Raw genomic sequence first — 50,787 nt, 5'->3', positions numbered from 1 at the left:
CTGCTCGGGCGCCTCTTCGGACTTCAAAAGGTTAACAAAGCGTAAAAGCTGGGTGATTATCGGCTCAACGCGTCCTATCGCCGGCTTTGCGACACGCCCAAAAAAACCCTACACCGCTTTAGAGATGTCTTTGAAGATCCGGCAACTGCTGTCCGGATCACAAATCCGCTTGCCTGACCCGAAGGTCTAGCGGATGCCAAGCCTGATACGCTGCTTGGTTTGAGTGGATCGCCCTGCTGCCATCATGTTTTTCAGATCGACTTGAGCGACACCCTCTTCTCCAGTTCGGCCGCCTCTTCCTTCCGCTCGCTATATCGGTCGGTGAGGTAGGAAGAGGCATCGCGTGTCATGATGGTGAACTTCACCAGTTCCTCGCAGACGTCGACGACGCGGTCATAGTAGGAAGATGGCTTCATCCGGCCGTCGGTGTCGAATTCCTGAAACGCCTTTGCCACGCTGCTCTGATTGGGAATGGTGATCATCCGCATCCAGCGGCCGAGGATGCGCAACTGGTTCACAGCGTTGAAGGACTGACTGCCGCCGGAGACCTCCATCACCGCCAGCGTCTTGCCCTGCGTCGGGCGGACGGAGCCGAGCGACAGCGGGATCCAGTCGATCTGCGCCTTCATGATGCCTGTCATCGCGCCGTGGCGCTCCGGGCTGATCCAGACCTGGCCTTCCGACCATTGCGTGAGGTCGCGCAGCTCCTGAACCTTGGGATGGCTGACGGGTGCCTCGTCCGGGAGCGGCAATCCGGCCGGGTCGAATATCCGCACCTCGCATCCGAGGCGCTCGAGCAGCCGGCGGACTTCGAAGGCAAGGAGACGGCTATACGACACTTCCCGGAGCGATCCATAGAGGATCAGGATTCTCGGCTTGTGCGTGGAGAACGCCGGGCGAAGGGATTCTGGCGCGATGGGCTGAAGATGGCTGTCATGCAATGCGGGAAATGTCTCAGACAATGCGCTTTCCTTCCTTGTCGAGGACCTGTTCGCCGTCTTCCTTGGTGAAGGGTCCTTTGAAGGCATCGGCCGGCAGAATGTCGAGCGCGACCTCCGAAGGGCGAGCAAGCCTGGTGCCAAGCGGCGTAACGACGAGCGGCCGGTTGATCAGGATCGGGGTGGCGATCATCGCGTCCAGCAACTGCGCGTCCGTCAGGCCCGGATTGTCGAGGCCGAGTTCCGCATAGGGCGTGCCCTTCTCACGGATCGCTTCGCGGACCGTCAGGCCTGCATCTGCGATCATCGTTGCGAGCTGCTCGCGCGATGGCGGGTTCTGCAGGTACTCGATGACGGTGGGTTCGATCCCGGCGGCACGGATCAGCGCCAGCGTATTGCGAGACGTGCCGCAGGCGGGATTGTGATAGATGGTGACGTCCATGGTCAGGGCCTTTCGATGATGGTGTTACGGGAAACGGCGGGCGATGTCTCGTACCAACCCTTCGAGCGGTTCACGATCCAGACGACGGACAGCATCACCGGAACCTCGATCAGAACTCCGACGACAGTGGCCAGTGCCGCGCCCGACTGAAATCCGAACAGGCTGATGGCGGCGGCAACCGCGAGTTCGAAGAAATTGCTGGCACCGATAAGAGCGGACGGCCCCGCGACGCAATGGCGCTCGCCTGCTATGCGGTTCAAGAGGTAAGCCAGCCCGGAGTTTAGATAGACCTGGATCAGGATCGGCACGGCCAGCAACGCGATGATGGTCGGCTGGGCTATAATCTGCTCCCCCTGGAAGGCGAACAGCAGGACGAGGGTGGCAAGCAACGCGACAAGCGACATTGGCTGCAGCTTCGCAAGCAAGCGGTCGAGCGCGCCTGTTGTGCCGTCGGCCGTCAAGTAGCTCCGCAGCACTTGGGCGATGATGACGGGAACCACGATGTAAAGCGCGACCGACAGGGCAAGCGTCGCCCAGGGAACGGTGATGGCCGAGAGACCGAGCAGGAGGCCGACGATCGGTGCGAAGGCGACGACCATGATCGCGTCGTTCAAGGCCACTTGCGAGAGGGTGAACAGCGGCTCACCCCGTGTCAGGTTCGACCAGACGAAGACCATGGCCGTGCAAGGCGCTGCGGCAAGGATGATCAGGCCTGCGATATAAGAGTCGATCTGGTCGGCCGGCAGATAGGGTCGGAATAGCCAGCCGACGAACAGCCATCCCAGCAAAGCCATGGAGAATGGCTTGATCGCCCAATTGATGATCAGCGTGACGCCGATCCCGCGCCAGTAGGAGCCGACCTGCGCCAACGATCGGAAATCGATCTTCAGCAGCATCGGGATGATCATCAGCCAAATCAGGATCGCGACGGGGATGTTGACCTTGGCGATCTCGGCGCCGCCGATGATCTGGAAGACGCCGGGCATCAAGTGGCCGAGGGCAACGCCGACGGCGATACAGAGGAAGACCCAGACGGTCAGGTATCGTTCAAATGTCGACATCTTACTCGGCCTGCGCGGATTTGACCGATGCGCCTTCCAATGAACCGATCTGGCGAACGTGTTGTTCAAGGGCCAGGCGGTCGATCGAGGCGATGGGCAAGTTGATGAAGGCGATGATCCGGTTCTTCAGAAACCGTGCAGCTTGGGCGAAAGCGCGCTGGATCTCGACTTCAGTGCCGACGACGGCCGCCGGATCCTCGACACCCCAATGAGCGGTCATCGGATGGCCAGTCCAGACCGGGCAGGCTTCTCCCGCTGCGCTGTCGCAGACGGTGAAGATGAAATCCATCTCTGGGCTACCTGCCTCGGCGAACACGTCCCAACTCTTCGATGAGAAACCCGTCGATGGATAGCCGAGCGCATCCAGTTCCTTCAGCGCGTGCGGATTGACTTCGCCCTTCGGCCGGCTGCCGGCGGAATAGGCTTTGAACCGGCCGCCGCCCTCTTCGTTGAGGATGGACTCGGCGAGAATAGAGCGAGCGGAATTGCCCGTGCAGAGGAACAGCACGTTATAGGTCTTGTTAGTCATGGTCGTGGTCCGTGGTTAGGTCGGAGGCCTGCTGAGCTTCATGATGGTCGCCGAGGAGGGGCAAATGGAGGAAAGCTGACGGGTCGCGAGCACGGGGGCCGGCACTTCGGCCCGCGGCACCGCTGAAAACCCGATGCTCGAGAAAAACGGCGCGGCACTCGTCGTCGCGAGGAAGACATCGCCGTCGATGCCTCGAAGCGTTTCCTCGACGATTGCCCGGCCGAACCCATGCCCCCGATGTTCCGGGAGAACGACAACAGACCGCAGCAGGTAATCGCCGGCGCATCGTTCGAGGCCGGCATACCCGATCGTTTGGCCGTCGCCGAAGACGGCTTCAAGGAAGGCGCGGCCTTCGTCTTCAATGTCATCGGTCGGGAGATCCGCGGCACGGAGCGCTTCGCGGAGACGAGCGTCGCTACCGGCCACTTCGTGCAATGCGATCGTGCTCAACATGGCTTCGCCCGCGGCGCACAGCGCGGCGTGAGTTCTGCGATCAGGGGAGCGCAAAGCTCTGTCGATCCGCCGCAGCAGTCCTTCAGCAGAAATAGTGTCAGGTCGCGCAGGCCGTCTAGGTCGGCCCGGTAGATGATTGATCGGCTCTGGCGCTCGCTCTTCACCAACCCCGCACGGGACAGCGTCGCAAGATGCGCCGACATCGTGTTCTGCGGGACATCGAGGAGCCGGGCGAGCTCGCCTGCCGGAATTCCATCCGGTTCGTGCCGCACGAGCAACCGAAATGTCTCGAGGCGCGTGTTCTGGGCCAAGGCCGCAAGGGCTGCTATTGCGTAATTCTTCTCCATAAATCCAGAATAATGGATATGTTTGATCTGTCAATCTCTGCCTTTGGAATGGCGGCGCTCGCCCAACAAAAAGAGGGCGCGGCATGGTCTCACCACGCCCCAGCGTTAAGCGTTATCCGATCGTCAGACGATCGTCCAAGCTGATGATCCCAGGAGCGGACCAAGCCGCGCGCTCGGCGGCACGCCGTTCCGACCAGGTTTTCACGTTGCCAGAGAGAATAACGTTTCTGCCCTCAACAGCGACGCGGATCGTTTTCGCCTCCACTTCGGCGTCGCGCAGGAAAGCATCCTCGATGCGCTTCTTTACATCGACAGCGCTTAACTTCGGTGTGAGCGTCACGAGATTTGATACGCCGACTACACCTGCCAGATCGCGGACGGCATCAAATGCCGCGTCCTTCTGATACTGCCACTCGACCTCTCCTCTGAGGGTCACCCATCCTTTCAGAACGCGGACTTGTACGGCTTCCTTTGGAACGGACACATTCCAGTCCAACATCTTTACCGCGCGCCTGGCGATATCGTCATCATCCGTTTCCTTTGCCCCGAAGATTCGGACATCAATCTCGGCAGCGATCCCGCGCACGCCCTTCACGCGCCTCACAGCCCGTTCTGCTGTCTCCTTTTCGGCGTAGGTCCTGACATGGCCGGACAGCGTTACAATGCCGTTTTCGGCTGCAACGCCAATGTCCGCGGCATCGATGCTTGGTTCAAATTCCAGTTCGTCGAGAATATTCTGTCTGAGCTGAATGTCGTTCATGACAACCTCCTTCAGTTTGCAGCTTGAATTATGCCATGCCCGCAGGTCCTGACGTTGATCTTCATCAATAGGGTCACGGCAGCGCGATGCTTTGCAGCGGACAATCCGCGAGGCGCACGGCGAGACCAATGATCAATCGATTTTCACTGCGGTGCGTCCCGATACCGTCGTCAGCCTGATGCCGTAGAAGGCATGCGGCGACTCGTTCAGCACCGGTAGATCACGAGGCTTCATCGAGCCCATCTCCCACCAGTCATTGTGCTTCTGCAGCAAGGACCAGGCATGGAACCTCTCCCCACGCCAAGGATCACTGTCGGGAAACTCCTCAAAACGGCCATCGGCAACGACGCTTGTCCATCCGCCACCCTGAGGATGATGTTCGACGTAGAGGCAGACCTTGTCGTTTTCTCGCATCCAGTCGAGCTTCTTGCCCGGCATCGAGAAACTGAATGCGACACCTTCCGCAAAGGAGAAGTAGATGGCCGCGACATAGGGCTGGCCATCCTTGCAACAAGCAAGATGTCCAAATCGCGCATTCTCGAGAAGCTCGTAGCATTCGCGCGGATTCAATTCCGTCAGTTTCATGGTCATGCCCATTCCTCCGTCCTGATCGGAGCGATTTTAACCGGTTACGCAAATGTCACCTTGATCAAGCTCAATGCGGAATGCGCGCCTCGGCGCATGATCAGACAGACCCGTCAGAGGAGATTTCCATGAAACCGCAGTTTCACCTGCCGCTGCCCACCTACCCAGACGGCAGTTCCTTCACCATCATCGACAATGCGATTGATCTGGCGCGTCAGTCTGGCGCGGATCTGCTGGCAAGTATCCCAGAGGTGACGATTTCGCCGATACGTCAGTCATTCCCTACGGCGATCGATGTGGACGCCCTCAGGGCGCAAGCCGAAAACTACAGTAGGGATTGTGGAACATCTCTTCGCGATCACATCCGCGAAGCCGAGGCCAAAACCGGCATTGATGTACAAATTCATGGCTTCCGCACGCGTGAGCCAAACGTATACGACACCTTCGCACAGATTGCGAAGACACACGACCTTTCGGTGCTTGAGGCGTCTGATCTCACACGCACGTTGACCGAAACCCTGCTGTTCGGAAGCGGGCGACCCGTGGTTCTTTTCCCCGCCACAAGCGTCTGCGGTCGGATAGATACGGTAGCCATCGCGTGGGACGGAAGTTGTGCGGCAGCCAAGGCGATATCAAGTGCCCGGCTGTTTCTGGACCGCGCTACAAAAGTGCACGTCATCTCGATTGTCGACGACAAGGAGATCGACGAAAAAAGCCGCGCCTTGTTTATTTCCACACTAAAGCGTTCCGGCCTTGGTGTGGAAGATCTAGCTTTGCATGCCGGATCACAAACGCCGGCATCCGCCATGCAATCAGCTGCGGTAGAGCAAAAGGCAGACATTCTTGTCGCGGGTGGCTTTGGACATTCCCGACTCCGCGAATTCATCCTTGGCGGCGTGACCCGGGAGCTTTTGGGAAAATGTGACTTGCCGGTGCTGATGGCGCACTAGGAAAGGGCGCGCAGTGCGTTGATAATGACTGCCACGTCAATGACTTCCTGAAGCAAGGCGCCGGCCACCGGCGGAAGAACGCCAGCGCTTGCGAACACCATCGCGACCAAAGAGAGGCCGATACCTGCGTAGACGCTCTGCAACGCAATGTTGCGTGACCTGCGTGCGATTTTGATCGCCGAAACGATCGCCAAAAGATCGTCCCTCACGAGAAGAATGTCCGCCGCCTCCGCCGCCGCCGCCAGGTTCTTCATGCCCACTGCCAGACCGACATCGGCCGCGGCCAGCGCCGGCGCGTCGTTCACACCATCTCCCACCATAAGCACGCGGCCGGCAGCGCGCTCCCTCTCAATAACGCCAACTTTGTCTGCGGGAGTAAGCTGAGCCTCGACACTATCCATTCCTAGTACGCGCGACACGGCGTCTGCCACCATTGTTTCGTCGCCTGTCGCCAGCACAACGCGCGCAATGCCCGCTTCTCGAAGTCGAGCGACAAGTTGAACGGCATCAGGACGCAGGCTGTCCTCGAACGTGATCGTTCCTGCATCGATCCCATTGATCAGAACACGCGCCGTCATTTTGGCCATCTCCGCATCATCTGCGACCGACGGTCTGTTTGCGAAATAGCTCGCCTTTCCAACGCTGACTTCTACACCTTCAACAATTCCGGAAATGCCCGACCCCGCCGTCTCAGTCACTTCGGAAGGCTTGCTCAGCGCCAGTCCACGGCGATGCGCTTCTTCAACGAGCGCCTGACCGGCAACATGACTCGAAGCCTGGTCGACCGAAGCCGCGAGACGGAGAACTTTTTCGGGCTGTTCGGGTCCGTGGATAGCGCTTACACGCGGCCTTCCCGCGGTAAGTGTACCGGTCTTGTCAAAAACGGCGACAGACACCTGGGCCAGTGCTTCCAATGGCCCTGCCCCTTTGACCAGGATGCCTACCCTGGCAGCGCGTGACGTTCCGGCGGCAAGCGCAACCGGGACGGCGAGGATCAACGGACACGGGGTTGCGACCACAAGCACAGCAACCACGCGGGATACATCTCCTGACATGATCGCCGCGGTCGCCGCGATGGCAATTGTTACCACCAGAAACCAGATCGAGAAGCGATCAGCCAAGCGCATCAACTTCGCTTTGGAGTGCCTCGACGCCTCGACCAGTCTCACAATGCTGGCATAGGTGCTGTCCTCGGCACGATTGAGAACACGGATCTCGATAGCATCTCCGGCGTTTGTCGCGCCGCTTGCAATACGCGCACCTTCTTCAAAGGAGGTCGGGTAAGGCTCTCCGGTGAGGACAGCCTGATCGATTGAAGCATTTCGAGAAAGGAGGACACCGTCGGCTGGCACCAGATCCCCTTTTCTGATCAGCAGTGTGTCCCCGACAGCAACGGCTTCGAGAGGTATCTGGTCAAGGTCATTGCCAGTGAGCCGAAGTGTGGTGCGCGGGACCTGCGCCAGTAGTGCTGACATACCCTTGTCGGCGCGCCGATGGGCGTATGCTTCGAGGAACTGACCGCCTGAATACATCAGGCCGACGATCGCACCTGCGAGATATTCCGAAAACCACCATGACGAGGCCATTGCCAGCGCCGCGATGAGATCGAGACCGAAATCCCCTCGCTTGACCTTGCTCGCAATCTCAACACACAGCGCCGCCAGTACCACGCCAATGACGGCAACGAGCGCATTCGCATATGCCGTGGGGTGTCCCGCAAGATGAAAGACGGCTGCGGCTGCGATCGATCCTGTGGACCAGAGCGCCAACAGGGCGGCACGTGAAGCGAGGGGCGAAAAGCGCTCTACGGTAGGCCTGGTAGCCTGTTTATTGTAGTCCATAACTGGTGCGATTGCCATCGAACGTCCCCCGTCGAGCCGTCGTTATCAATCGCAAGATTGGGCGCATTCGGCGCAGAAGGGCGTGTAGGGGAGCGCTGCGAGACGGTCTTCGCCAATCTGCATATGGCATTTGACACAGTCACCATATGTTCCGCTGCTAAGCCGTTCAAGCGCAGCGTCGGTGGCCGCGATCTGCGTGCCTGCCTCTTCGCGCATCGCCACAAGCACTTCATCGTTTTCGACCTGCAGGGCGCGCTCCTCGCTGTCCGCGTCCAAGCGCGCGGATAAATCCCTGTCAATCGCTGCGAGCCGACGCTCCAAGTCGCTTTTCAAGTTCTTCAACTGGTTTTTGACGACCGATGCTTCCATCGTGGATCTCCTTTTGCTCAAACTCCACTAGGTATCGGAGACACTGACATGGCTGGTCGACCAGGTCTTTGATCTCGCGCAATCCCGGCGCATCTGGATATTCGGCCTAAGGGGAGCACAGCTGGTTGACCAAGATCAAAGACAGCCATGCAGGTTGGCCTATCCTGCTCTCTCCAAACAAAGAGGTGGCTGACATGTCCATTTGCACAGTCCTGAGCATCCTGAATTCCAAGAGTTACGCGGAAGATCTGAAGGCTGCGGTCGAATTCTGCCGAGACGCCGGGGCACACTTGAGTACCGTTGTCATCTGCATGGGGACCGCGCCCATGGACGGCATATACGGTGCTGCGTCGATCGCGTGGCTGGACGCTCAACAGCGCGAAATCGACGAGCTGTCCGAAAAAACAGCGCAGGTACGAGACGTGCTGTCACGAAGTGAACTGTCGTACGATGTCCAGGAGATCTATACAGAATTTGCCTGGGCCCATGAGGACATAGCGGAACGGGCTCTCTACGCCGACATCGTTCTCATCGGCCGTCAGGCCGCTGCCGATGAGGATCTCCGCAAGCGTATCATCGGGGGTGCGCTGTTCCGCACACCCACTCCGGTAATCATAAATCGCGGTACGAAACCCCTGCAGGCCAACGTTAAATCAGTGCTGCTTGCATGGGATTCAAGCGACGAAGCATCGCGCGCAGCCCGACAGGCGCTCGATTTTCTGAAAGCGGCAGAATGCGTTTATGTGACGATGGTCGATCCGCTGTCCAATGAACGGGTCAACGGTGAGGACCCAGGCGCTGACGTTGGAGGATTTCTGGCACGTCACGGCGTGAAGGTACAGGTAGATCGCCTAGCAAGCGGCGGCAGCAAATCCGACGAAGTTATCCGGCAGCACGCAATCGACGTAGGGGCCGATCTTATCGTGATGGGCGCATATAATCATCCCCGCTGGCAGCAAACGCTATTTGGAGGCATGACCCGAAACATGATCGAGGACGGGAAGACACCTATATTCCTCTCGCATTGAGAGCGCCACGTCTGCAACGTCAATACAATCTCGATTCACCAATCCCCTCTGCCACGACAAGGTATGGGAGGTCGAGGGCTCGGTCTTGAAGGGATATGAATAGATGGCGCTGCGTTTGGGACAGCCAGCGCAGCGATTTGTACTCTCTACACTGGGCTGCTCCCCTCAAAGAGCAATTGTCCGGTGCCGCGATCCTGATGAGATCGGCGAGAATAGCTCTTAGCTGCGGCCACGGTGCTTCTTGTATGCCCGAGCCTGGATCTTCCATTTCTAGGACACAATGTAGCTTCGCCGCGATGCCAGCGAACGATCGGGGCACGGCGTTCCACAGCGCTTCGGATAATTCATCCTCTGCTTTGGCGGCTTCCGCTTCCTTGTGCTTGGCTTTGGAGTATCCGATGCGATGATCCACTCTATTCCAGTCAGCATGCCGAGCCGCGAGTTCAGCCAGAGTCGCGCGCCGAATGGTGCGCTGTGTGGGGCAGGACAAAAGGCGATTGATTTCGTCAGCAGTGTAGGCCCAGATGAAACCGTCGTCCTCAAAGAGAGCGATTTGCACCCGTGGAAAGCTGCCAAGCTCGCGGAGCATTTCAGTCTCGAGTCTTTGCTGCCGACGACAGGCTTCGCCGAACGATCTGTGCGCCGTCAGCCAATCGCGCCATAAGACCACGGTGGGATCCGCACCATTCCCAACCTTTGCAAGTCGAACCACTTCCTGTGTGTTGATAATCGATGCGGCGGCGCTGGCCAATAAGCTCCGGCGCGTTTCATCAATAGTGTGTTCCGAACCGGTCATTTGCGCACCCCTCGGTTCCAATGAAACCTATATCGACTTGATGCTCCAGAAACCGGTGAAAACGCCGCGAGTAGGTAGGGGAGTTTTCGGCGCCTCATTGCGGGCAAACTTCTGCTATTCTCAGAATCAGCCATGATCCAAGCTCCTGGTAGCTAGATTGTGGTTAGGTCAAGTGAGGATTGCAGCTCCTCTCTTGACCGTCGTGCGACAGCAAACAAAGAGTTTGAAGCAAGTAATAATTATGTCAAGGTTATAATATGATAACAGGGGATCAAATTCGTATGGCTCGCGCGGCACTGAAATGGGGTGTAAGAGATCTTGCAAAAGCGGCTGGCGTTACTCCGGCTACGGTAACCCGTATTGAAGGCGGAAAAACTGGGCACACTGCGACTTTGAAGACAATCCAACTAGCATTTGAGGCGGCAGGTCTGGAATTCCTATTCGAAAATGGAGTCGGGGTTCGTATCACGAAATCCGGGGACTAGTCCGATTACTGCCGGCTCTGCACCGCCTGATCGACTGCATAGAGTCCGTTTTGACCCTGGCGCGGGATGGAGCAGTGCTCGCCCAATAGCGACTTTATGATTGTCGCGAGAAGTCCATTGAAAATAGACATATTTCTACATCGGTAAAGTAGGCCTCGCATAGACTTTATTTTTACGCTAGAATGTCAACCATGAGTGGACAACGAGAAACAAAGCTAAAGCAACTTCTCCATCAAGTCCCACCTGGTTTCTTGGTGGATTCGGACTGGATGAATCGGCACGCAATCTCGAGGCAGTCCGTCTCAGGCTACGTAAGACAGGGCTGGCTCGAGCCCGTCAAGTCGGGCCTGTACCGCCGTCCATTTTCATCGGGCACTAACCCAAACGTCGTCGGAGGCTGGAAGATACCCGTGCTCTCGGCAGTCTGGCTTATGCAGCATAGATTTCATGTCGGTGGAGCGACTTCTCTCTCTTTGCAGGGACATGCTCATTACCTGTCGTTAGGCGGCGAATTCACCCTTTATCTGTACGGATCCAATATCCCGCGGTGGCTATCGAAGCTGCGGACGGACGCCGACGTCAAGACCAGAAGCAACGTCTTGTTCGGCGAAGGAGCGACTGGCGTTCAAGAAGCGGATTTCGACCTTTCCAACAATAAGGATCCGGAACTAGTACAGAGCCCATGGCGCTGGCCGATGCCGATGTCCACACCCGAACGCGCGATTCTCGAAATGCTCGACGAAGTCCCGCAGGGCGAAAGCTTCCATAAGGTGGACGTGGCGTTTGAGAGCCTTGCCAATCTGCGCCCGAGACTGCTGACCACGCTCCTCTGTTTGTGCCAAAGTGTAAAAACAAAACGCCTCTTCTTTGTCTTTGCCGACAAGCATAATCATGCCTGGCGCCGGTACATTGACATGTCCTCAATCGATCTCGGCAAGGGTGATCGGGCGCTGACGCCGGGCGGCCGGCTGCATCCTATCTACCGCATCACAGTCCCGGCCGACTTTATGCCAGAGGAGACTCCGAATGGCCCGTGAACAATACATGCGCCAGGTCGACCTCCTCGTGCGTACCCTTCCGTTCATCGCCCGCCACGAGACCTTCGCTCTGAAGGGTGGCACTGCGATCAACCTCTTCTATCGCGACATGCCGCGGCTCTCGGTCGATATTGATCTGACCTATCTGCCGATCCAGGACCGTGAGACGACGCTGAAAAATATCGACGCGACTCTGGAGCACATTCGTGAGGACTTGATCCGTAATCTACGCGGTGTGAGCGTCCAGAGGATTGCCGGCGGCGGAAACAATGACACACGCGTTCTCATCCGGCAGGGAAATGCCGAAATCAAGATCGAGACGTCACCCGTTGCGCGAGGAACGGTCCATCCGCCCGAACGCCGACGTGTGAGCGCGGCCGTCGAGGACACATTCGGGTTCGCCGAAATGCAGGTAGTCTCGTTCGAGGACCTGTTCGGCGGCAAGCTGCACGCGGCAGTGGACCGGCAGCATCCGCGAGACCTCTTCGATGTGAAGCTGCTATATGAAAACGAAGGGCTGACCGACGCCCTGTTCCGGACTTTTCTGATCTATGTCGCCAGCTCCGGGCGCCCGCCGCACGAGTTGGTCAGGCCTTCTCTCGCAGACCTCGACGAAGCCTTCGTGAAAGAGTTCGACGGGATGACGATCGAGCGTGTCGGCCTCGAGGATCTTAAAACAACAAGGGCTCGGATGACGGCGGATATCCTCGCGAAGCTCGACGACAAGGCGATGCGCTTCCTGCTGTCACTCCACGATGCCGACCCGGATTTCAGCGCAATTGGCTTGCCCCAGGCGGCCGAACTTCCCGCCGTCCGCTGGAAGCTTCTGAACCTGGAAAAGTTGAAAGCCCAAAATCCAGAGAAACATGCGCAGCAGAGGCGTGAGATCGAGGAGATCGTGCCACAGGCCAGCAGCGACCACGAAGCGGCTAAGCGCTCATTTCTTACATAGATTTCAGCGATGAACCTCAGCTTCGACATACATCGCCGTGATGGGATTTGGACCTATGACGGACCGCCTCGAAGAGGCTAGGCTATTGATTCGATTGATCCCGCTTAAAGTTCCATGCGTTGTTAAGATTTTGACTGCCTTGTTAGGTAGCTACCAGTGTGTTCGAAGCTGGTACCGGTAGCGTACTCTTGCACTTTAGAGCGTAATAGCCTGATAATTTTGTCATGCTCAAATTGGGTTTGAAACGCCGACCGAATATCTCAAATTTCAAATGCGTGACGTGATGCCGTCCTGTTTTTCTGGTAATAAGAAATGCCTGCCTGGCCGCTAGAAAACATGCGTCCTTCTTCCATGCTGCCTGCAAAGCCCGAGGCGGTGACATAGTCAAGTACGTCAGGGTTGAGTCCGGCAAACCAGAGAACGACACCGTGCTCAGCAAGGTTGCGCTCGCTTTCCACCAACATCTGAAGCGCGGTATATTCTATGTCGAATACCCGGCTCAAGTCGAGCATCAGGACGTCCGGATTGTGTTGCAGCGTCAATTCTCGAATGCGGTCGGCAACCATCTGCGCGTTGACAAAAAACAGCCTGCCTTCCGGCCGGACAATCAACAGCCCTTGGAAAGTCCGATCATCGGAAGGAAGGCAGTGTAGAAACCGATGCTGACGGGCAGTCCTGCGACGGTGGCGTAGGCCATGGCCTTCGGCAATACGACCGCCGCCGCCGTCAGACCCGCGACGAGGTCCGGTCGAAACGTCCGGTCCGTCGCATTTCCGGAATTTCGAGGTTTTGACGACCGATGCATGCTGTCCTCTTTCCCGAACCGCTCGGCGTATCGGACCTTCATCATCAATGCCGTCGCTATCCGGCAACGACGTTGACGATCACGGTTCCCCAGGTCGTTAGCAGGATGTGGCCGATCGGAACCGCCGGCGTGTAGCCGAGAACCGCCACCGTGCTCCCCGATCGCTCCTGAACCGCCGCCATGGCGGCCGTCATGGTCTGCGCCCCCGCCAGTCCGCCGAGCAGCAGGATGGGGTTCATCCGCAACAGGTAACGCCCGACATAAAGCCCGACGATCATCGGCAGAAGGGTCACGACCATGCCACCGAACAGCAAGCCTATCCCGGCCTCGGAGACCGCCGAGACGAAGATGGGCCCGGCATGCAAGCCGGTCATGGCGACGAAGGCGGACAGCCCGAGCGCCGTCATCAGCGACACCGCCGCATCGGGTATGCGCCCGAACAGGGGAAAGCGCGTGCGCAGGTGCCCGACCAGCAACCCCGCCAGCAAGGTGCCGACGCTGGCGCTCAAGGAGATTCTCATATTACCGATCGGAAATGCCACGACAACGCCGATGAGTCCACCCAAGAAGATAGCAAGCCCGAGAACGAAGAAGTCCGTCGACGTCGTCGGTGCGACGGTCACGCCAATCTGCTTGGCGGCGCGAGAGACCACCGATTCCGGTCCGACAAGGCGGACGATGTCACCGCGTTCCACGTTGACGCCAGGGGCCAATGGAATGTCGTGACCGCCGCGCGTGATGCCACGCAGGTACAGGCTGCGCGTCCAGCCAAGCGTCGCGATATCCGCAAGGCTGCGCCCCCTGAGTTCCCCGGATGTCAGCACAACATTCGCGGTGGATACGGGGATTTCGAGAAGCTCACGATCCTCGACCTCCTCGGTTCGCGGACCCAAGACCCGTACCAACGTCTCTCGCGGACCCGACACGGCAACGATATCACCGGGCTCGATGAGGATCTCGGGCGCAACCTCGATGATCGTCCCTCTCCTTCGCAAGCGCTGAATGAAAAGCCTTTGCTCCGGAAGTCTCGCCTCGGCGTCAATCATCGACGCGCCGACGATTGGCGCATTCTCCGCGACCCGATATGCCCGCAACTCAAACCTGTGCCAAGCGGAAGCGACACCCGCTGCCGTTCGGGTCATCCCGAGTTCCTGCTCTAGCTTCAAGGCCTCGGCAACGAGATTGATGCCGAGGAGCCTTGGGCCGACGGAGCTGCAAAAGAGAATGACGCCAAGAGCGCCGAATATGTAGCAGACGGCATCGGCGACGGCGATGTGAGCCACGAAGCGCGCTCGATCCGCTTCCGGCAGTGGCAATGCGTTGATCGCCTCCGTCGCTGTGCCCATCGCCGGACTTTCGGTGAGCGATCCAGAGAGCAGTCCCGCGGAAAAGCCGGGGTCGAGGCCAAGGATCCTGGCAACAGCGATGGCGGTCAGCAGGCCCGTCACGCAGACGACGATCGCAAGCAAGACAGGCTTCATCCCGTCTCGTTTCAAAGCCTGCAGGAATTGCGGGCCCACGGAGTAGCCGATACCGAAGAGAAACAGCAGGAACAGAAACGATTTCGCCATGCCGGCAATCGGCACGTCGGCGAACTGGCCGATCAATATTCCCGCAAACAGGGATCCGGTGACCGGCCCGAGACCGAAACCGCCCAGCCTGATGCCGCCGATCAGGTATCCGATGCTGATCGCTAGGAACACCGAAAGCTCTGGATACTTGACGAGGAATTGTTCAACCCCGACCATCCGCTGCCTAATCCCTCTTCCTGAGCACACGCAGCGGCATTCGGCATGGCCGGTACTGCCGCGACGTTAATCAGCGCTTCGCCTTAGCCGCGACCGCATCCGGCTTGACCAGTTTGAGTCCCCTCGCCTTCTCGTAACCATGGATCTCCTTCACATCGAGCTTACGCATGAAATCGATGGTCTCCTGCGTCAGCACCTGACCCGGCACCATGATTGGGAACCCCGGTGGATAGGGGATGACGAAGTTGGCCGAGACCATCTCCGGCCCATCCCGCAGCCGCTTCTCGCATTCGGCGCCGATCAGCGGCACGTATTCGCAGATCGACGGATCATAGGCATTGAAGAATGCGGCGCGCATGTCGCCCTCCGGCGTCTTCTTTCCTGCGTCGCCTCGAAACACCTTGTGAAAATGACTGAAATTCGGAAGATCGGGAACATCGGTCATCAGCGACTTTACCCGCGCAGCGAAGGCGGCTCGTTCGCCCTCACCACCATCCGCCAGGCGCTTTTCGATGCCGTGGCAGATCTCGACGAGCACCCGGATCAGGTGCGCGACATCGCTCCTGGTGTTGTTGATATTGGACTGCAGCAGCACGCTGTTGCGCGATGTCTTGTTGAGCTGGATGTCGTAGCCGTTGGCCAGCAAACCCTTGAATTGCGTGCCGTCGAAGCCGGCGGTGCCGCAGACGAGCGTCATGCGCGTCGGATCGAGATAGAACTCGTCGTCCCGCATCGCCTTGACCACCGTTGCCCAGGTCGAGCCGGGCGCGAGGTAATCCTTGAATCCCGACTGGCGATAGGCATCGGGGATCATCTCCTCGGCCCCGAGAACGCGGAAATATCTGGAGATCAGCGGATGCTCGTTGATGGCTCGCCGGATCTTCAGGGATATCTCGATGGCGTTCATCACCAGCCCATAGCCTTCGAGCTCCATCTGCCGGCGGGCGACATCGAGGCTGGCGATCAGCTGTTGGTTCGGACTGGTCGAGGCATGGGTGAAGACCGCTTCGTGGAACTGGGCCTCGACCGTATGGAAGTCTACGTCCTTCACCAGCAGCATCGACCCCTGCCGAATGGCCGACATGGACTTGTGCGTCGAGTTGGTCTGGTAGACGCGAAGGCGCACCTGACGCGGGTCGGGGATCAGCCGCGCGGCGAGCAGTGTTTCGTCGGAGGGCTTGTTGCCAAGATCGGCCTGCTGTTTCTCGTAGGCCTTGATGGAGGCCGGGTCGCGCAACCATTCCTCGATATCCGCGGCGGCGCCCATGGCCGTGCGTGGACGCAGGAAGGGCGAAAACCGGGCGAACCCGGACCAGGCCTCATCCCAGAGGAAGATGAGATCCGGCTTGATCGCGAGGCATTCCTCCATCACCCGACGCACATTGTACATGTGCCCGTCGAAGGTGCAGTTAGTCAGGTCGAGCAGCTTCAGCCGGTCGAGACGGCCTTCCGCCCGCAGCGCCAGCAAAGCGCTCTTTATGGTCGCAAGCGGCACGGCGCCGTACATGGAATAGGCCGTCATCGGAAATGCTTCGACATAATATGGCTGCGCGCCGGTCAGCACCATGCCGTAGTGATGCGACTTGTGGCAGTTGCGATCGACGACGGCGATATCGCCCGGCGCCAGCAATGCCTGCACGGCCATCTTGTTGGATGTGGATGTCCCGTTGGTGACGAAAAACACCTGGTCGGCGCCGAAGGCGCGGGCCGCTAGGTCCTGCGAGCGCTTGATGTTGCCGGTCGGCTCCAGAAGACTGTCGAGGCCGCCCGTGGTCGCGCTGCTTTCCGCCAGGAACAGATTGAGGCCGTAGAACTCACCCATGTCGCGGATCCAGCTTGACTTGAAGACCGACTTGCCACGAGCGATCGGCAGCGCGTGAAATGTCCCTATCGGCCGCCGCGCATATCTCTTCAGATTGTCGAAGAACGGTGTTTCGTAGCGCGCCTGTACGCCTTCGAGTATGGCAAGATGCATTTCCAGCGGTTCCTCGACAGCGTAGAAAATCCGGCGGATGGCGTCGGCAGTCGGATCGCCGGCAATCTTCTCCACCTGACGATCGGACAGCAGATAGACGTCGAGTTCGGGGCGAACCCGCCGCAAGCCGCGTGCCAGCCGCAATGCCGACATGTCGGCGCTGTCGGTCTCTCCAAGTGGATCAAGCACCGAACGCAGCACCGGCGCGTCGTAACGCGAGCGGTAGGGGAAGCCTTCGGCGAGAACGACCGAGATGATATCGGGGTTCAGCAGTACCGCGCAGACGGCATCCTCGAAGGAGCCGACGATGATCGGTTCGTAGACGAAAGCATCTTCGGGCCGACGCAGTCGACGGATTTCCTTGGCAAAGGCGGGCCAACGTGCGGCCGGCTGGCTGTTGACGAACAGAGCTTCGAAATAAGGCCGCGCCGCGCCGAATTCACCCGTTGCGGGCGGCATGACATCGGCCACCTCCCCCGGCGACATCTCCTCGTGTACGTCCCACTCACTCGGGCGACCACGATAGGCATGTGTCAGCAGCCCATTGGAGATGCGTCGCGCCAACTTTGCAGCACCGCCTGCGTCATTCGTGGCGATGCGCTCCCGCAATGCCGCCAGCAACTGCGCGCCCGGGTAGGCGTGGTATTCCTCGACCGCCTCCAGCGCGGACAGCGCCGCCTCCAGCGCTGCCCTGTCACCGTGTCCGGCCGCCCAGGCATCGGCGAGCGTTGTCAGTTCGCGCCAGTTGTCGGCGCGGGCGGAATGGATTAGCAGAAACTGATCGATCCGTGCGGTCTTGCTAGGCATCTCGCTCTCCAGCGTGGGTTCCGATTGATTGTCCGGCCATGGCTGGCAAGCCATGGCTATTCCCCCGCAAGGTCAGGCCAAGAGCAGCACGAGCACCATGCCCCAGATGGTCAGCAGCGTGTTGCCGACGGCGTAGGTCACCGTGTAGCCGAGGCCGGGGATCTGGCTTTTCGCTCGATCATTGATCATGCCGAGAGAAGCCGTCGTCGTTCGCGCGCCAGAGCAGCAGCCGAGCAGAATGGCCGGGTGGAAGCGGAAAATGTACTTGCCGACATACATGGACAGGATCAGCGGAACCGTCGTCACGGCGATACCCCACAGGAACAGGCTGAAGCCGAGCTGCTGCAGGCCGGCGACAAAGCCCGGTCCCGACGATATGCCGACGACAGCAATGAACATGTTGAGGCCGACGGAATTCATGAACCAGACAGTCGGTGAGGGAATGCGGCCGAATGTCGGGCGCACCGAGCGAAGCCAGCCGAAGAACAGCCCGGAGATCAGCGCGCCACCTGAGGTCGACAGGGTGAGCGGAACGCTGCCGATCTTGAATGTCAGCGCGCCTACGAGGGCACCGATCGTGATGGCCGCGCCGATGAAGGCGACATCCGCGACATCGGTCTGCGCGTCCGGGCGCCCAAGGTCCTTGGTCGCGGCGCTCGTATCCTGCGTGCGGCCGACGATGGTGAGGATATCGCCGCGATGAACCTTGGTGTTCGGCAGGATCGGAATCTCCGTGGCAGTCGCGCCACGGACGATCTTGCGCAGGAACACACCGCGAGCCGTCGGCCGCGCGGCTAGCTCAGCAAGCGTCTTGCCGTCCACCTCCTTGCTGGTGACGAAGACATCGACACCGTCGGCAGGGACAGCGAGCAGCTCCCGATCATCGACCTCATCCGCCACGCTGCCGATCAGATCTACCAGCACCTCCCGGCGGCCAGCCACCGCGACGATGTCTCCCGCCATGATCACGGTGTCCACCGTAGCGTCCTGCACCACGCCGGCACGGCGAATGCGCTCGACGAAAACGCGCTCCGACGGCAGCAAGCCCTCGGCCTGATGCGCCGTCATGCCGACGATCCTGGCATCGTCTTTCACCCTGTAGGCGCGCAGTTCATAGTTGTGCCACGCGGTGCCGGCTCCGCCGAGGACCTTCTTTCCGCCGTGCTGCTCCTCGTAGCGTTTGCATTCGGCTTCGAGGTCGATGTTCATCAGGGCCGGGCCAAGGAGGGCAAGGACGATGGCCGAGCCGACCGTGCCGAAAATATAGGTGACCGCGTATGCCACCGGCATCGCATCCAGCATCGCCTTGCTCTGCTCCGGCGGCAGTCCTAGGCGACCGATTGCGTCGGTTGCAAGCCCCATCGAGGCGGAGATCGTCTGCGAACCTGCGTAGAGCCCGACCGCGGAGCCGATATCATAGCCGGCCAACAGCGCGCCGAAATAGGCGGCACCCAGGCAGAAGAAGCAGACGACGACCGCGAAGAGTGCTTGCGGGATACCATCCTTCGCGATCCCGCGCACGAACTGCGGACCGACGCCGTAGCCGATGGCGAACAGGAACAGGAGGAAGAACGTTGACTTCATGGGCGGGGAGATTGTGATCCCAAGTTGCCCGATCAAGACGGCGGCAATCAACGTCGCCGTGACCGCTCCGAGCCCTAGCCCTTTGAAGGTGAACGACCCGAAATAGTAACCCAGCCCCAATGACAGAAATATTGCAATTTCCGGATAGGTACGAAGTGTACTGACAAACCACTCTATCATCGGGTCCTCACTTGTTTGACTGCAGGGTACGTGTCGAGACCTCGTCGCCCAACTCTGGCTTGGCGTGCTGTGGCTGAGTGATTAGGGCTGCGCGACCTCGCCTTTGGCCGCGCGATAGGCCTGCAGATAGCCGCGCGCGACAGCGCGGATTGCCCGGCCGATCGAGGTGTAGGCCTCATCGGGCAGGTTGGCGAAGGACACCCGCACGGACCAGTTGGGAGCCTCGAAGCCCGAACCGTTGAGAACCACGATGCCGTGGTCTTCCGCGAGCTTGAAGGCGATGTCGAGCGGATGGATGTTTTCCTTTACCCAGTCGGTCACGTCATTGCCGACGTATTTGCGCGCCCAGAACTCGTAGTCGATAATGCCGTAGTAGCGATCGAAGTACGGGCGCGCCTGGAACTCAATGCCCATGCCGTCCATGAGCTTGTGAAAGCGTTTTTCGCAGATCGCCATGCAGGCCTTCTGGTAGACCTTGTCGTCGTCGAGCATCTCGACGAGGCCGAAGAGCGACATCATCACCTGTTGCGGCAGGGAAAGACCAGCCGTGTGGTTGAGAGCCACATCGCGGCTGTCGGCCACGATACGGTCGATGAACTTCACCTCGCGAGGCTTGAGCGTTAGCGCCTTGTATCGGGCATCGAGCAACTTTTGCGTCGCCGCCGGCAAGGCCTGGATCATCTTGTCGAATATATTGTCCTGCGCGACGGCGACGACACCGAGCCGCCAGCCGGTGCAGCCGAAATACTTGGAATAGGAATAGACGCCGATGGTGTTGTGCGGCAGATGTCCCATCACCGATTCAAAATTCGGAACAAAGGTGCCATAGACGTCATCCGTTAGGATCATCAGATCAGGACGCTTCTTGTTGACGAACGTCACCAGTCGGCTCAACGATTCCGGGTCGAGGGCGACGGCCGACGGGTTTCCGGGATTGACGATGAACAGCGCCTTGACCGTCTTGTCCTCCAGCGGACGCAGGTCTTCATCAGTCAACTGAAAGCGATCCTCCGCCTCAGCCGAAACATGGATCTGCTTCAGGGCGTAGTCTTCGAGGTGCGGCATTTCCAGGTATGGCGTGAAGATCGGCGTCACCAGCGCGATCGTATCGCCGGAGTTCAAGAGGCGGGCGTTCTTCAACGCCTTGAAGATGTAGCACATCGCAGCCGTGCCGCCCTCGACCGGATAAAGGTCGAACTTGGCGCTCGGTCGGTGACCGGCGCACATCGCCCACATGAGGTATTCGTGGGTGATCGCCTCATTGTGAACCAGCGCACGATCGGGCACCGGGTAATGGTCGCCGATAATGGAGTCGGTCAACTCGTTGACGAAAGTGTCGGCATCGAAAGCGAACTTCCTGATCGCGAAATCGACAACCTCGTCGAGCGTCTCCGCGCCGGGTGTGTCGGGATCACCCTTGCGTTTCTCGACCCAGGCCTTCAGCCTCTTGTAGCAACCCTCGACGGGAGGCATGCCGGCGAGCCCCGCCTGCTCGTCGAAAGACACTCTTTTGCACTCCGTGAGCGCGAACTGGCCGAGCAGAAAGAAGGCTTCGCGGGCGCGTGTGGCGATCCAGTTCGGGTTTCCACGTCCAGCGTTCAGGTAGGTGCGGTTGGACTTGTCCGCCTGCGCCAACCGGATGAGTTCATCCTTGATTTCGAATGGGCTCAGGTCTTCGAACTTGGCGTAGATACCAGTGTCGGCCATCACAGTTTCCTCGCTCAACCAATGATTGGCGAATGGTGGCTCGTGCTACGTTGAGAAGGAAGTATGTTACAGGGCTGCTTGGCGCAACATACGGTATGCTACGTAAGGCGATCCACGCCTGCTACCCGTTGATGCATCGCGCAAGCTGCTAGCGCTGCTCGCCCTCAGCGCCGGCACGAAAGTAGAGCCGTTGTATCACGGCCATCATCAGCGCCGTCGTCCAGCCGAAGATGATCCAGCCATTTACCGCCTCGAACACCGCGACTTGCCGCCATTCCTTGCCGAGAACGATGTCGCCATAGCCGACCGTCGTGAAGGTGACGGCTGAAAAATAGGCAGCTTCCTCGAAGGACGGCAGGACCCCTGACATCGTGTAGAATATCCCCCACAGAGCGACGTCTAGAATGACCGGAACAAGGAGGTAGACGATCCGGACAACCGTGACCAAGGTTGCGTACTGCCTGAGAGACCTAGGATGTCTAGCCTCCAGCCGACGGAAGATGCGAAGCCCCACGGCCATGAACATGGCCTGTATTGCGACCGTGGCGACAATAAGGGCAGCCGCGATGAAGAGTTGTAACAGCACGCAACCTCCCGTATTTGCGCTTGTGCACGCGGCTATCGCTTCCGCGGCCGAAGAGGAAGACCGTTGCAAACGCGGGACTCTGCCAGCGGCATAGGGGTAATATACAGTATCATACCGCTGTCATTCTTCCATCGGCCGTATCATCGGACGCAACCTTCTCATGGCATTGGAGTACGGAGATGACATCGACACCGCATTCGATGAACGAAGGGGACCGGTTGGATTGCCAGCGTCGTGAACCCGGCGGTTAATCCGAACGATCTCACTGTCATGACGCTTTGACCCGCCCGTGCAAATGCAATGAATGTTCCGTGTCACCGTGAACGAGGTTTGATCTCCTCGGACCGCCTGAGCGATACGACGTTCCACTGTGAAAGTGCTTCGCCAAGTTCGCTGACAAGCGCCTCGGCCAGACCTTCATATTCCTGCCTGCGCATCTCTCTCTCATCGGGCGGGACGCCATCAAGTTGAGCAAGCGTCTCAAAAATCACCGAGAGGTCTTCACAGATGCCACGGAACGCTTCGCTCGCATGGAACAAATGTTGAATCTTGCGGACATGGTCAGGAAAATGAATCTCCGCTACAGCGAGAGCAGACATTGGCGGTGAATTGCTTTCTCTCCGGCTCATCAAAATCCCCGCCGCCGATTCAGCCTCAAGCAGACACCGTCATTGTATTGCAGATTTCAGGCACACTGACGTAAGATACGCGAACATACCCGCTCGCACCCCCACGCCTGCTCGCTTCATGGACCAGATACAGCGCCGATCGCTGACATTGCGCTGGTATCGGCGGGATTTCCAGTCCGAGCCTACAACAACACAGCGGCGTTTCTGGACCAGCTTCCGCTGTCTGGCAGAGCGTGCCTGGTGAAAGTGATGAGAATGGCGAAGCTCGAGGGCTTTTAGTTACTCGAGGCTCGATCTCATCGACATCCCCAATAAAACTACTCTAAGCTGCATTCAACAAAGGCATTGAAACTTATTATATAAAGGCTATTGTCAATTAGGGTGCGCTAAAAAATAATTGCGTGATCGTGTCGGAGGGGCATCATGAGCAACGCAAAAGCCGAGCCGCTGAACGACCAAGGACCCAAGATCGAAGATATCCTGCAGCAGATGGAGCGTATTCTCGTGAGCAACGAGTTTCACTCGCCTGACCGCGGCAGGAAGTTCTTTCAGTTCGTTGTGACAGAGACACTCGAGGGACGATCCCAGTTCCTGAAGGCCTTCACAATCGCAAACGAGATCTTTGGCCGACAAAGTTCGTTTGACGCCCAGAACGATCCGGTCGTCAGGATAGAGGCTGGACGAATTCGACGAGCTCTGGAGCGCTATTACCTTGTCGCCGGCCAGTCGGATGCGATCGTCATCACGATCCCTAAGGGCGGATACGTTCCGCACTTCGAAATCACGCAAGGCGCGTGCTTGGGAGAACAACCGCCACATGATGTGGGAGGCACGGACCTGCTGCCCCCGGGCGATGGTCGCCTTTACCGAAGGCGATGGATCGCCGGGCTGGCGATCGGCATGCTGGTAGCCGTGTCGGCGGCATGTATGTATGTCGGCGCGGCAGCAGGCACCTTCAAGTGGCACCGGAGCGTGGCCGATCTACAGTCGACGGGCGCGTCCGAGCCGATCGTCATTGTCGGCATTTTCCAATCCGACGATCCCGATGGTCGCACATCCGATATTGCGCAGGCCCTTCGAGACGAAGTCATCGGTCAGCTTGCGACCTTCAATGACATTGTCGTTGTCGCCGATCCATCCAGAGCCGACTATACAAACGGAGTGAGCTACAGTTTGCAGGGCAGCGTTCGGCGCAATGGCGATAATTTGCGCTCGATTCTGCGCCTCGTCCGTCGCTCCGATGCGGCGGTCGTCTGGGCAAACAACTACGACGCCGATCTTCGCGTCAGGAGCATCCTACAAATCCAGGCAGACATCGGCCAAGAGATCGCCGTCGCGATCGCGCAACCGTATGGCGCCGTTTTCACATCCACCAGTGACGATCCGACACGGTCCGTGGCAGCAGGTATTTCCCAGTGTACCTCGGCATATTACAGCTATCGAAGGGCGATGGACCTGCAAAGCCATACCGCGGCGCGCGAATGCCTTGAGCACGCCACCCTGCTCTCTCCTCAGAACGCCACCCCATGGGCGCTGCTTTCGCTCGTCTATATCGATGCGATGCGATTTCGCTACAAGCTTGGTACGGCAGCCGATGCCGACATGATGAAATTCGCCGCGGATGCCGCGAAGCGCGCCACCTCGATCGCGCCGGACGATCCGCGGACGCTCGAAGCGAGCATGCTGGTCAGCTTCTTCAACAACGACATTGAAGCGGCGCTAAAGGCCGGAGCTTCCGCCTACGCGCGCAACTCGAACGACGCGGAGGTCGCGGGCGAGTATGGCCTTCGGTTGGCGATGTCCGGAAAATGGCAGTCGGGCTGCGAGCTCATTTCGAGAGCCCTTAACAAGGGCGCGGGGCCCAAGGGCTACTACGAAGTTGGAATGGCGCTGTGTGCCTTCATGCGGGGTGACTTGCAAGCAGCCGAACTCTGGTCACGTATGTGCGATCTGGAATACAACCCGATGCACCGCCTGGTGCTCCTGTCGATCCTCGGCGCGCAGGGGAAAAACCTTGAAGGCAAGCAGCAGCGGGACTGGCTGAACGCCAACGCGCCCGAGATGATGAAAAACGTTCACCGCGAAGTGGCCCTTCGGCTGCATCGTGCGGAGGACCAGGAGCGTTTTCTAAATGGCCTTCGCGGGCTAGGGATTCCGGTGGAATCCGCAAGCGCGGCAACGCCAGGTTAAATTGAAGAAAATTTGCAAGCATCCGCTTCCGCACGCCTAGCGGGTCAAGGCGCTATCCCGATTTTCCGGGACCGAAGCGTGTTTCGCGATTTGCGTGCAGATCTCGGCTTGAAGATCCAGAATGTTGCGGCCTTCTGTCCACGACAGACACAAGTATGCAAACCCCGTGAGCTCGCTACTCGCTTTCGAAGGCACCTAGAAGGCGCGTTGTAGGCGGAAGAAGCCGCTTGTTACATCCGCGCCGTCGTCGGGATCGAGATAGTTCACGGTTGCCTTGGCATAGAGATTCTCAGCAATCCGGTAATCGACCGTGACGCCGACTTTCCAAGCATCGCCCAATCCGTCAAACGAGTCGGGAATGGCGCCATTGTCGGTATCGATGGCATAGTTGCCGAAATACTGAACCATCGGCGTCACGGACCACATCTCTGTTATCTTCCAGGCATATTCAGTGGCAATAGTCCATTCCGACTGGGCATAGTAGGAATTCGGCCCGGACGCCCAAATTGCTGCCAGGCCGAGAGTGCCGGGGCCAAGATCTGCGAACACCATGCCGCGGATCGCGCCTTCCGCGTTGTCCGTGTCATATCCGCCAATGACCTGATAACTGAGGCCGCCAATCTTGTCGCCGATACCGAAAGCGATACCGACATTGTTCGGTCCTTCGCCGTCCTTGTAGTATCCGTCTTCCAGCTCGTCGACACTCAACCCGGCATAGAAGTCGCCGCTTTCGTACTGATAGCGAATGGAGTTGTGTAACGTCTCGAAGCTCGACAGCACGTCCGGCTCGCCACTCAGATCATCGTCCCACCAACTGTAGAACAGTCCCGCGCGGACGCCCGCTATGTCGATGTAAGCCGAGTCCAGCGTGCCCGTGCTGGACGTGTTGTCGCCGTTGTTGCGCAGGACGATCACACCGGTCAGAGGACCATACTCGCTATCGCTCTTGGAACTGAATTCGACTTGGGCTCGCGTACGGGCGTTCCAGTCGGATGTGCCCCGCTCGTCAGGACCGCCATACACTTCGAAACGCAGATAGCCGCCAATTTTCAGGCAGGTCTCGGTACCGGGAATGTAGAAATAGCCGCTTCCGTACGCGTCGCAGACGCGAACATATTCCACAGGCTCCGGCTCAGCAGCAACAATTCCGTCGGCCGCCAGACAGGGCGCTGTCACAAGTGCTGCAGCAGAGCCAAGCAACATCAGGCGTATGGTCATCCGGCTCCCCCTAATGCTCCTCATAAAGCGTGATCGCACCCGTGGGCAATGGTCTCTCCGCCCCACAGCATCGTATCAGAAACAACGCCTTCAGATGCGTGTACGCTTATTAAATATTACTAACTTTTGCGTGCACGGCAACTTAGTGGAAGATCGCGCAAGACAGTAATGGCAAAGCGTGACGTTTCGGCAACAAAAGTGACGATGTGTGCCGTAGACGAGCAATCTACGAACAGGTGTATCTAACATTCTTACCAGCGATGTCGCTTTATGTTCATGTTGCTGATACTACCCATATAATTTTGGTTGCGGGGACCCGTAACCTCAAAGAACGCCTCGGCATTTCCGTCGATTTCGAGAACAACGGAACACACGGGACGGCACAGGCGAGCCGTCTCCATGCCTACGGTACCGCGAACGTCTACTACGACTTCCAATCGAGATTTGCGGATTCGCTGTCCGGAGCGAGGCTCGTCAGCGAACAGGACCCGCTCTGGGGTGGGATCGGCATTGGCGGCACCTTCAATTGGGGCGACGGCAAATACGTCCTTTATGATGAGGCGACGCTCAACACCAGCCTAAGCAATTTCCGGGGCAGCTATAGCCTAACAGGAAGAATTGGCTGAATGTCAGCAGGCCAATATCGACGCCGGAAACAAACTCGCGAACGCACGTCGTTATCTCCGAAGGCAGCTACGCTTCGCTCTTGAAAGGACTCGAACCGCCGATCCCGTAGTTCAGGCGCTAGGTTCGCATTAGATTCTTCCATCCTGACAACTACTTGCGCGATGTCAGAGCCAATAAGCTGCTGGAAGGGCTGGGACAAAAACTATCCTTCTCCCGCGACCCGAAATTCGCAATCGACGCCGGAATTGAGCGCAATACCGGTGTGTCACGGGGTTTCAAAGCGCAGATGCAGATGATCGGGCAGAGCGAATGTCACATTCATCAGAGAATCGGGCAAAGCTCCTGCAGTGTGTCCAGCACCAGTCGTTCGTTGAGCGGCTTGCTCAGAAACTTCGCTGTATCCGGCAGCGCACCAGACGGCGGCGTTACCGCACCAGAAGCCACGATAACGCTGATATGTGGCCAATGCTCGCCGACATATTTAGCCAAGTCCAAGCGATCCATTTTTCCCGGCATCTGGATATCCGTAAACAGCAGCTTGAGGGAACTGTGCTGTCTTAGGAATTCGAAGGCTTCATCGGCGGTCGAGGCTTCAATCACATGATAGCCCGCATCCGCCACGATGTCGGCCGTGTCCATACGGATCAGAGGCTCGTCGTCAACGACAAGAGCGATTGGTTGCGGCAGTGATGCGAAGGTATCTTTGTCCATGCACAGAAAGCCGCCGACAGGCGTTGCGTTCCATGAAACCTGAGGTTTATTCGTTGCCGGGGTCCTGCGAGATATCAGGCTTCTCCCGCGTTATAGGCATCGTGAAGGTGAACCGCGTCTCTGTGTCGTCGGAAGTAACGCTCAGCACGCCACCATGAGCCCTCGCGATCTCCGAGGAGATATGAAGTCCAAGGCCCAAGCCCTCTTGGCTTCCATTGCGGTCGCCTCTGAAAAAAGGCTCGAACAGGCTGAGCTGTGCGTCGGCCGGGATGGGGACGCCGCTGTTCGCAATCCAGAGTTCAAGGTGACCATCGGAAACGGACGCGGAGAGCCGGACGGGCTCATCAGGCTTACCATGTGTCAATGCGTTGGCGACGAGATTGGACACGAGCTGCGCGATCCGGCTCGCGTCGAATTCGATATCGTCCTCGATGCTGAACACCGTCTCCAGGGCGCGCTCTGGGTGGGCGGCGCGAAGCTCGTCCAATACCTGGCGCACCACTGGCTCAAGCGGCTGCACCTGGCTTGCGAGAACTAGGCCGCTGCCAAGGCGGACACGCGCGAAATCGAGCACGTTGTCGATCAGCCCCGACATCCTCGAGACGCTACCTTGCATGAGATCGAGAACGCCTCCGCCGCGCGGGGTCAGGGTCTCTTTTCTCAGAAGACGGACCGCCGCGCTCATGGAAGCGAGAGGGTTGCGAAGGTCATGCCCAAGGATGGCGATAAACTGCTCCCTGAGCTCGGAATTCTGCCGCTCCGTATCCAGTTCCGTTTTGATGGCGGCACCTGCCGCATCGGAGGCAACCCGCGCCTCTACGAGTTCACGTTCGTAGCGACGGCGCTCGACAGCCTGAAACAGCGTCACGCGCGTGAATATAAGCTTGCCCGCGTCGTCGCGGCGCTCCAGCGCATTTGCAAGGACGGGGAGCTTCTTGCCATCGGCAGTGATCAGGTCGAGGGCGACTTCGTTGAAGAATCCCTGCATACGAAGGAGCGGCGCGAAATGCGTTTCGTAGAAGATACGCCCCGCCATGTTCAGGAGGTCGCGGAGGCGCTTTCCAAGGAGTTCTTCCGCAGGGATGTCCAACCAGAGGGCCAGCGTCCTGTTGACCTTGACGATACGCCCGTCAGGCTGAAGCGACAAGTATCCGCATGGGGCGTTCTCGTAGAGGTCGTCCAGGTCTTCCGTCGGTGTCGGTCTGGCTGTATCTGCCGCCGTCATCAGACAAAACGCCTGATCGCCGAGATAACCTCGTCAGGAGCGCTGAGATTCGGGCAGTGGCCGCTCGCATCAAGCATCACCATCTCGCTGCCCGGAACCATTCGGTGGACGTATTCACCGACCTCCTCGGAGGCGATGATGTCGTCGCGACACTGGAGGATGATCGTCCTCGCCTTGACCTTGGGAAGGTCCGCACGGTTGTCGGAGGTAAAGGTCACCCTCGCGAACGCCTTGGCGATCTCCGGGTCAGTCCGGCAGAACGAGTTCGTCAGTTCCTGCCCGAGTTCCGGCCGATCCGGATTGCCCATGATCGCCGGGGCCATGGCGGCCGACCAGCCCAGATGGTTGTCGTCGAGCGATTCCAGCAGTTCGTCGATTTCGGCTGGCTTGAACCCCCCGACGTACTCGCCGTCGTTGATATACCGCGGCGAAGGACAGACCAGGATCAGCATGTCGAATAGGTCCGGTGCCTTCAACGAAGCCATGACCCCGATCATCGCGCTGACGGAATGGCCGACGAAGACCGCGTTCTTCAGGCCGAGTTCGCGGCCGATTTCGACAACATCGTCGGCGTAGCCTTCCAACGAGGCGTACTTGTCGCTGTCGTAGGCAGAGAGGTCTGACTGTCCCGCGCCCACGTGGTCGAACAGGACGGTGCGGAAATCGTCCTCGAAGGCGGGCGCTAAGAAGCGCCACATGTTCTGGTCGCACCCAAAGCCGTGCGCGAACATCATGGTACGCGCACCGCTACCGTGAGACTGGACATTATTACGGTTCAAAACTGGCATAGCTATCCCTGCCAGCTTCCTGCACTTTTTGCTAGTTCCCTCCGATCAAAAAGGTTCCGGCAGAACGTCGGCATTGCCTCAGGCCGCTGCCATCTCGCGCATCGACCGCATAACTGCCGCCGGGTTGTAAGGCTTGGGGAAGAACCTGCGGGAACAGGAATCGACGCGGCTGTCACGCCACGGAGTGCCGAGGTGACGATGATATGGATCGGCGGCCAGCGATCACACACTGCCGCCGCAAGCCTCAGTCCGTCCTGGAATTAAAGTGCATCGCAGTTTCGCCTGCAAAGGCGTGATCGACCGGAGCGTCACGATGGCCGCGTTGATTGCGTTCTTGCGGTCGTCTAGTGAGAGCATCATACGGACTGATACCTGTTTCCTCCGCGCCTGCGCGGCGGGCCATACCAGACGTCCCAGCGATCTTGCAGTTTGGCCGTTGAGTGGGTTCAGGGCGAAAGCTATTCCCATGACCCCACTAGGCGCGTTAGGGTCTTGAAAGGATTCGAACCGCAGACCGACTCTTTTGTTGAGGCTATTAGCATTCCCGATCTCACCATAGCCGATGGCAGGCAACCTACCTCCGAGCGCCTGACTGATTGGTCAGTGGCCAGTCAGCTTGCCGATTTCGGCCGAAAGCTGATCCTGCGTATATGGCTTGTCGAGCCGCGCAAAGTCGAGGCCCACACCGGGTGGCAACTCGGCATAGCCGGAGGCGATCAGGATTGGCAGACCCGGCAGAACGGCCCTGGCCGCCTTTGCAAGCTCACCACCATTCATACCCGGCATGGAGAAGTCGGTTATCATCATTCCTCAGGCAGTAGTTCTTCACCAGGGTTTGCATCAAATAAACGTCGTCTGGCCCAAGGGATGGCGGTCCCCTTCGGCATGCACTGAACATGACGTCCTCCGTGGTTCGGCACGGAGCGATCCAACCTCGATCCCGCGCTATTTCAATTGTTGGGGGTGATCTTCGGGCGCTTTTGGCATTAGAACGTTTTTAAACGTCACGTACCGAGTCCGCCATGCCAAGCCGTTACCGCTATTCCAAGCTCCTTCGCCGCTCCCGCGTGATCTGGGGTTCGTTTTCGCTCTGGAAGCCGCGGCTGGTTTTCTGGTGTGGGGCGCTCGCCATCGGCGTAATCAGCGTTGGTTTCGCCAAGCTCGCGGATCTGGCGCAGAACGCATTTGCATCACTCACCACTTCCGGTGAATGGAGCTTCCTGCTGCCGCTGTTGCTGACGCCCGCGGGCTTCGTGCTCTCGGCCTATCTGGCGGCGACGTTGTTTCCGAACTCGGGTGGAAGCGGCATTCCGCAGGCGATAGCGGCGCGGCACTTGCATGACGCAGAAGATCGGACGCGGCTGCTGTCGCTGAAGATCGCCTTCGGCAAGATCGTACTGACGGTGCTTGGATTGTTCTCCGGCGCCTCGATCGGCCGCGAGGGGCCGACGGTGCAGGTCGGCGCGTCGATCATGCTTGCTGTCGCCCGCTTCGGCGGCCTGGCGCAGGCGCGCGGATTGATCCTCGCGGGATCGGCGGCAGGTATCGCTGCGGCCTTCAACACGCCGCTCGCCGGGATTGTCTTTGCCATAGAGGAAATGAGCCAAACATACGAATCGCGAGCCAACGGGCTGGTGCTGACGGCCGTCATCCTCTCCGGCCTGGCCGCACTCGGGCTTTCGGGCAGCTACAATGATTTCGGAATGGCATCGGCGGCGCCGACCGAGCTTCGTGATTGGGGACTTGTTCTCATCTGCGGGGTCGGCGGCGGTGCGCTCGGGGCGGCCTTTAGCGGCTTTGCCCTGCATTTCGGCCAGAAGATCCGCCGCTGGGCGGAACCGCAACCGCTAAAACGCATGCTGGCACTTGCGGGAGCCTGCGGACTTGCAAGCGCTGTCATCGGCGTCGCATCCAGCGGCACGACCTTCGGCACCGGTTACGAGCAGGCGCGCGGCGCGGTCGAAGGCAACGCCTTGCCGCTGCTCTTCTTCGTCGAGAAGCTTGCTTCCGGCTTCCTGTCGATGCTGTCAGGCATTCCGGGCGGCATCTTCGCCCCGTCGCTAGCCGTCGGCGCCGGTTTCGGCAGCACCGTCGGCTCTCTGCTTGGCACCAGCATCGCGTTGGCGGCGATCCTGGGTATGGCCGGCTATTTCGCAGGCGTGGTGCAGGCGCCGATGACGGCTTTCGTCATCATTCTCGAAATGACCGGCGACCACCAAGCCGTGATTCCGATCATGGCGGTGTCGATGATCGGCTACGTGACCTCGCGCATCCTTTCACGCGAACCGCTGTACCATGGACTGTCGCGGGTGTTCATTGCGGCGGCTATCCGGGCGCGACGCGCGGCGGGGAAGGAACTGGAAACAACTCGAACGTGACACACTTGGCCGAGGACCATGCGCGACTATCTCACTGACCGGTATTCTACTCGCCGCGAACAGGACGGCTCCTGGACGATCTTCGATCTGTTAACCGGGCTCGCTGCGGACTACCACGGACGCCCAACAACTCAAATGCACGAGGACGGATCGAGGTCCCTGTGCATCGTCATGAATGCGCTCGACAAGCAACGGCGGCGACATACCTCGAAATAGCGCTCGCGGCGTCTTGGTGAGCGAAACAGGTCATATGGAGGAGCACACAATGGCGACATTCAGACGAAGAGCCCGTTGTGCCTCTGGCCAGCTTTCGATCACTACCGAGGGAGAGCCAGTCAAGATCTCCGCCTGCCACTGCAGAGAATGCCAGCGACGCACGGGCAGCGCATTCGGGTGGCAGTCTTCGTCGAACGTGAAAAGGAGGCAGTTTCCGGAGCCACTGGCAGCAGCGTGAATCGAGGGCGGCCGGTGACCCGCCCTCAGGCAGAGCGACTGCTTTGCAATCGTGGCTTTCGCGATATACACAGGGAAAATTGCCGAGGCCGGTTCTTCAACGAACAGTCCGTCAAAGTGATGGGCGCATTGTGGATATGCGGCGCACCAGTGCACGGTGTTAAGGCCACAAGCGTTTGTGGGCGGTGCTCGATGGCCGGGTACGGTGTGTACACGGCCCAAACAAAAAAAGCCGCCAGGGGGTGGTGGCGGGCCGCCTCACTAAAGACTTTACACACTACGGGAACTGGACCTCATCTCGGTCGCACCCAATAGACCACTAACCGCTGCAGGGTGCATCGGCTCCAAAAGGCGTAGCCACTTTTCAGAAGACCGTTTCCTGAACCAACCAACAAACCGGCAGCGCGGCCACCGCTATGGCGCCGAGCCAAACCGCTGCAAACTTGATAAGAAATCGCCGATTAGCTTTGCGTTGGTCCCACTCGTAATACATTGGCCGATCCCCGCATCTAGTAGCCTATGAAAACACCAGATCACAAGGGAGTCGAGTGCTGAACGGCAACACTCTAAATGGCTCTGAAAGCGAACGGACAGGCCTGTCAGACTGACTGACGGGCAAACTCTCGTACGAAGAATCCAACCTCGTTCTCTATTTCCAGAAGCAAGGCTTCGTACTGTTCGACGCTTCCAGAATCAGACTTCACAATCCGAAGCTTTCGCGCATTCAACACAGCCATGCTGTAGTGCTCACACATTTCCGAAACAGCCGTGCGAACTTCCGAATGTCGCGCAAATGGTCGAATTTCTGGGAGTCGAAAAGCGAGCAGTGCCCAACCGTGGGCGGCATGATCTATTTCGCTCGTTGATTTAGAGATCAATGGATCGTACCTCTCGGTCTGCGTAGCTCAAATTCACTTAAGAGTCTGACAGCTTTACCCACAACCTCGTTGCCACGTTGGGGGTCAGCGGCAACCTCGTCGCGGCTTCCCTCCAGCCGCACGGCTAGCTCTGACATGAACTTCCAAATCGGGTCTCCGTCATGCTGAGCAATCGCTGCCGTGATTTGCAGATGTTGAGCCAGACTGGTGAGGACAGCCGTTCTCTCGCCGATCGTCATTTGCTCAAAAGGCAAGGCATCAGCCATTCTTTTCCATCCGCGCCTTTTCGATAGCAGCAGAACGCGAAAGCTGAAGGCTGGCAGCCAGCCTGCACCTTAGATCAATTATCGAGTGGACCTTTGTGTGAACGCGCTCGTCGCTAGGAACTCCGCTGATGGCGTACTTATGGAGCTTGCTCTGAGCTGGCCGAGTGGTCTGCCTGGCATTGGCTGTGGCTTTCACGGGGGCGACTTTGTCTACAAGGCGATTGTCGATCATATCGGCTCCTACCTGAGGCAAGAGCGCATATAATCTCCCAATCGGCTCTGCCCGGAAAGAATAGGGCCGACGACAAAGAATACGCCATTCCACGCGAATGACCTAACGGTTATATCACCATGCTCATGCGTCGATCCCCTCAACTCCGAAACAATCGCCTCGGCCGCCGGGCGCCGCGCGCGGTTGGGTCAGAGATGGAAAAGAGCATGAGACGGGCCTCTACGTCGACGAGGGTATATTCCGTCACGCAACTTGGCTCTCCTGACGCGCCATAGGGCAAGTCGCAAGCATTGGGAGCATCAATCAGGGGAACGACAACCCATACCGGCAGCCCCGAGAAGCTTCCGCAAACGTCGCGACCGAATTTTCGGAGTCGTCGGATTTCTCGTTGTAGCGATGCAGGTGACCGAAGGCGTCATCAACAGCCTTGCAGTTGGCTCGTCCTGGGGGCAAGGGCGTGACTGCTGATTGCGGCTGAAAACTGACCCGGCATTTCCACCGAGAATTTCGACCTCAGGATGATCTGCGACTATCTGGAGCAACTAAGGTTTCGCTGCCGGCGACTATTTTGAGCGTACGGTTTTTTCAGAAGACTCCTGTGACCGAAGTCATCCGCTCACACGCGAGCCAGCCGGTCACATGTTTCAGCGGCGAAAGGACGGCGAGGGCGACGACCGACTCGACGGCGCCGACATGATCTGGCCGCCGCAGAAGGAAAGGCCGATGGCGGTTATCACCCAGAGCGTTGCCGCCGTCGTCAGCCCGCTGGCGAGAGCGCAAGATGTCCATCGATCCGTTGGCGCTCTCGCTGGTGGAAAGCAGGAGGTTTGCCTGGATCATCGCTATGCAGGCAGCCAAGCCGACCAATACTGTGGTGCGCAGCCCGGCGGCATGACCACCTTGCTTCTTGTTTGCACTTTGCGCGCGCAGTTAGACGATGAGCTTAACGGTTGTGGCTTTCAGCCGGCACTGCTTCTTGAAGTTGCTCGACTTAGCATTAGCTTCCCTGAAGCATATGGAGTGAAGCGAGATGTCGTCCGGTCTTGAAAAGGTCTTTTCCGTCCGTGCCTCGCTCGAGGAGACAACGGACTCCGGCATTTTCAACTGGGACGTCGAAAACAACGTCGTGTTTGCAGATAGTGCCTTGGCAACCCTATTCGGTCTCGACCCCCAAGAAGCCAAACACGGTCTGCCCATCGAGACTTACCTTGTGCGGGTTCACCCGGAAGACAAAGCCGGGCTATCTCAGGCAATAACAGAGACTATCGTGGCCGATGTTCCACAGCAGCACGTGTACCGAGTTATGGGCACCGACGGTAAATACACTCACGTCGCATCTTTCGGCCGGGCATTTCATCGGAAAGACGGATCATTAGCAGCTTATGCCGGAATCGTTGTGCCGGCCGTCGATATCAGGGGTCAGTCGAAACAGTGATCTGACGGGTCTCGGAAGTTGCGGATGTTCCAACATCGTCGACGGCTCCAGTTGAAACTGGCGACTAGCCGGCGCTATCGGTCGGATCCGTCGGCATATGGAATGCAACCCCTTAGCGCCGGTTCAGCCGTAAACATGCGCTTACGCACCTAGGTAGCTCTTGATCTCAATGAATACTTTAGTAACATGTCACGATAGCCCAATTATATGACTGTACATGAAAACAGGCATCGATCATAGTACCCACGGCTGGGCGCTTCTTGCAATGAAGCTTCCGCAGATCAGGCGGTTCAGAAGCGCGCGGCACACAGTTGCCGAATTGCTCGAGTGCTATAGCCTTGCCGTACTCCATCTGGGACGATTGAGGAACAGTTCCGCTCCATTGTCGGACATAGGCGAGTATGAGACGGTCGTGAGTTCCATCGAGGGAGAGGTTTTCTTCTATCTCAAGGAATACGTGGAGCTATCCAGAAACGCTTTCGACTGGTGCGATTAAACGACAACGCAAAACAATCGTCTGGAACCCTGGACACTGGTCATTCCTCCAGTTGAAATCGCCTCGCTAAGCGTTATCTCATTGTCAATGCTTTTCGGAGAATGGTTGTCACCCATCTCTCGGTCAATTTTCGGACAGCACCCAATACGGAGCGCGATCATGTCCGAGGCCATTCGCTTTCAAAATATGAGCATTGAGCAGCGAGAGATCGTTCTGGGCAACCTTGTCAATCGCCTTGATGTCTCCGCATCGATCGCCCACCACGAGGGCGACCCAATATGGAAGATGCTTCACAAGCTTTCCGACGAGATTCGTGTCAACCAAGTCCAGATTGCCGCGGATTTCTCCGACGCGGCCACTTCCGTGATCAGGGAGGCCGCTGGACTGCTAGCGCGGTTCGAAGTCGGAGAAATCGGCAAGACGCTTCAATAACTGCGAGTTCGCCCGGACTGGGGTGATTTCTTTCCGCGCATAGAATAGGCGCTCGCGACCAGAAAGCCCTTAGTCGATGTGGACGAACCCGCTCGAAGGGTGTGAGCTGAAATAGCTGCTGGTAGCCTTCAAGCCGAAGGCAAAGCGCAAGTACACCTGACCCTGCGACCCGGTAACATAGAACGGCGGCGACTTTCTTAAAAGAGCGACGCCCGCCACTGGATCTTTGAACGGTAGGGGTAGTTTTACTCGCTAAGGTATCAAGCTCGCGCCAAGCTTCGGGAGCATACTCTTTTAGAGAAGCGAGCTGCGCGTGCCCAAGAACCCAGTAGTTGTACTCGTTGTCGATGACGAACCGCTTCTTCGCCTGTCAATCACAGGGGGAGCTCGAACATGAGGCTTTCGTCGTGTTTGAGGCTAGGACCGCGGACGAGGCCATCGCGGTCCTTGAAGGCCATCGAGAGACCCGGCTGGCATTCACTGACGTGAACATGCCGGGAAGCATGCACGGTCTGAAATTCGCACCATTCGTGCCCGATCGCTGGCCGCCGATCAAAATCATCGTGACATCTGGCTACCGTCAGCTGAAGTCGGGCAGCATCCCCGAGGTTCGCCCTTCCTCAAAAAGCCCTACGTCTCCGCCGAAGTCGTGACGATGATCCGCGAACTATTGGCGGACCGACTGGCGATGGTAGGAGGAAAGCCATCACGCCACCCCAGAGCTGTGTGCACGTAGTCAAGCGTCGTCGATGTGACCTGCGTTTTGAGTGAACTCGCGTTCTTTGGCGGTGCGCACATCTGCAGACATCTTCTCGGTTTGGTATGGTCCCAGCGATCCGGTGGCGCCGTCGTTATTCCATTCCACCCAATGACCCTCGTCATCGGATCGAACAACTACGGATAGTGATTGCTTTTCTTCTGACATGGATAGGTCCCTTCATTTCCGCGACCATAGCTGGCATATTGGCAAGGCGATAAGGTGCAACATCGTACAATCGTATCGTGTCACGATCGCTGGCGTGCGTCTCGTGACGCAACATCACACCTCGCGACGGAATCTAATTCAGCGAGTTTGATCTCTCGCCTCGTCGCGAGCTAGCCGTGCTTCGCGAAGCCGTTGGGTCTTAGCCTGTCGCACCTGTTCTTCAGTCTCAAGCTCCTCGACGGCTTGGCCGCGCGCGAAGAACTGGGATTGAACGCGGTCGAATGCGATCTCGGCCTGCTGTCTAGATTTGCTCGGGGTCATGAAACCTCCTTGGGTTTCGTGGGTAGATGCGAAAAGGCCGGACAACTTGGCCCGGCCCTTCAAACGCGCTGTCCCATTGCCATTACATCCGTGGTCAATGGGACCGCACGTTCAATTATGCAGCTTGCAGGTTGCAGGCAGACATCTTGCCGGACTTGGCGTCGCGCTCGAGATCATAGCCGATCTTCTGGCCCTCGACGATTTCGCGCATTCCCGCACGCTCGACGGCAGAGATATGGACGAACGCATCAGCGCCGCCGTTATCCGGCTGAATGAAGCCGAAGCCCTTTGTGGAATTGAACCATTTTACTGTGCCTGTGGTCATAATGAACCCTTTCAAAGCATAGAGTGAGGGACCGCGGAAGCGACGCTTCGCGGACGGTGATACGACTATTTTTGAAAGAGAAGGTTCGAATAGAGCGCGGTGCCAATCGCGCGGTAGACAAAGCTCGGCAAGCAAAAGATCGATAAAACTAAAAATAGAGAACTTTCCACAAAAGTCAACCAATAGTTTTCTCCGGGTCATCCAGTAGCCAATGCGTAAAAGGTTGTAGAGCTGGGCAACGCTTATTGCGTGAGCTGATCGGGCCGGAGGCCGACTACTGTCACGACAAGATTGCGCTAGTTAGAGCGTTCCCGATCACCACCACTACTGACGGGCACAAAACTTACCCCGCCGCTCTCACTGGCGTTCTGTCAAGCCTCCAACGCTTTGATCTGGGCGGTTGCCATGAGCCGCCCAAGATACCTTCTTTGCCCCAGTAAGCGCGGATGTAGAGCGAGAGCGTTCCGTCCGGTGCGGGAGGCTAGTTTGTTTCGTTGTCCTTGCCCGGAGACTTCGCGCCAACTTTGAGCGTGAGCGAGCCGTCGCTGTTTCGCTTAAGGTTCTTGCTCTTGGTACCGAGAGAATACCGCTTGAACTCATTCGTATGGAACAGACGCTTGTCGTTGTAGAGCGTTAACGACCAGAAGCCATTGACCGGTGGCTCCTGTCATTTCGCGAAAGTGACGGAACAGCTGCCGTTCCCGGAAAGCTATTTACCGACAGCGTCGCAGTCGGTGTAGAAATACTGCGTTTTATTCGGCCGGTTGTCGAACGTGTTCGACTGCGACGTTCCGGTCCGGTTGAAGCAGTCGAGACCGAATCGCGCATTATTGGTCGATCGGCGCCAGCCGTTGCCGGCCGGGCGACCGTTGTGTTTCCACTCGAAAATCGAATCTGCGATCCATAAATTTGTCATGAACTGAGCGGTAGAGGATCGGTGCCTTCGCTTAGAATTGCAAGATATCTTCGATAGCTGAACACGCGACCTCGCTTGCGGCCGGTTACTTCATCAACGATGCCTAAGCGCTCCAGATCGGCGAGCGCTGCGTTGACCGTTGGCGCAGACAAACCTGTAATCTGGACAATCTGGTTCGCCGTGTGAAAAGGATTCTGCTGGAAAAGCTCGTGAATGCGTAGCGCCGACCCTGCTCTATCGCTCTCTATGGTGATCCGCTCCCGATCTTCCTTGAAAAGAGCGACGATCTGAGTTGCAGCCTCAAAAGCCTGATTGGCTGTATCGGCCACGCCGGCAAGGAAAAAGTCTAGCCAGGCTTCCCAGTTTCCCTGTTCGCGAACCTCTTGCAGTAGCCGATAATATTCTCGCCGATGGGACTTCAGATAGAGGCTAAGGTATAGCAGCGGCTTTCTCAGAACGCCATTCATGCAAAGATATAGGGTTACGAGCAGGCGGCCGATACGGCCGTTGCCATCGAGAAATGGATGGATTGTTTCAAACTGCACATGCAGCAGGCCGGCTTTGATGAGCGCTGGTAGCCGCGATTGGTCGTCATGGATGAAGTGCTCGAAAGCATCCAGGCAACCGGCCATTTCAGTGATGGGTGGCGGCACAAAGAGTGCGTTACCGGGACGCGTGCCGCCAATCCAATTTTGCGAGCGGCGGAACTCTCCTGGATCCTTGGAGCCGCCTCGCCCACTTTGTAGGAGCCTGGCGTGCATTTCACGGATCAGACGCAATGACATGGGCAGCGTTTCCAGCCGCTCCAGACCATACATCATGGCATCAACATAGTTGGAGACTTCACGAATATCATCGACCGGCTGCCCAGCCTGCGCTTCCGTCTCAAACCACAAGAGATCGGAAAGCGTCGACTGCGTTCCTTCGATCTGCGAGGAAAGAACAGCTTCCTTTCTCACATACATATAGAGAAACAGCTCCTGCCGCGGCAGCAACATTGTGATACCGTCCAGCCGACCTAGCGCGCGCTCAGCCAAGCTGAGACGCTCCAGCAATGAAAGCACATCGATCGCCGGTTCGGGCGGCAATGGTGGAGGTACGAAAGCCGACACTGTTTCACTGGCAGCGGTCGTCTCGACGAAGCGACCCAAGCGATTTTTGGGTTGGGAATCTGACATGACCCATTATCAGACACGGTCGTTATTTAAGCAAGACGTCTTTCACTTAATTAAGCGACGGACTTAGATAAGCGCGCTTAATTAACGCGGACACAGCATTCACAGTGTCAGACCCGATACATCCTTTCTTAAAGCTCACTCCATATTCCCGCTCGCCCTCGGCATTAGCGCCGAGAGAAACGGAAAGAGCATGACCAAAAACGACCTGTCATCACGTCATTTTCAGCGAAAGATATTAGAATTCTGCGAGCTGCGTATCTCGCCGATTGCGTCCAAAAGGGTACTGGAGAATATTCGGCCCTATCTAGTCAGTTTGATCATCTATAGAAAATCGCCCCCGCTCCTGAATGGCCATATCGACTGGACGACGATCGGTCAGGCGTGTGCGATCGAAGCCGATTTGACGACAGAACTGAAAAAGCAGATGCGGCCAGGCTTGGATGCAATCATTCGCTGGCTCGGTGCGCCACCTGCCGCCGAAGATTCGCGAACTCGGAAGCCGAGCCTTCGCTCGGCGAAATCAGATCAAGCCAGAAAGCCAGCCGCCGCCTCCTCAACCAGAAAGCCGCATCGCGTCGGCGAAGGCGACAATGCTACTCACTCAGCTTTCGCACAGCGTGGACCTGCACCGAAGCCGATCAGTCCTTTTCCAGAACCGCTATTCGAAGCGACAGAAGATCCGGCAAGCTTTCAGGACGCGCTGGCCTATCACATGCGGCGGTTTGGCGACACATACTGGCAGCTTTACCGCTCTGTTGTTCATCTAAATGAGACCTTTGACAACAAGACGCTGCTATCCTGGATCCAGGGCGAGCGCGTGCCGCGATCTATTGCTAGTTTCACAATCCTTGGCCGCATCGAGCGGCGCTACAGGTTGCGACACGGGTATTTAAAAGAGAAGCTGCCGCATCAGGCACGTTCACTGTACGGCCATGATCTGGGTGACATCAGCCCGGCGGAGCGGCGTAGAATTTCATTTCACCTACCGGATGATTTCAGCAGTTTGCCCTTCACCAAACGTGAAGAGATCCTTGATTGGGTGCGTCGGGTAATTATTTCCGGATCCACGGAGTATCGTCGATACCAGGCGGCGGCCAGCAGGCAACGTTATGCCATCCGCTTTCCCGGTGTCACCTATGGCGGCAGTGCTTTTGCCTCTCGATCGTTGGCCTCCGCTGCTGGCACCAATCAGAACGTCGCGGCAGATTTCGACGATCCTGATTTGCTTTCCGGCGTTGTCGACGCGCCACCGAGACTTGCCATGGAGATGGCTGACCTTATCCGTTTCAAAACCTCGACACTGACCGCGATTGGTTTCCAGCGAAACGGCGTCTGGGGTGAGGAGACGGCCTCTCAGAAGATCGAACACCTCGGCCTGATGTTTGGCGCGCTGGCCGCTTCACCAAACGGGGCAGTGAAGGGCTACGGCGTACCACTCAGCCAACTGAGCTTTGGCCTACTCATCTTCCCCGGTGTTTGGGACTGGTATCTGCAGTGGCGAGAACAGCGCCGCGGCTTCTATACCAAATGGGAAGAAGACATGCTGATGGTCGCCCAAGCCCTTTCTCGCGCGGGTGTCGGCTGGATACGACAGCACCCGGAATTGCTTAACAACGTGAGGCCGGTCTCGGGTTTGGTTGAGCGGGACGAAATCGAATTCGCGGCCCGTGATTGGGACGGTGCCTGCGACGCTCTTCATAGGCATGCCGCCAACCGCTCGAAGGAAATCCAACGCGTCATGCGCGTCCATCGCGATCCGTTCGAGCCTATCATGTGCGTTCTCGAGGCCGAGAGTCCTTTGGCGGAGTATCGCAAGATCACTGAAGAGATTCTTGAACGCATGCCGGATGAGAGCAGGTATCCTCGGCCAGCAGCCGAAGCCGTCAGATCATTCCTACTGCTTCGGCTTGGCCTACACCTCGGGCTGCGGCAAAAGAACCTTCGCCAACTGCGTGTCTGTCCGCGCGGCCATTATCCGACATCCGAACGTCGGCTTGAGGACTTGAAATGCGGTGAGTTGCGCTGGAGCGATCGCGATCATGGGTGGGAGGTCCTTATCCCATCGGTCGCATTCAAAAACTCCGGCTCCTCCTTCTTCGGACAAAAGCCCTTCCGGCTGATCCTGCCCGATTTGCTCGATCTCTACAAATACCTCGACGCGTATATCGACAAGCACCGTGGAGTTCTGCTCGGCGGAGCCAAAGATCCCGGGACCCTGTTCGTCAAGACGGTAAAGACGACCAGCATTGATGCCGCCTACAACTCCACCACATTCTACGAGGCTTGGCGGACCGTGATCCAACGCTATGGAATTTATAACCCCTACACCGGGCGAGGCGCGATCAAGGGCTTGCTGCCGCATGGTCCGCATAACCTGCGGGACATTCTCGCGACGCATATCCTTAAACAGACCGGATCCTACGAGCAGGCGAGCTACGCCATTCAGGACACGCCCGATGTCGTACAACAACACTACGGTCGCTTCCTGCCGCAAGACAAGGCGGCACTGGCCGCCAAGATCCTAAATCAGGTCTGGGAAGCTGCCTAAAATTGAATGAGTGCTCGGCTCGAATGTTTATTGTCTACACCCGAGCCGGGACTCGTCGTTTCCGCCGTGATGCGATATGAACCGAGGACACGCAGTTTTTTACGGGGATTTCTTCAGCCCTTCGGCACGAGTGTGAGGCCCCCTTGGTGGCAGTTCTTCATCCTTCGCCAACCACGCCACATGGTCGCGAAACAACTGCGTTGCCCTGACCGCCTGTTTCGTAGAGTCGCTTCGAGAGCCTTGGCGATGGATTCTGCGTCGTCGTCGGTCATGCTGAAATGCTTTTACGCCAGTTTCATCCGTTGTCGGAATTGATCGCCGACGTTTGCCTCAATCAGCCCGCCACTTCAAACCACAGTTCTGTGTCAGCCGAAAAATCAGGCAGAAACTGGCGCAGAATTGACACCAAAATCATCCATGAAAACTTGCGGATATACCCAATGTTAGGATCCGTGATACTCTATTCAGACAGAGATACCAAAATAAAAACAAACACATATCAAGACGACTATAAATATAATGTACGTTGTATCTATCGATGACCACGGCGAAGAGCGCAACTTCTTGGCGACCCAAATAGGGTTCTCTGAAAACCGGTTCTCTGCGACAATCAATGGCCTCCTGCGAACCTTTGGCGTATCGGATGTCATCTCCGTTGAGCAGATTGACCACCCCATCCACACGATCGAGCACACACCCTCAGCAAGCCAGCATTGAACGAGGGATGGGAAGACGCTCGCTGATTGCAGCTTCAACATTTTGGGCGTGGCAGTGAATGCTCCCGCGACCAACGCCGCGTTATCCTCATTGTGGGTAGCGAACACGAGCCATGGTCAGATTTCGATTTCCTGATATCTTGCCCTCATTGTGTGGGGAGTAGGCGTAATGAAGAGTTTGGTTCCAGACGCATTCTATTGGGCGCGATCCGACAAGCACACCGATGGTCGGACGACGATCGTGCAAGTCTCGACGGTTTTAGGTGAGGATCCCGACTATTGGACTTTGGCCGTTCTAGGCTCCGATCAACATCACATGATCGGTGATTTCGAGCTCATCGCCCTCGTTGAACCGCTGGACGGTCTCCAGCTGCGGCAAGCGGCGGAATAATCTCAACGGATCTCATCGTGACGCCGGCGTAAAAGAAAGTCCTCGCAGGAGAACGAGGGCTGCAAGTCTTGCCGTGCAAAGGGGTGGGCGACGGTAAACGCATGCTTCTTTGATGTGCGCGATTATATTCGACGCAGCTTGATAACCAATGGTTTCAGCTTTAACGCGCTCTGGAAGATGCTTGAGCGGCGACGGAAGCGAGCCTCTGCTCCCGCAACGCCTGGGTCCGTGAGCAGCCCCTGCACAACCAATGAACACTTGGAGCGCGGACGCCGCGGCGAGATCGCATTTTTTTGATGCGTCGCGCTTAACTTTTTTAATTGCCGGTTTTGAACACGGCGCTAAAATTCCTGGTCGTCTGGATTTGTCTGGAGGAGAAAAATGAATCCGGAAAGGGATGAGATGCAGCGCTTGGCGCTGTGGGAGGCTCCAGTCTATGTAAGGATTGGACGAGGAATGACAGAGACGATCGACGGTCCGCAAGAGGCCCTGACTTACCTCTTGTCTCGTTGGCCGGCCGAACGCGGATACCATTACCGCCAGGCGATCGCCGATTGTACCGAGACGATCGAGGAATATGGCTCGCTTGAGGAGGCACGCGAAGCCTTCGTCGCTGCGGCGATAGAAGCGCACATCCTGGCCTAGCGGTGCCCAACCACCTTCAAAATTGATGCGAAAACCACGAGTGACGACCATGCATCATGATCTATCACCTATACCGATCAAACCCTTGGGTGTGGCCATCGACGGCCCGGGCAGATACCGAATTGTGAACACCGTTTCCGGTTTGGCGACCCTTCTTATGAACAACTGGCCGATACGAGAGAAGGGAGAGGATTGGCGCGCAGCGCTGGCGGCTTGTCTGAAAGCGTTTGAGGAAAAGGCAGGCGGCGCCGCCGCGCGCGAGGTGTTCATCCTCGCCGCGCGGAGCGCGGAGTTTTCGATGATCCTCGAGGCCGACCCCCTGGCAGACATCCCGCACCCCAGGGCGCCTGCTCAGTCAATTGCGATCCACTGATCCGGATGAGAAAATCCTCTTCCGGTCTGCTTTAAAAGATCGAGTCACAAACTACGAAGAACGCTTGTTCGTGTTCGCAGGCTGTGCTCGGGCTCGCGGTTGCGAGGCGAAATACATCACATACTCCTCTGCGGCGTCGGCAAGGTGGATAACCGACCTGGTCTGCGCACGATCGTGACGGCGCCTGTGCAAGCCCGTTGAATAAAGTGCGGGGCAGCATTGCCTCTGCTCGACGCGGGTATATCTAGGCGCCTGAGACGACGTGCATGAAGGATCGACGGTGAAATCTCCTGCAACAACCGAGCCTGAAGAGCAAAACGAAACAAGCGCTCTGTTCCGCAGCGAAGCCCGGCGGCGTGCCCTGTTCGAAGCAATCGATGATGGTTTTTGCATCATCGAGTTCATAGATGGCCCAGAGGGTTCGCTAAGCGACTACGTTCATGTCGAATCTAATTCCGGATACGAGCGGCAGACTGGGATCAAGGATATCGTCGGAAAGCGCCTTCGAGAGATTGAACCCGATAATGCTGATGTCTGGCTTACTCTTTACGGCGGCGTCCTGGAGACTGGTGAGACAGTGCGTTTTGAACAGGAGTTCAAAGCGATCGGTCGCTACATCGAAGTGTCTGCGACACGGATCGAGCCTTCCAGTCTTCGCCAGGTCTCGGTTCTCTTTCGCGACATCACCGAGCGAAAGGTGGCGGAAGCAGCCTTGCGCAAAAGCGAGGAGCTAGCGCGCGACAACATTCAGCGCGTTCAACTCGCTTTGGCCGCAGGTGCCATCATCGGAACGTGGTTTTGGGATGTTCCAAGCGACCGCTTCACGGTTGACGAAGCATTTGCGACCGCGTTTGGCTTCGACCCGTCGCAGGGGCGTTCGGGCATAAGTCTTTCCCAGGTGATAGAGACAGTGCATCCCGACGACCAGGCGGGCTTGGCTATTGCAATAGATGAGGCCTTGCGACGGGGTGGATCGTTCGCCCATCAGTACCGGACCAAGCGGACGGACGGGAACTACTATTGGTTGGAGGCGAACGGCCGGGTAGATCTTGCAGCGGATGGCAGCGCCTCGAAGTTTCCGGGCGTACTGCTCGATATAGAGGGCCGGCGTGCGGTTGAAGCAGAGCGTGACCGCGCCATTGCCGAGCTGCGGTCACTGACCGAAACACTGGAGGAGCGAGTTGAGGAACGGACCGGCGCGCTACTCAAAGCCGAAGAAGCTCTCCGACAGTCACAGAAGATGGAGGCTGTCGGTCAGCTTACAGGCGGCCTAGCGCACGATTTCAACAACATCCTTGCCGGCATCGGCGGGAGCCTCGATTTGATGAAAACGCGGCTCACACAGGGGCGTATCGGCGATATCGATCGATACCTTACCGGCGCGCTGGGCGCGGTAAAGCGCGCAGCAGGACTGACACAACGCTTGCTCGCTTTCTCACGCCGTCAGACGCTTGATCCCAAGCCATCTGACATCAATCGGATCGTGGCCGGCATGCAAGACCTCGTGACCCGTAGCGTCGGCCCAGGGATCGAAGTCGAAACCGCGGCAGCCGGTGGCCTGTGGACTGCATTCGTTGATGCTGGCCAATTCGAAAACGCGCTTCTCAATCTCTGCATCAACGCCCGCGACGCAATGCCGGACGGCGGAAAACTAACGATCGAAACTGGGAACAGGTGGTTGGACGAGCGCGCGGCAAAAGCGCGTGGCCTCGAACCCGGCCAATATGTCTCCATGTGCGTTAGCGATACCGGTACCGGCATGTCGCCAGATGTTATCGAGCGGGCGTTCGATCCCTTCTTCACCACCAAACCGACGGGACAAGGCACAGGGCTCGGTCTCTCCATGGTCTACGGTTTTGCCGGGCAATCGGGCGGCGCGGCGCGGATCTATTCCGAAGTTGGCAAGGGAACCATGATTTGCATCTACCTGCCTCGACATGTGAGTGCCGCTGTCGAGGAGCATATCCCGCTTGTTGACGCGCCCCCACCTGCCGCGGTGGACCAGTTGACAGTCCTGGTTGTCGACGACGAACCTCTTGTCCGGATGGTCGCCGTCGAGATCCTGGAAGAGTTGGGGTACTCCGTCATGGAGGCGGAGGACGGCCCCTCCGCGCTTAAAACCCTTACCCTTCGCCCGGATATCGACATCCTCGTTACCGATGTTGGCCTGCCGAACGGTATGAACGGACGCCAGCTTGCCGATGCAGTACGAGTGCAGCGGCCGGAGTTGCCGATCCTGTTCGTCACGGGATACGCAGAAAACGCCGTCCTCAATCACGGTCACCTGGAGCGCGGCATGCAGGTCCTGACCAAACCCTTCGCCAGCGATGTATTCGCCAGGCGCGTGTCTGAACTCGCGTGTGGCAAGTAGAATTACAGTGTCCGCGGCCTGGCATTCCAGCCCGCGATGCTCGACGACTTCCAGCTACTCGGGCTCGTCAGGCTCCCAGAGGAGTACCTTGCTCAGGAGCCGGCGCTAAGCCCTGCAGCGTGGGCCGCTGGGCAGCCTTCAAGATATCCTTAAGGCCTTCGGTTGCGCGCCGAAACCTCCCTCGAATCCTTCGCGGCGTCTGAGAACCCAGGAGGTTTGCTCTTTATCCAGGCGACGAATTTCTGGATCGCCGGATCTTCGAGCAGCGCCGGGATGGAGCCGAACGTCTTTGCGAGTTGCGAGTCCGTGAAGATCGCATGGATCTGACGATGACAGACACGGTGCAAGGGAACGGTGATCTTGCCGCCTTTGCTTTTCGGGATCAGGTGATGGTCCTCTTTCTGATCATCCGGAATCGCTCGTTCACAGAGCGGGCAAAGCGTGGGCTCCAGCTCGACATGCCATGAGGCAGTTTCATCTCTGTTTTTACGCGCCATCGGCCCTCGATTGCATCCACCATTTCCTGCCAACGGAGTTGAATTCTTATCCTGATCCTCGGCCACGTTGGAGATATCGGTTCCCCCGGCCGGTATCAACAGTGTTCTGCTCGGTTCTGCGGACAGCAATTTGCGCACGCGTCGCTATCACTTAAATTGCAAGATATTTGCTGCTACGTGCTATCTGGTCGCTCCGCCCTGGTATGCGTGTGTTATCGTGTTCCTCGCGCTCGCTATTCACGAGAATTAAGCCATTGTACCGACATCGCCCATCATCCGGCCGCCTCCTGCGACACGCCCGATGCACCGCCAAGAATACAGGACAACACGAGATAATATCGGCTTTGCTTTGATGGCCTATTCCTAAGGCAAATGTATTGCAATTCGCATCTTTCGCCCTAATTGCCTCGGTTACGAAAGGATCGAGCCTAATGAAAAAAGCAATCACGGTGCGCCTTGATCCTGAACTTCTTGAACAGGTCCGTCTGAAGGCTGAGGACGAAAATCGGACGTTGACCAACTTCATTGCCACCGCTCTCAAAGATCGCCTTCGGCTCGCTTCCAACGGTCCGCGTCATCTCGAAAATGGACAGAAATAATTAATGACCAACGGATCAGCCCCTACGGACGATGCTGCTACGACCTCTGCGCTAGCGAAAGCGGCAACCGGGATTTCGGGCTTTGACGAGATAACGCTGGGCGGTCTGCCAGATGGTAGACCGACCCTGGTTTGTGGGGGCCCGGGATGTGGCAAGACGCTTTTTGCCATGACCTTCCTCGTCAACGGCGCGACGCTTTTTGATGAACCCGGCGTATTCATGAGTTTTGAAGAGGCAAGTGAAGATCTCGTCCAGAACGTGGTCTCACTTGGCTATGATGTTCAGAGCCTTATCGATGAAAAGCGGCTCGTGCTGGACTAGAAAATAGATCCTCCGCATGGCCAGAAATTTCGATCGCCGAGCGGGGTTGCCGTTTGGTCTAAATCAAGATTTCGTTATTGAACAGAATGATGGTCCCGTCTGAAACAAACGCATCTTCAACGGCTGACGTAGCCCATGGTCGATTGCCGGACCCTACAGGCGTCAATAGCCGGAAGAGCCTTCTGAGATCGCCGTTTTGATTGCGTCTCGTCACTGAGGTGGCAGCGCGAACTGGAGAGGCAGATCGCAGACGTCGGCATCCGAACGTATCTGGACCACGTGCGTACGAAGCTAAGCCTCCCCCTCGAGGCCGAAGTGTTTTAGGGCTTCTTCTGCTTGCTGGACTCTACAGCCCTGGCCCCGAGCGTAGCCGGCGCTGCGACTGGAGCCGCTTTGTCCTTCTTAGGCTTTCGGACCTCTTTGTTGCTTTTAGCTTGACCCTTGGCCATCGATTCCTCCTAGTTGAGATAACGTAGCATTACCGAGCAACACGGGAGAGAATGCAAGTCATATCTTGGCTATCGGGCCGGTAGGTGCCAAGCCGCCGCATGGGCTGAGCGGACTTCTCCGACCGAAGATCGTAAGTGAAATGATATCGGTCAATGTTCCGACCAACACTCCAAACCATGAACAAGAACGAGGCTGGCGCCAAGCGCGAGGTAACGGTCTTACGACCGAGCATTCTGAGAGGTGGCGCAGTATTGGTGGCTATGCGCCCCAGAATGTCGATGTGTTGGCTCCGAAGTTGGCAGAATAATTCAGGTGTTGGTGTCGAAGTTCAAAGCCGCCACCGCTTTGGCAGCGGCGGCACGGACGCGGAAAAGGGGCCGACGCGCAAGCCCACAGACAAAAACGGATAGTTTCGCTTCCCGCGCCGTAGTAGATGAGGCAGCACGTACGGATGGCCTAGCCTGATGCCCAACAATTAAATCGTGGTGTGGAGCAGAAGTCCTGCACTGCGCTCAGAAACAGCTCGGATCAAATGAACTCTCAAAACCACGAACCAAAATCACCAAACCGGGATACGACCGGCGCTTGGATCAAGATTCTGGCGCAATACCGGCAGCCGCGATTTGGTCGCAGCGTATTTGAGCTCGTGGTAACGGCTGTACCGTTCGCTGCGTTCTGGGCCGGAGCGTGCATCTTCATCATGCAAGGTTCGTGGCTGGGCGCCTTGCTTGTTCTGCCTGCTGCAGCTTTCCTACTGCGGCTCTTTATGATCCAGCACGATTGCGGGCACGGCTCGTTCTTCGCGCGGCGAAGGTTGGACACATGGACGGGACGCATAATTGGCGTTCTCACCCTCACGCCCTACGACTACTGGCGGCGAACTCATGCCGAGCACCATGCCTCTGCAGGCAATCTTGACGAACGGGGAGTAGGTGACATCGCCACCCTAACGGTCGACGAATATCACGCCCTCTCTCCGGCAAGGAGACTTGGATACCGCTTCTACAGGCACCCTGTTGTCATGTTCGGCGTCGGCCCAGTCTGGGTGTTCCTTCTAAAACAACGGCTGCCGATCGGTATGATGAGAGCCGAACTCTTGCCTTGGGTGTCGACGATGGCAACCAATCTAGCGATCGCGCTCGTCGCTGCACTGACAATATGGTCCGTGGGGCTCGTGCCGTTCCTCTTGGTGCATCTTCCTGTTGTTTTGTTGGCGGGCGCTGCCGGTGTTTGGCTGTTTTACGTACAACACCAGTTTGAGGAAACGCATTGGTCAAAGGCCGACGACTGGCAATTTCCTAAAGCCGCTCTCCATGGCGCTTCGCACTATGACCTCCCGCTGGTGCTTCGATGGCTGACGGGGAATATTGGCGTTCACCACATTCATCATCTCGCTAGTCGTATTCCATACTACCGACTTCCGGAGGTACTGCGCGCTCATCCTGAACTGGCGGCCATTGGCCGCATAACGTTGTGGGAAAGCTTTGGGTGCGTCCGACTTGCGCTGTGGGATGAACGGCGGGGCCGGCTTGTCTCTTTCCGGGAGGCCCGGAAACTGCTGGCGCATCAATAGCGGTTGAGTGCTCCAAGCGATTGTTCTCGCTCCTGAAGCAATTCTCTCAGGCGGCGCGAAAGTGGCGTGCATCGGTAAGCCCCATAGACCCTGCATGGGCAAATTTTTTGATTGCGGCAGCTGATCCTCTGTCCTTGGAGCGTGTATCGGTTTGAATGGAAGCTGACAAAGGAATGCAGATGTCGATCACTGTCCAGAAAACAATCCCCGCTGCGCGAATGCATCAGTTCCACCAGATGGTCGAGCGGTGGCTTCAGGAAGGTCCGATCAAGCTCGCGACCAATGCCACGATCACCGCAATGGACAATGCCGCAATCCCGAAGGAAGAACAGGCGGCGATCATCGAGGACCGGGACATCATCATGAAACACAATATGCGACTCGGCCTGATCAGCGAAGTCTTCGCAACGGCCATCGAGAAGGCTGTGAAATCATCCCGGTCAGGACATGAGGCGCAGGACGAGATCGCTCGATTGATCGTGACTGCAATCGGCATCCGTCAAGACGATGAGAGTGAGCTGGTCACGTTCACCTTCGCTAGTCAAAGCGAGGCCGATGCATTCAGCGCGCTTGCCTGACGGCAGCGATCGGCGCTTCTACGATATGGCCGCAACCGGCCGATTTCGTTGAAAAACCCGCTTGATCGACTGCTCATCCGCCCATTTCGGTCCTTCCGGGCGGAGTGCCAATGCGTTTCTACCCCGCGTCTCGGCGC

Annotated in this window: 50 protein-coding genes and 3 pseudogenes; 22 read left to right on the top strand and 31 right to left on the bottom strand. The window is 57.8% G+C overall.

The features are described from left to right. Positions 1-190: hypothetical protein (locus J5286_RS30050; RefSeq protein ID WP_209190734.1), on the top strand; the 190-nt coding region annotated here is incomplete at its 5' end. A 61-nt stretch (positions 191-251) separates the two neighbouring features. On the opposite strand, the gene arsH is transcribed toward J5286_RS30050, so the two are convergent. From arsH to J5286_RS30010, 8 genes are all read right to left on the bottom strand, one after another. Further along, a complete protein-coding gene (gene arsH / locus J5286_RS30045; RefSeq protein WP_245205947.1) occupies positions 252-1,028 on the bottom strand; it encodes an arsenical resistance protein ArsH in 777 nt (258 codons plus the stop codon). Further along, entirely contained in the window at positions 955-1,380 is a 426-nt protein-coding gene (gene arsC, locus J5286_RS30040) for an arsenate reductase (glutaredoxin) (RefSeq protein WP_209190733.1), read from the bottom strand. The genes arsH and arsC overlap by 74 nt, the downstream gene beginning before the upstream one ends. 2 nt (positions 1,381-1,382) lie before the next feature. Continuing rightward, positions 1,383-2,441: an ACR3 family arsenite efflux transporter gene (gene arsB / locus J5286_RS30035; protein WP_209190732.1), complete on the bottom strand. Its 1,059-nt coding sequence runs from the start codon at positions 2,439-2,441 to the stop codon at positions 1,383-1,385. Position 2,442: 1 nt separating this feature from the next. Beyond that, on the bottom strand, positions 2,443-2,970 hold the full coding sequence (locus tag J5286_RS30030) for an arsenate reductase ArsC (RefSeq protein ID WP_209190731.1): 528 nt from the start codon (positions 2,968-2,970) through the stop codon (positions 2,443-2,445). A gap of 15 nt (positions 2,971-2,985) precedes the next feature. After that, a complete protein-coding gene (gene arsN2 / locus J5286_RS30025) occupies positions 2,986-3,423 on the bottom strand; it encodes an arsenic resistance N-acetyltransferase ArsN2 (RefSeq protein ID WP_209190730.1) in 438 nt (145 codons plus the stop codon). Then, positions 3,417-3,770 (bottom strand): ArsR/SmtB family transcription factor, encoded by a 354-nt coding sequence (locus tag J5286_RS30020; protein WP_209190729.1) that lies wholly within the window; start codon positions 3,768-3,770, stop codon positions 3,417-3,419. The genes arsN2 and J5286_RS30020 overlap by 7 nt, the downstream gene beginning before the upstream one ends. A gap of 112 nt (positions 3,771-3,882) precedes the next feature. After that, positions 3,883-4,530 carry a BON domain-containing protein gene (locus J5286_RS30015; RefSeq protein WP_209190728.1) on the bottom strand — a complete coding sequence of 216 codons (648 nt, stop codon included), beginning with the start codon at positions 4,528-4,530 and terminating at the stop codon, positions 3,883-3,885. A gap of 132 nt (positions 4,531-4,662) precedes the next feature. Further along, entirely contained in the window at positions 4,663-5,121 is a 459-nt protein-coding gene (locus J5286_RS30010) for a pyridoxamine 5'-phosphate oxidase family protein (protein WP_209190727.1), read from the bottom strand. Positions 5,122-5,243: 122 nt separating this feature from the next. Here J5286_RS30010 and J5286_RS30005 point away from each other — a divergent pair, with 122 nt between their 5' ends. After that, positions 5,244-6,065: a universal stress protein gene (locus J5286_RS30005; RefSeq protein WP_209190726.1), complete on the top strand. Its 822-nt coding sequence runs from the start codon at positions 5,244-5,246 to the stop codon at positions 6,063-6,065. Here the strand turns inward: J5286_RS30005 and J5286_RS30000 are convergent. Together J5286_RS30000 and J5286_RS29995 are read right to left on the bottom strand one after the other, a co-directional pair. Further along, complete coding sequence (locus tag J5286_RS30000; RefSeq protein WP_209190725.1) at positions 6,062-7,924, bottom strand: heavy metal translocating P-type ATPase; 1,863 nt, start codon at positions 7,922-7,924, stop codon at positions 6,062-6,064. The two genes, J5286_RS30005 and J5286_RS30000, sit on opposite strands and share 4 nt — an antisense overlap. Positions 7,925-7,951: 27 nt before the next feature. Further along, complete coding sequence (locus tag J5286_RS29995) at positions 7,952-8,275, bottom strand: TraR/DksA family transcriptional regulator (RefSeq protein ID WP_209190724.1); 324 nt, start codon at positions 8,273-8,275, stop codon at positions 7,952-7,954. A 194-nt stretch (positions 8,276-8,469) separates the two neighbouring features. On the opposite strand from J5286_RS29995, the gene J5286_RS29990 reads away from it, so the two are divergent. Continuing rightward, entirely contained in the window at positions 8,470-9,303 is an 834-nt protein-coding gene (locus J5286_RS29990) for a universal stress protein (RefSeq protein ID WP_209190738.1), read from the top strand. A 19-nt stretch (positions 9,304-9,322) separates the two neighbouring features. On the opposite strand, the gene J5286_RS29985 is transcribed toward J5286_RS29990, so the two are convergent. Next, a complete protein-coding gene (locus J5286_RS29985) occupies positions 9,323-10,099 on the bottom strand; it encodes a hypothetical protein (RefSeq protein ID WP_209190723.1) in 777 nt (258 codons plus the stop codon). Positions 10,100-10,356: 257 nt separating this feature from the next. On the opposite strand from J5286_RS29985, the gene J5286_RS29980 reads away from it, so the two are divergent. The 3 genes from J5286_RS29980 (at position 10,357) to J5286_RS29970 (ending at position 12,573) form a co-directional block, all read left to right on the top strand. Then, complete coding sequence (locus J5286_RS29980) at positions 10,357-10,584, top strand: helix-turn-helix transcriptional regulator (protein WP_280638474.1); 228 nt, start codon at positions 10,357-10,359, stop codon at positions 10,582-10,584. Between the two features lie 182 nt (positions 10,585-10,766). Continuing rightward, positions 10,767-11,621 carry a type IV toxin-antitoxin system AbiEi family antitoxin domain-containing protein gene (locus J5286_RS29975; protein WP_348529265.1) on the top strand — a complete coding sequence of 285 codons (855 nt, stop codon included), beginning with the start codon at positions 10,767-10,769 and terminating at the stop codon, positions 11,619-11,621. Then, positions 11,611-12,573: a nucleotidyl transferase AbiEii/AbiGii toxin family protein gene (locus J5286_RS29970; protein WP_209190720.1), complete on the top strand. Its 963-nt coding sequence runs from the start codon at positions 11,611-11,613 to the stop codon at positions 12,571-12,573. The genes J5286_RS29975 and J5286_RS29970 overlap by 11 nt, the downstream gene beginning before the upstream one ends. Positions 12,574-12,833: 260 nt before the next feature. Here J5286_RS29970 and J5286_RS31820 read toward each other — a convergent pair whose 3' ends face one another. The 8 genes from J5286_RS31820 to J5286_RS29935 all read right to left on the bottom strand — a co-directional run bounded on the left by J5286_RS31820 (position 12,834) and on the right by J5286_RS29935 (position 22,594). After that, positions 12,834-13,187: a sodium-independent anion transporter gene (locus J5286_RS31820; RefSeq protein ID WP_449090791.1), complete on the bottom strand. Its 354-nt coding sequence runs from the start codon at positions 13,185-13,187 to the stop codon at positions 12,834-12,836. Continuing rightward, entirely contained in the window at positions 13,181-13,270 is a 90-nt protein-coding gene (locus J5286_RS31815; protein WP_245205962.1) for a hypothetical protein, read from the bottom strand. The genes J5286_RS31820 and J5286_RS31815 overlap by 7 nt, the downstream gene beginning before the upstream one ends. A 164-nt stretch (positions 13,271-13,434) precedes the next feature. Next, entirely contained in the window at positions 13,435-15,126 is a 1,692-nt protein-coding gene (aspT, locus tag J5286_RS29960; protein WP_037185918.1) for an aspartate-alanine antiporter, read from the bottom strand. Between the two features lie 70 nt (positions 15,127-15,196). Continuing rightward, entirely contained in the window at positions 15,197-17,908 is a 2,712-nt protein-coding gene (locus J5286_RS29955) for an aminotransferase class I/II-fold pyridoxal phosphate-dependent enzyme (RefSeq protein WP_037185994.1), read from the bottom strand. 72 nt (positions 17,909-17,980) lie between these two features. Further along, positions 17,981-19,672, bottom strand: a complete 1,692-nt coding sequence (gene aspT / locus J5286_RS29950) for an aspartate-alanine antiporter (RefSeq protein WP_037185919.1) — start codon at positions 19,670-19,672, stop codon at positions 17,981-17,983. An 81-nt stretch (positions 19,673-19,753) separates the two neighbouring features. Next, complete coding sequence (locus J5286_RS29945) at positions 19,754-21,379, bottom strand: bifunctional aspartate transaminase/aspartate 4-decarboxylase (protein ID WP_037185920.1); 1,626 nt, start codon at positions 21,377-21,379, stop codon at positions 19,754-19,756. Between the two features lie 148 nt (positions 21,380-21,527). Next, positions 21,528-21,965, bottom strand: a complete 438-nt coding sequence (locus J5286_RS29940) for a potassium channel family protein (protein WP_037185921.1) — start codon at positions 21,963-21,965, stop codon at positions 21,528-21,530. 314 nt (positions 21,966-22,279) lie between these two features. Then, positions 22,280-22,594, bottom strand: coding sequence for a hypothetical protein (locus J5286_RS29935; RefSeq protein ID WP_037185922.1), 315 nt, complete (start codon positions 22,592-22,594; stop codon positions 22,280-22,282). Positions 22,595-23,017: 423 nt separating this feature from the next. Here J5286_RS29935 and J5286_RS29930 point away from each other — a divergent pair, with 423 nt between their 5' ends. Next, positions 23,018-24,784: a hypothetical protein gene (locus J5286_RS29930; protein WP_209190718.1), complete on the top strand. Its 1,767-nt coding sequence runs from the start codon at positions 23,018-23,020 to the stop codon at positions 24,782-24,784. 195 nt (positions 24,785-24,979) lie between these two features. On the opposite strand, the gene J5286_RS29925 is transcribed toward J5286_RS29930, so the two are convergent. Then, positions 24,980-26,002, bottom strand: coding sequence for a porin (locus tag J5286_RS29925; RefSeq protein WP_209190717.1), 1,023 nt, complete (start codon positions 26,000-26,002; stop codon positions 24,980-24,982). A 260-nt stretch (positions 26,003-26,262) separates the two neighbouring features. Here J5286_RS29925 and J5286_RS29920 point away from each other — a divergent pair, with 260 nt between their 5' ends. Further along, the gene (locus J5286_RS29920) at positions 26,263-26,628 is read left to right on the top strand and encodes a hypothetical protein (protein ID WP_209190716.1); all 366 of its coding nucleotides are present in this window, start codon (positions 26,263-26,265) and stop codon (positions 26,626-26,628) included. A gap of 322 nt (positions 26,629-26,950) precedes the next feature. Here the strand turns inward: J5286_RS29920 and J5286_RS29915 are convergent, their stop codons facing one another. The 4 genes and pseudogenes from J5286_RS29915 to J5286_RS29900 form a co-directional block, all read right to left on the bottom strand. Continuing rightward, entirely contained in the window at positions 26,951-27,340 is a 390-nt protein-coding gene (locus tag J5286_RS29915; RefSeq protein ID WP_209190715.1) for a response regulator, read from the bottom strand. A 46-nt stretch (positions 27,341-27,386) separates the two neighbouring features. After that, positions 27,387-28,565 (bottom strand): PAS domain-containing sensor histidine kinase, encoded by a 1,179-nt coding sequence (locus tag J5286_RS29910; protein ID WP_209190714.1) that lies wholly within the window; start codon positions 28,563-28,565, stop codon positions 27,387-27,389. Next, entirely contained in the window at positions 28,565-29,353 is a 789-nt protein-coding gene (locus tag J5286_RS29905; RefSeq protein WP_209190713.1) for an alpha/beta fold hydrolase, read from the bottom strand. Before J5286_RS29905 ends, J5286_RS29910 begins: the two co-directional genes overlap by 1 nt. A 600-nt stretch (positions 29,354-29,953) precedes the next feature. Beyond that, a pseudogene (locus J5286_RS29900) lies at positions 29,954-30,160 on the bottom strand (hybrid sensor histidine kinase/response regulator); the annotation flags it as partial. A gap of 215 nt (positions 30,161-30,375) precedes the next feature. Between J5286_RS29900 and J5286_RS29895 the strand changes: the two are divergent. Both J5286_RS29895 and J5286_RS31810 read left to right on the top strand, forming a co-directional pair. Continuing rightward, a complete protein-coding gene (locus tag J5286_RS29895; protein ID WP_209190712.1) occupies positions 30,376-31,731 on the top strand; it encodes a chloride channel protein in 1,356 nt (451 codons plus the stop codon). Between the two features lie 175 nt (positions 31,732-31,906). Further along, positions 31,907-32,185, top strand: a complete 279-nt coding sequence (locus J5286_RS31810) for a GFA family protein (protein ID WP_449090077.1) — start codon at positions 31,907-31,909, stop codon at positions 32,183-32,185. A gap of 873 nt (positions 32,186-33,058) precedes the next feature. Here J5286_RS31810 and J5286_RS29890 read toward each other — a convergent pair. Next, a complete protein-coding gene (locus J5286_RS29890) occupies positions 33,059-33,328 on the bottom strand; it encodes a hypothetical protein (RefSeq protein ID WP_209190711.1) in 270 nt (89 codons plus the stop codon). Positions 33,329-34,590: 1,262 nt separating this feature from the next. Here J5286_RS29890 and J5286_RS29885 point away from each other — a divergent pair. From J5286_RS29885 to J5286_RS29875, 3 genes are all read left to right on the top strand, one after another. Continuing rightward, the gene (locus J5286_RS29885; RefSeq protein ID WP_209190710.1) at positions 34,591-34,995 is read left to right on the top strand and encodes a PAS domain-containing protein; all 405 of its coding nucleotides are present in this window, start codon (positions 34,591-34,593) and stop codon (positions 34,993-34,995) included. A gap of 655 nt (positions 34,996-35,650) precedes the next feature. Then, entirely contained in the window at positions 35,651-35,923 is a 273-nt protein-coding gene (locus J5286_RS29880; RefSeq protein WP_209190709.1) for a hypothetical protein, read from the top strand. A 347-nt stretch (positions 35,924-36,270) separates the two neighbouring features. Next, positions 36,271-36,576, top strand: a complete 306-nt coding sequence (locus J5286_RS29875; protein ID WP_245205944.1) for a response regulator — start codon at positions 36,271-36,273, stop codon at positions 36,574-36,576. Between the two features lie 83 nt (positions 36,577-36,659). Here J5286_RS29875 and J5286_RS29870 read toward each other — a convergent pair whose 3' ends face one another. The 5 genes and pseudogenes from J5286_RS29870 to J5286_RS29850 all read right to left on the bottom strand — a co-directional run bounded on the left by J5286_RS29870 (position 36,660) and on the right by J5286_RS29850 (position 39,588). Beyond that, positions 36,660-36,848 carry a hypothetical protein gene (locus J5286_RS29870; protein WP_209190708.1) on the bottom strand — a complete coding sequence of 63 codons (189 nt, stop codon included), beginning with the start codon at positions 36,846-36,848 and terminating at the stop codon, positions 36,660-36,662. Positions 36,849-36,986: 138 nt separating this feature from the next. Then, positions 36,987-37,169, bottom strand: a complete 183-nt coding sequence (locus J5286_RS29865; protein ID WP_209190707.1) for a hypothetical protein — start codon at positions 37,167-37,169, stop codon at positions 36,987-36,989. Positions 37,170-37,284: 115 nt separating this feature from the next. Further along, complete coding sequence (locus J5286_RS29860) at positions 37,285-37,494, bottom strand: cold-shock protein (protein WP_047514662.1); 210 nt, start codon at positions 37,492-37,494, stop codon at positions 37,285-37,287. A 481-nt stretch (positions 37,495-37,975) separates the two neighbouring features. Further along, positions 37,976-38,143: pseudogene (locus J5286_RS31430) on the bottom strand (DUF1214 domain-containing protein); the annotation flags it as partial. Positions 38,144-38,406: 263 nt separating this feature from the next. Beyond that, complete coding sequence (locus J5286_RS29850) at positions 38,407-39,588, bottom strand: Fic family protein (RefSeq protein ID WP_209190706.1); 1,182 nt, start codon at positions 39,586-39,588, stop codon at positions 38,407-38,409. Positions 39,589-39,778: 190 nt separating this feature from the next. Between J5286_RS29850 and J5286_RS29845 the strand changes: the two genes are divergently transcribed. The 5 genes from J5286_RS29845 to J5286_RS29825 all read left to right on the top strand — a co-directional run bounded on the left by J5286_RS29845 (position 39,779) and on the right by J5286_RS29825 (position 46,632). Beyond that, positions 39,779-42,136, top strand: a complete 2,358-nt coding sequence (locus J5286_RS29845; protein WP_209190705.1) for a hypothetical protein — start codon at positions 39,779-39,781, stop codon at positions 42,134-42,136. Between the two features lie 885 nt (positions 42,137-43,021). Further along, positions 43,022-43,243 (top strand): hypothetical protein, encoded by a 222-nt coding sequence (locus tag J5286_RS29840; RefSeq protein ID WP_209190704.1) that lies wholly within the window; start codon positions 43,022-43,024, stop codon positions 43,241-43,243. 381 nt (positions 43,244-43,624) lie between these two features. Continuing rightward, positions 43,625-43,888: a DUF982 domain-containing protein gene (locus J5286_RS29835; protein ID WP_348529262.1), complete on the top strand. Its 264-nt coding sequence runs from the start codon at positions 43,625-43,627 to the stop codon at positions 43,886-43,888. Between the two features lie 49 nt (positions 43,889-43,937). Beyond that, positions 43,938-44,261: a DUF982 domain-containing protein gene (locus J5286_RS29830; protein ID WP_209190703.1), complete on the top strand. Its 324-nt coding sequence runs from the start codon at positions 43,938-43,940 to the stop codon at positions 44,259-44,261. Between the two features lie 280 nt (positions 44,262-44,541). Further along, entirely contained in the window at positions 44,542-46,632 is a 2,091-nt protein-coding gene (locus tag J5286_RS29825; RefSeq protein ID WP_348529261.1) for a hybrid sensor histidine kinase/response regulator, read from the top strand. Positions 46,633-46,781: 149 nt separating this feature from the next. Here J5286_RS29825 and J5286_RS29820 read toward each other — a convergent pair whose 3' ends face one another. Then, a complete protein-coding gene (locus tag J5286_RS29820; protein ID WP_245205940.1) occupies positions 46,782-47,267 on the bottom strand; it encodes an HNH endonuclease signature motif containing protein in 486 nt (161 codons plus the stop codon). A 293-nt stretch (positions 47,268-47,560) separates the two neighbouring features. Between J5286_RS29820 and J5286_RS29815 the strand changes: the two genes are divergently transcribed. The 4 genes and pseudogenes from J5286_RS29815 to J5286_RS29800 all read left to right on the top strand — a co-directional run bounded on the left by J5286_RS29815 (position 47,561) and on the right by J5286_RS29800 (position 50,650). Then, a complete protein-coding gene (locus J5286_RS29815; protein WP_209190701.1) occupies positions 47,561-47,728 on the top strand; it encodes a YlcI/YnfO family protein in 168 nt (55 codons plus the stop codon). 3 nt (positions 47,729-47,731) lie between these two features. Continuing rightward, positions 47,732-48,046, top strand: a pseudogene (locus J5286_RS29810) (ATPase domain-containing protein); the annotation flags it as partial. Positions 48,047-49,031: 985 nt separating this feature from the next. Continuing rightward, positions 49,032-50,072 carry a fatty acid desaturase gene (locus J5286_RS29805; RefSeq protein WP_209190699.1) on the top strand — a complete coding sequence of 347 codons (1,041 nt, stop codon included), beginning with the start codon at positions 49,032-49,034 and terminating at the stop codon, positions 50,070-50,072. Between the two features lie 173 nt (positions 50,073-50,245). Next, a complete protein-coding gene (locus J5286_RS29800; RefSeq protein WP_245205938.1) occupies positions 50,246-50,650 on the top strand; it encodes a hypothetical protein in 405 nt (134 codons plus the stop codon). Positions 50,651-50,787 lie beyond the last annotated feature (137 nt).

The organism is Rhizobium sp. 16-488-2b (assembly GCF_017741815.1).
In the GTDB taxonomy this organism is placed as follows: Bacteria; Pseudomonadota; Alphaproteobacteria; order Rhizobiales; family Rhizobiaceae; genus Rhizobium.
This window is presented reverse-complemented; position numbering and strand designations above follow the sequence as displayed.

Coding starts and splice junctions, on each gene's coding strand:
- arsH (WP_245205947.1), bottom strand. CDS start 1,028: ATGCCTTCAAAGGACCCTTCACCAAGGAAGACGGCGAACAGGTCCTCG.
- arsC (WP_209190733.1), bottom strand. CDS start 1,380: ATGGACGTCACCATCTATCACAATCCCGCCTGCGGCACGTCTCGCAAT.
- arsB (WP_209190732.1), bottom strand. CDS start 2,441: ATGTCGACATTTGAACGATACCTGACCGTCTGGGTCTTCCTCTGTATC.
- J5286_RS30030 (WP_209190731.1), bottom strand. CDS start 2,970: ATGACTAACAAGACCTATAACGTGCTGTTCCTCTGCACGGGCAATTCC.
- arsN2 (WP_209190730.1), bottom strand. CDS start 3,423: ATGTTGAGCACGATCGCATTGCACGAAGTGGCCGGTAGCGACGCTCGT.
- J5286_RS30020 (WP_209190729.1), bottom strand. CDS start 3,770: ATGGAGAAGAATTACGCAATAGCAGCCCTTGCGGCCTTGGCCCAGAAC.
- J5286_RS30015 (WP_209190728.1), bottom strand. CDS start 4,530: ATGAACGACATTCAGCTCAGACAGAATATTCTCGACGAACTGGAATTT.
- J5286_RS30010 (WP_209190727.1), bottom strand. CDS start 5,121: ATGACCATGAAACTGACGGAATTGAATCCGCGCGAATGCTACGAGCTT.
- J5286_RS30005 (WP_209190726.1), top strand. CDS start 5,244: ATGAAACCGCAGTTTCACCTGCCGCTGCCCACCTACCCAGACGGCAGT.
- J5286_RS30000 (WP_209190725.1), bottom strand. CDS start 7,924: ATGGCAATCGCACCAGTTATGGACTACAATAAACAGGCTACCAGGCCT.
- J5286_RS29995 (WP_209190724.1), bottom strand. CDS start 8,275: ATGGAAGCATCGGTCGTCAAAAACCAGTTGAAGAACTTGAAAAGCGAC.
- J5286_RS29990 (WP_209190738.1), top strand. CDS start 8,470: ATGTCCATTTGCACAGTCCTGAGCATCCTGAATTCCAAGAGTTACGCG.
- J5286_RS29985 (WP_209190723.1), bottom strand. CDS start 10,099: ATGACCGGTTCGGAACACACTATTGATGAAACGCGCCGGAGCTTATTG.
- J5286_RS29980 (WP_280638474.1), top strand. CDS start 10,357: ATGATAACAGGGGATCAAATTCGTATGGCTCGCGCGGCACTGAAATGG.
- J5286_RS29975 (WP_348529265.1), top strand. CDS start 10,767: ATGTCAACCATGAGTGGACAACGAGAAACAAAGCTAAAGCAACTTCTC.
- J5286_RS29970 (WP_209190720.1), top strand. CDS start 11,611: ATGGCCCGTGAACAATACATGCGCCAGGTCGACCTCCTCGTGCGTACC.
- J5286_RS31815 (WP_245205962.1), bottom strand. CDS start 13,270: ATGGCCTACGCCACCGTCGCAGGACTGCCCGTCAGCATCGGTTTCTAC.
- aspT (WP_037185918.1), bottom strand. CDS start 15,126: ATGGTCGGGGTTGAACAATTCCTCGTCAAGTATCCAGAGCTTTCGGTG.
- J5286_RS29955 (WP_037185994.1), bottom strand. CDS start 17,908: ATGCCTAGCAAGACCGCACGGATCGATCAGTTTCTGCTAATCCATTCC.
- aspT (WP_037185919.1), bottom strand. CDS start 19,672: ATGATAGAGTGGTTTGTCAGTACACTTCGTACCTATCCGGAAATTGCA.
- J5286_RS29945 (WP_037185920.1), bottom strand. CDS start 21,379: ATGGCCGACACTGGTATCTACGCCAAGTTCGAAGACCTGAGCCCATTC.
- J5286_RS29935 (WP_037185922.1), bottom strand. CDS start 22,594: ATGAGCCGGAGAGAAAGCAATTCACCGCCAATGTCTGCTCTCGCTGTA.
- J5286_RS29930 (WP_209190718.1), top strand. CDS start 23,018: ATGAGCAACGCAAAAGCCGAGCCGCTGAACGACCAAGGACCCAAGATC.
- J5286_RS29925 (WP_209190717.1), bottom strand. CDS start 26,002: ATGACCATACGCCTGATGTTGCTTGGCTCTGCTGCAGCACTTGTGACA.
- J5286_RS29920 (WP_209190716.1), top strand. CDS start 26,263: ATGTCGCTTTATGTTCATGTTGCTGATACTACCCATATAATTTTGGTT.
- J5286_RS29915 (WP_209190715.1), bottom strand. CDS start 27,340: ATGGACAAAGATACCTTCGCATCACTGCCGCAACCAATCGCTCTTGTC.
- J5286_RS29910 (WP_209190714.1), bottom strand. CDS start 28,565: ATGACGGCGGCAGATACAGCCAGACCGACACCGACGGAAGACCTGGAC.
- J5286_RS29905 (WP_209190713.1), bottom strand. CDS start 29,353: ATGCCAGTTTTGAACCGTAATAATGTCCAGTCTCACGGTAGCGGTGCG.
- J5286_RS29895 (WP_209190712.1), top strand. CDS start 30,376: ATGCCAAGCCGTTACCGCTATTCCAAGCTCCTTCGCCGCTCCCGCGTG.
- J5286_RS31810 (WP_449090077.1), top strand. CDS start 31,907: ATGCGCTCGACAAGCAACGGCGGCGACATACCTCGAAATAGCGCTCGC.
- J5286_RS29890 (WP_209190711.1), bottom strand. CDS start 33,328: ATGGCTGATGCCTTGCCTTTTGAGCAAATGACGATCGGCGAGAGAACG.
- J5286_RS29885 (WP_209190710.1), top strand. CDS start 34,591: ATGTCGTCCGGTCTTGAAAAGGTCTTTTCCGTCCGTGCCTCGCTCGAG.
- J5286_RS29880 (WP_209190709.1), top strand. CDS start 35,651: ATGTCCGAGGCCATTCGCTTTCAAAATATGAGCATTGAGCAGCGAGAG.
- J5286_RS29875 (WP_245205944.1), top strand. CDS start 36,271: ATGACGAACCGCTTCTTCGCCTGTCAATCACAGGGGGAGCTCGAACAT.
- J5286_RS29870 (WP_209190708.1), bottom strand. CDS start 36,848: ATGTCAGAAGAAAAGCAATCACTATCCGTAGTTGTTCGATCCGATGAC.
- J5286_RS29865 (WP_209190707.1), bottom strand. CDS start 37,169: ATGACCCCGAGCAAATCTAGACAGCAGGCCGAGATCGCATTCGACCGC.
- J5286_RS29860 (WP_047514662.1), bottom strand. CDS start 37,494: ATGACCACAGGCACAGTAAAATGGTTCAATTCCACAAAGGGCTTCGGC.
- J5286_RS29850 (WP_209190706.1), bottom strand. CDS start 39,588: ATGTCAGATTCCCAACCCAAAAATCGCTTGGGTCGCTTCGTCGAGACG.
- J5286_RS29845 (WP_209190705.1), top strand. CDS start 39,779: ATGACCAAAAACGACCTGTCATCACGTCATTTTCAGCGAAAGATATTA.
- J5286_RS29840 (WP_209190704.1), top strand. CDS start 43,022: ATGAAGAGTTTGGTTCCAGACGCATTCTATTGGGCGCGATCCGACAAG.
- J5286_RS29835 (WP_348529262.1), top strand. CDS start 43,625: ATGAATCCGGAAAGGGATGAGATGCAGCGCTTGGCGCTGTGGGAGGCT.
- J5286_RS29830 (WP_209190703.1), top strand. CDS start 43,938: ATGCATCATGATCTATCACCTATACCGATCAAACCCTTGGGTGTGGCC.
- J5286_RS29815 (WP_209190701.1), top strand. CDS start 47,561: ATGAAAAAAGCAATCACGGTGCGCCTTGATCCTGAACTTCTTGAACAG.
- J5286_RS29805 (WP_209190699.1), top strand. CDS start 49,032: ATGAACTCTCAAAACCACGAACCAAAATCACCAAACCGGGATACGACC.
- J5286_RS29800 (WP_245205938.1), top strand. CDS start 50,246: ATGCAGATGTCGATCACTGTCCAGAAAACAATCCCCGCTGCGCGAATG.